Here is a 56,885-nt window from a genome sequence, read left to right as displayed (position 1 = left end):
GCCGATGCCCACCCCGATCTGCTGCGGCGGATGGCCGACGACGGGCACACCATCGGCAACCACACCTGGACGCACCCGCAGCTGACCCGGCTTCGCAGACCGTCCATCCGCGACGAGATCGAGCGCACCAGCGATGTGGTCGAGGACGCCGTGGGGGAGCCGCCGTTGTGGTTCCGCGCGCCCTACGGGGCCTGGAACCGGGCGGCCTTCCAGATCGGCGCCGAACTCGGCATGGAGCCGCTCGCGTGGACCGTGGACACCCTGGACTGGCGCGAGCCCGGCACCGGCACCATCGTCAGACGCGTCCTGAGCGGCGCCGGACCGGGCGTCGTGATCCTCTCCCACGACGCGGGCGGCAACCGCTCCCAGAGCGTGCAGGCCCTGCGGACGTATCTGCCACGGCTGTTGGACGAGGGCTACCGGATCGGGGTGCCGAGCCGTATGGGTGTTTAGGAGCCCCAGGAGCCAGGGGTTACGAAGCGCCGGGCGGGCCGATCGATTCGGCCCGCCCGGCGCTTTCCGCGTGGTGACGGAACACGGTGTCGACGGCCCCGGGTCACACCGTCTTCACCATACGGGCGAACGCCACGACATTTCCGTCGTAGCCGTTCTCCTTGGTGAATCCGCCGCCGCAGGTGATGACCCGCAGTTCCGGTTTTCCGTTGGAGCTGTACACCTTGTTGCCGGGGAAGTTGTTCTTGTCGACCACTTCGATGCCGTAGATCTCGAATACGGCCGTGCGGCCGTCCTTGCGCTTGACCTCGACGCGGTTTCCCTTTTTGAGGGAGCCGAGCCCGTAGAAGACCGCGGGACCCGCGTTGTTGTCGACATGGCCCACCACGACGGCCGTGCCCTTCTCGCCGGGTGAGACCGCGCCGGTGAACCAGCCCGCCAGATTGGGGTCCTCGGCGGGCGGCGCGTCCACCCAGCCCTCCGCGTCCAGGCCCACGGGCTGGATGGGGGCGTCCACCTGGATCGCCGGGATCTTGACGCGGTCCGCGAGCGAGAACGGCAGCGGCGCCGGGCCGGTGTCCCGGGTCTGTCCGTGCACACGACTGTCGGCCGCCGCCGCCGAAGCCGGCTGCGGGGGTCCTACGGCGAATTCGCCGGAGCCATTCCGTATCAGGGCGAGGCCGGTGAGCAGAACAAGCGCTATCACTCCCCACGGGGCGCGCTTCTTCTGCGGCTCCTCCTCTTCGGCGGACTGGGACGAAGGCATTCTCTATCCCCTCTCAACGCGACTGTCCTGCCGCGTCCGTTGCGCATGCAAGAACGCTAAGTGCCCGGCGGGAAAGGGGCGACAGAGCGAGGGCGAACGGGTGGCGCGAGGGCACCCGGTGCGCCATCCGAGTTGCTCGCCGCAGGTATTTTCTGACGGTCCGTGACCTGCGGGTACTCCGCTTTGCGGGATGCCGCCCCGGCGTGTCGCTCACCAGGACGGACCAGCCCCGAAATGCGGGTCCGCACACGGCGCCTGAGGGTCTGTCTGGGAGGCGCTCTCGCCAATACTGCCCGGGGACGGTTCCCCGGGGCGCGCTCCCGCGGAGGTCCTCATGCGTACATCTCGTACCCTCGCGGTCACAGTCGCCGCCGGTGCGTTCATCGGGCTCGCAGCGCCCACGGCGAGCGCCTGGGACGGGAATTCCATCACCGTCTCGCCGAGCACCACGCACCGCGGCGGGTCCGTCTCGGTCATGGTCAACGCCCACGAGTGCCGGACCAACGGCCACGTCTCGTCGTCGGCCTTCCCGAACACCCCGCTGAACTGGAACGGCGGCGTCGCCACCGCCAACGTCACCATCGGCAACAACGCGCACATCGGCGCCCACGACGTGACGGCCACCTGCGGCACCAGCGTGACCAAGAGCCAGGCGCTCACCGTCTACGGCGGTGCGCACGGCGGTGAGGGCGGCAGCGTCAAGTCCGGTGCCACGTCCACCGACATGGCCATCGGCGGCTCCCTCGTGGCCGCCGCGGTCATCGGCGGCGGTGTGTTCTGGCTGCGCCGCCGGGGCGAGTCCAGGGCGTGACGGAGCGCCTCGGACGGACCTCGCGGTCCTGACGCACAGTGCTTCGCCCCGGGATCGGTGCGGATCCCGGGGCGAAGCACTGTGTTCCGCACGGTGGTTGGGCGGCCGCCGGATCAGGCGTCGTCCCCGGCCGGGCGGCGCCGGGCCCAGTAGTACGCGGAGCCGAGCGCGCCCGCGATCAGCGCGGCGCCCAGGGCGATCTCCCCGAAGTCCAGATCGCTCAGGCTGCCGCCGATACCGGCCTTCACGCCCCGGTGATGCGTACCTCCGGTGTGCGTGCCGCCGGTGCTCATCCCGCCCGTGCTGCTGCCGCCGGTGCTGCCGCCGCCGGTCGCGATGGTGAGGTCCGTGGTGCCCTTCTCGCCGCCGCAGTCGAAGGTGACGGTGTACATCGCGCCGGGCTTGGCGTCCCAGTCGACGGTGGCCGTGGCCGTCTGGCCCTTGGGGATCTTGACCATGTCGAAGACGCCCGATGTGGCGGTGGCCTCCGAGTCGCAGTCGTCCACCTTGAGCGTGACCTGACCGCCCGCGGCGATCGTCGAGGGCGTGACGCTGAAGCCGAACGACGTGATGTCGCCCTCCGCGGTCACGGCCGCCTGTGCGGTGGGAGCGGCCAGGGTCAGGGCGCTGGCGGTGACGAGGGCCGTGGCGGCGAGGGATATCGCGCGCATGAGCAATCCTCCGGGTCCCCGAGGAGCAGGCGCGGACCTGTTCCGCTTCAACCGGTAATGCACCTCGATGCCCGAAACGCTAGGGAACCGCTCCGGTGGCCGCGATCGCTGTCGGGCGAATGGGGCATGGATGTCCGCCGCCCAGGGGAACGCGCGCTCAAGGGGGTTTCGGCGCCTGCCGCGGCCTTCGCGCTCACCGGTCTCCGTGCGCCGGGGCCGGGTGCCGGTGCCGGGTGCCGGGTGCCGGGCGGCGCGGGTACCGGGCGTCAGCGGATCAGGCCCGTCTGGCGGGCCAGCCACGGCAGTTGCTGCTCCAGGCCCGGCCGCCACACCTGCCAGCTGTGATTGCCGGGCAGTTCGACCAGCTCGACCTTCATGCCCGCGCCCTTGGCGACCTGGAAGATCTGGCGCGCCTGGCCGAGATAGGGCTGGTCGTCCAGGCCCGCCACGAAGACACCGGCGGTGTCGGGGAACTTCTGGCGCTTCATCACATCGGCCGGGTTCACCTTGTGGTACGCCGCCGCGTCACCGCCGAAGGCCTGCTTGACGGTGCTCTGCACACTGCCGTTGGTCGGCTGGAACTCGCCCGAGATGTCGATGAAGGCGCCATAGCGCTCCGGGGCGTTCACGGCCATCTGCAGCGAGCAGGTGCCGCCGTTGGACAGACCCGAGATCGCCCACTGCTTGCGGTCGGTGGAGGTCTGCAGGTTCTTCGTGATCCAGGCCGGTACGTCCTCGGCGAGATACGTCTGGATGTTGCCAAGCCGGGAGTTCATGCACAGCGGGTCCTTGAACGGGGAGCCCAGCTGGTCGGCGACCACCACGACGGGGGCGAGTCCCTGGTGCTGCGCGGCGAAGGCGTCCAGCATGTCGGGCAGCTGGCCCGAGGTGATCCAGTTCTCCGGGGCGCCCGGCTGGCCCGCCATCAGGACCAGGACCGGGAGCAGCGGGCGCTGCGCGGCCTTGTAGGCCGGCGGCACGTAGACGTACGCATCCTGCGCCTTGAAGCCCGACTTGGTGCCCGGGATCGTCGCCTTGGCCACATCGCCCTTGGCGGGGAGTCCGGCGGGCGGTTTCCACACCTCGGAGATCGTCTTGCCCTCGGGCACTTCGAGTACGGAGGAGTCCTTGCCGCCGGCGGCGTCCTTGAGGCTGACCGTGTCCTGTGGGCCCAGCATGGTACGGAACGTGGGGTAGTTGTCGTAGAAGATATTGCACTGATTCGCCGCGAACACCGCGACCAGGAACGCGGCCACCAGAGCTCCAGCGCGGCCGCGCCAGCGCAGCAGCGGCATCTTGAAGAGGGCCATGCACAGGCCCGCGAAGAGGATGCCGATCCAGAACAGGATCTCGGTGGGCAGATCGTCGGGGAACGGCTTCCACCAGTCGTTGACGGCGATCTTCACCAGGATCGTGAGCAGCGCGGCGAGCACCAGGGCGAGCGGCAGCAGTCGGGTCCACCAGCGGCGGTTGCGGGAGAAGACCAGGCCGATGAGGGAGACCACGCCGAGGATCTTCAGGGCGAGCGGAACGGCACCGCCGACCAGCGACCAGTCCAGCGGCCCCGCCGCCAACGGCACCTGCACGACATCGTTCCCATCTCTCGGCATCTTTCGGCCCGGGCGTCCGATCGGGTGAGACCGGACGTTTCGCTACGTCGTGTGACCGGAGCCGGTTGTCCGCCACTCGTGCGGCCGCCCGCCGCGCCACTCCACGAGGTGCGGGTCGTCGAGCGCCACATCGGCCTCGTTGAGCCCCGCGCCGCGCAGGAACTCCACCAGCTCGCGGTCGCTGTGCGCGACGCCGAGGGGCTGCCCCCGCACGCTGATCCGCCGCCCTTCCCCTGCCACGAGCGGAAACACGACTATGGGCGCTTGCCAGGCCATGACCTCAGAGTGCGGCAGTCCGGCGGGCTCCGCAGCTCGGGGGAGCGGGGAACCGCCTGGCCCGGCGGTGAGATCTTCCGGGGGCCGAGCGGCGAGAATCGGCCATTCCGGCATCGGCACGCAGCCGCGGCGACCCGGGGCGCGTGCCCGGGGCGTGGCACCGAGCGTGCCGCTTCGCGTACCGCACGTACCGAAAGAATCTTGAGGGCGGGTTGAACACGGCGGCCGTCCGCTTCCGTACCTAGGGCCATACGTGACGCACACGGCGTCGCAAGAGCCTCTACGACAACGGGAGTTGACAACGGATGAACACCTGGCGGAGCGCCTCGGTCGCGCTGACGGCTGCTGCCCTCCTGGCGCTGACGACGGCGTGCGGTCAGGACCAGGCGGGCGACGGGGCAGAGGGACAGAACGTGGGCAACGCGGCCCCCGCGGAGGGCGGCTACGGCGACGGATACGGCGCGGAAGGCGGTACGGGCTCCGGTGCCGAGGCGAAATCCGCAGGTCAGCTCGCGGTGTGGGACAGCAAGAAACTCGGCGAGGTCGTCACGGACAGCGCCGGGTTCACGCTCTACCGCTTCGACAAGGACACCGCGAAGCCGCCCAAGTCGGCCTGCGTCGGCGAGTGCGCGGAGACCTGGCCCGTGGTCGCCGCCGAGGGTGCCAAGGCGGCCCCCGGTGTCGACGCGTCCCTGCTCGGCTCGGTGGCCCGCGAGGACGGCACCGAGCAGCTGACCATCGCGGGCCGGCCCATGTACCGCTACGCCGCGGACAAGAAGCCGGGCGACGCGAAGGGCCAGGGCGTGGGCGGCACCTGGTTCGCGGCGGCCCCCGACGGCAAGAAGGCCGCGCCCGCGGCGGACGGTGGCGCGGACGCCGGTGGCGCGGCCGAGGGCGGCGCCGATGACCTGCCGGGCCTTTCGACCCGCAAGGACCCCCAGCTCGGCGAGGTCGTCGTCGACAAGAACGGCATGACCGTCTACCGCTTCAAGAAGGACTCCGCCTGGCCCATGAAGTCCGCCTGCACCGGCGACTGCCTGGAGAACTGGCCCGTCGTGCAGCCCGTGGAGAAGAACGACACCGAGGGCGTCCTGAAGAAGGGCTTCGTCGTCTTCGACCGGCCTGACGGGGTCAGGCAGCAGACCATCGACTGCTGGCCGCTCTACACCTTCTCCGGCGACAAGAAGCCGGGTGACACCAACGGGCAGGGCGTGGGCGGCACTTGGTACGCCGTATCACCCGAGGGGAAGCTGGTCGGCGCGGCGAAATAGTACACGAAAGGTGAAGGAGTGAATGCCGGGACCATCGCAACCGGCCGACCCCGCAGGCCCTTTCCCCGTCATCGGCGGAGAAGGGGCCTGCGGGTGTGTGCACCTGCAATCAGCCAAGTGCACGTGCAGCTGCAGGTGCACATGCCGCAGGCAGTGACCGAGAACGGATGAGCAATTTCCGGTTCTGCTCGACCCGTTGGCGAGCGATCAGTAGCCTCGGCTCGAACACCGGCTCGCCTACGCCTTGGAGACACGATGGATCGACCCGCCTGGGCCCCGCCGGGCATCGACATCACGAAGCCCAGCGTGTCCCGTATTTACGACTTCTACCTGGGCGGATCGCATAACTTCGAGGTGGACAGGCAAGCGGCCCGCAAGGCCATGGAGTTCATGCCGGGGCTCCCCAAGATCATGCAGGCGAATCGTGCCTTCATGCGGCGGGCCGTTCGGTACGCCGTCGATCAGGGCGTCACCCAATTCCTCGACATTGGGTCCGGAATTCCCACCTTCGGCAATGTTCATGAAGTGGCACACAGGGAATATTCAGGGGCGAAGGTCGTGTACGTCGACCACGATCCGGTCGCCGTCGCACACAGCCGCGCAGTGCTCGACGGCAACGACACCGCGACCGTGGTCTCCGCCGACCTTCGCAAACCCCGGGAGATCCTCAACAACCCCGACCTGACGGGGCTGTTGGACCTGGAGCGTCCCGTTGCCCTGCTGCTCGTGGCGATCCTCCACTTCGTGGAGGACGCGGACGACCCGCACGCCGCGGTGGCCGAGCTGCGGGACGCCCTGGCGCCCGGCAGCCTGCTGGTCGTCACCCACGCCTCGTACGACGGCGTACCGTTGCCCGACGAACAGACGGCGGGCACGGTCGGGGTCTACCGGAACATCCGCAATCCGTTGGTCATGCGCACGCGCGACGAGATCGCGCGTTTCTTCGAGGGGTACGAGATGGTCGACCCAGGGCTTGTGCAGATGCCGCACTGGCGGCCCGAGACACCACCCGAGCAGGAGGATCCGTTCGCGTTCTCCGGCTATGCGGGTGTGGGGCGCGCCTCGTGAGCGACATGACGCGGGCCGGCCGGCCGCAGTCGAGCGCGAGAGCCGGGGCCGGACGCCCCGTGGCCCAAGGAGTGCGCCGCAGGGGCGGAGCAGCGAGCCATCGGGAGCGCGCGTGACCGAAATGAGCGCGGCGCCGGACGGGCCCGAGGGAAGACTGCGGCGGTTCGCCACGATATGGAGCCGCGCGGTCTTCCCCGCCACGGCCACCTCGCTGACCCGCCCCGAGTTCGAGCAGCAACTGGTGCCGCTCGCGCGGCGGTTGCGGGACGCCCTCGCGGCCCGCACCTTCGACGCGGCCGAGGGGCAGGCGGTCGGAGCGGCCCTCATCGGGGTGCACTGCACCGACCCCGAGGCGCTCAGCCGCACCCTCGACGTCGTCGACGCCTATCTGGTCCTCTACTGCGGCCACGAGGACGACCAGCGCGAGCAGGACGAACTCAGGACCCGCAGCGCGCGCCTGCAGCACGCCATGGCCGCGGGCTTCGCGCAGGCCCTGCGCGAGCGCACCCTCGCCGAGCAGGAGGCCATATCGCGGGCCGCCCTCGACGCCCGGCACGCCGTGGCCGCCGCGCTGCACGCCAGCGAGGCCCGCTTCCGCGCCGTCTTCGAGGGCGCCGCGGTCGGTATCGGCATCGCCGATCTGGACGGCACCATCCTGCAGGTCAACGACACCCTCACGCGGATGTTCGGCGGCGGCCTCGAGCAGCAGCTGCGCGGCCGCAACGTCAGCGACTGGACGCATCCCGACGACGCCCCGCAGGTGTGGCGGCTCTACGAGGAACTGGTGCGCGGCGACCGCGAGCACTACCGCGTCGAGAAGCCGTACTACCGCCACGACGGCACCGTCCTGTGGACCAACCTCACCGTGTCCCTGCTGCGGGACGCCGAGGGCCGCCCGCAGTACCAGCTCGCGCTGATGGAGGACACCACCGAGCGCCGGCTGCTCAATCTGCGCCTGCGCTACGAGGCGACGCACGACGCCCTCACCGGGCTGCCGAACCGCACCCTGTTCTTCGAGCGCCTGGAGAAGGCCCTGGCCGGTGGCGAGGGCATGCGCTACGGCCTGTGCTACCTCGACCTGGACGGCTTCAAGGCCATCAACGACAGCCTCGGCCACGCCGCGGGGGACCGGCTGCTCGTCGAGGTCGCCGACCGGCTGCAGTCCTGCGCCACCGCACCCGGCGAGATGGTCGCGCGCCTGGGCGGCGACGAGTTCGTGGCGCTCACCACCGGACCCGACACCGAACGCGAGGTCGACGACCTCGCGGGGCGGATCCTGAGCATGCTCTCCATCCCGATCCGGATCGAGGGCCGCGAGATCTCCGTGCGCGGCTCCATCGGCATCGTCGAAGGGCCGGCTGGCGAACGCAGCCCCGCGGAGGTGCTGCGCAGCGCCGACATCACGATGTACCGCGCCAAGTCGGCCGGCGGCAACCGCTTCGAGCTGGCCGACCCCGAGGTGGACGCCCGCACCATCACCCGGCACGGTCTGACCACGGCCCTGCCCACGGCGCTGGCGCGCGGCGAGTTCTTCATCGAGTACCAGCCGCTCGTACACCTCGCCGACGGCAGTGTCAGCGGCGCCGAGGCGCTGGTGCGCTGGACGCATCCGCAGCACGGCGTGCTCGGCCCCGACCGGTTCATCCCGCTCGCCGAGCACACCGGCCTGATCGTGCCGCTCGGCCGCTGGGTCCTGGAGGAGGCGGTACGCCAGGCCCGCGACTGGCAGGTCAAGCACGCCGACGCGGGACCGCTGCGGATCAATGTGAATCTGTCGCCGGTCCAGCTGCACCATCCGGGCCTGGTGGCCGACACCGTGGAGATCCTGGAGCGGATCGGGCTCGAACCCGGCGCGCTCTGCCTGGAGGTCACCGAGTCCGCGCTCATCGGCGCGGACGACGACCTGCTCAAACCGCTGCGCAGGCTCGCCGAGATGGGCGTGGACATCGCGCTCGACGACTTCGGCACCGGCTACTCGAACCTCGCCAATCTGCGCCGCCTGCCCGTGAGCGTCCTGAAACTGGACCGTTCCTTCACGCAGGGCATGCAGCGCTATCCGGTGGACCCGGTCGACCTGAAGATCGTCGAAGGTGTCGTCTCGCTCGCCCACAGCCTGGACCTGTCGGTCACGGTCGAGGGCGTGGAGACCGGCGCGCAGGCCGAGCAGCTGCGTGATCTGGGCTGCGACACGGCGCAGGGCTGGTACTACGCCCGTCCGGGTCCGCCGGACCGGCTGCACACGCTGGCGCTGGTGGATGCGACGGGGTAAGGCGTTGTTCGTGACTGCGACCCGCGCCCGTCACGGTGATGCGTACCGTCGGCTCGGTCGCCGCTACATCGCCCTGCGGGCTCGTCCTCAAACGCCGGACGGGCTAATGGAGCAGCATCCGCTGCAGCTCCCTTGCCGCCCTGGGTGGTGCCACATCGCTGCGGTGGGCGAGGGCGATGGTGCGGTGCAGGCCCGGCCGGGTCAGCGGGGTCACCCGCAGATCACGGCCGGCGCGGGTCGCGACCATACGGGGGACGACCGCGACGCCGAGGCCCGCGCGGACGAAGCCGAGCACCGCGTCCATCTCGCCGCCCTCCACCGCGAAGTCCGGCTCGAAACCGGCCGTGCGGCAGGCGGCGACCGTCAGTTCACGCAGGTCGTAGCCGTGCCGGAACATCACAAGACGCTCGCTCTGCAGATCGGCGATGCGCACGGAACGGCCGCGGCCCGGCGCGGGCGCATCCGGCGATGAGACCACCACCAGGTCCTCGCGCAGCAGCTCCAGGGTCGTCAGGGCCGGCGACGGGCTCGGCAGGGGCAGCACGACCAGCGCCAAGTCCAGTGCGCCGCGGGCCAGTTCGCGCACCAGGTCGTGGGAGCCGCCCTCCTCGATGAGCAGCCGGATACCCGGATAGCGGTCGTGGAAGTCGCGCAGGACATCGGGCAGCAGGCCCGTGCACAGGCTGGGCGTCGCCCCCAGACGGATCCGGCCGCGCTCCAGGCGGCCCAGCTCCTGGACCTCCTGCCGGGCCGTGTCCATGTCCGCGAGGATGCGCCGGGCGAGCGGAAGCAGTGTCTCGCCCGCGTCCGTGAGCGCGATATTGCCCCGGGCCCTGCTGAACAGTTCCGCGCCCAACTCCCGTTCCAGGGAACGGATCTGCTGGGACAGCGAGGGCTGCGCCACATGGACCTGCTCGGCGGCGCGGGTGAAGTGCCGGGTCTCGGCCACCGCCACGAAGTACTGGAGCTGCTGGAACTGCATGGGGCCAGGATAGATCCTCGATAGGCGCAGGCTATGGGAATGAGCTGCACCATGTCTTGGACCTCTCGGGCCCTTGGCCTCTAGCGTCTCTGTCCATGGCACTGGCAACGCGGACGGAACGACGGCCGTCCAAGAAGCATCCGCTCTGGGACTCGACCGTCGGCAAGAAGACCGTGATGGCCGTCAGCGGCCTGATCATGCTCCTGTATCTGGTCGTCCATATGCTGGGCAACCTCAAGATCTTCTTCGGGACCGACGAGTTCAACGGGTACGCGCACTGGCTGCGCGTCGTCGGCGAGCCCTTCATGCACTACGAGTGGACGCTGTGGCTGGTCCGGATCGTCCTGGTCGCCGCGGTCGTGGCGCACGCGGTCTCCGCGTACCAGCTCAGCCGCCGTGACATCAGGGCCCGCCCCACGAAGTACGTGCACAAGAAGCCGCGTACCAGCTACGCCACCCGCACCATGCGCTGGGGCGGCATCATCCTCGGCCTGTTCATCGTGTGGCATCTGCTCGATCTGACGACCCTGACCGTCAACCCCCACGGTGTGCACGGCGAGGCGTACCAGAACGTCGTCGCGACCTTCCAGACCTGGTACGGCAATGTCATCTACATCGTCGCGATGGCCGCACTCGGCTTCCACATCCGGCATGGCTTCTGGAGCGCCGCGCAGACCCTCGGCGTCGGCAACGCCACCCGTGACCGCGCCCTGAAGACCGCGGCGAACGGCCTCGCCCTGCTGCTGACCGTGGGCTTCGTGTCCGTACCCGTAGCCGTCATGACCGGAGTGGTGAGCTGAATGAGTTCCTACGTTTCGTACCGCACCGGGGAGCCGGTCGCCGACACCAAGGCGCCCGCGGGGCCGATCGCCGAGCGCTGGGACACCCGCCGTTTCGAGGCCAAGCTGGTCAACCCGGCCAACCGCCGCAAGCACACCGTGATCGTGGTCGGCACCGGCCTCGCGGGCGGCTCCGCGGGCGCCACGCTCGCCGAACAGGGCTACCACGTCGTGCAGTTCTGCTTCTCGGACTCACCGCGCCGTGCCCACTCCATCGCCGCGCAGGGCGGCATCAACGCCGCGAAGAACTACCGCAACGACGGCGACTCCGTCCACCGGCTCTTCTACGACACGGTCAAGGGCGGTGACTTCCGCGCGCGGGAGTCCAATGTGCACCGGCTCGCCCAGATCTCCGTCGAGATCATCGACCAGTGCGTGGCGCAGGGCGTGCCGTTCGCCCGCGAGTACGGCGGACTGCTCGACACCCGCTCCTTCGGCGGCGTCCAGGTCTCGCGTACGTTCTACGCCCGCGGCCAGACGGGGCAGCAACTGCTGCTCGGCGCCTACCAGGCGCTGTCGCGGCAGATCGCCGCCGGCAACGTCGAGATGCATCCGCGCACCGAGATGCTCGATCTGATCGTCGTCGACGGCCGGGCCCGCGGCATCGTCGCCCGCGATCTGATCACCGGGAAGATCGAGACGTACTTCGCGGACGCCGTGGTCCTCGCGTCCGGCGGCTACGGCAATGTCTTCTATCTGTCGACGAACGCCATGAACTCCAACGCGACGGCGGTCTGGCGGGCCCATCGCAGGGGCGCGTACTTCGCGAACCCCTGCTTCACGCAGATCCACCCCACCTGCATTCCGCGCACCGGCGACCACCAGTCCAAGCTGACCCTGATGAGCGAGTCGCTGCGCAACGACGGCCGGATCTGGGTGCCGAAGGCGAAGGGCGACGAGCGCCCGCCGAACAAGATCCCCGAGGACGAGCGCGACTACTACCTGGAGCGCGTCTACCCCTCCTTCGGTAACCTCGTGCCCCGCGACATCGCGTCCAGGGCCGCCAAGAACGTCTGCGACGAGGGCCGGGGTGTGGGCCCGGGAGGTCAGGGCGTCTACCTCGACTTCGCCGACGCCATCGCACGGATGGGCCGCGAGGCGGTGGCGGCCAAGTACGGCAACCTCTTCGACATGTACCAGCGGATCACCGACGAGGATCCGTACGAGGTGCCCATGCGGATCTATCCCGCCGTGCACTACACGATGGGTGGCCTGTGGGTCGACTACGACCTGCAGACCACGGTCCCGGGCCTGTTCGCGATCGGCGAGGCCAACTTCTCCGACCACGGCGCGAACCGGCTCGGCGCCTCCGCCCTGATGCAGGGCCTCGCGGACGGCTACTTCGTGCTGCCGTCCACCATCAACGACTATCTGGCCCGCAACCCGCACAAGGACGAGGTGAGCGCCGCACACCCCGCCGTCCAGGAAGTGGTGGCCGACACCGAGGACCGTCTCCATCTGCTCCTCGCCGTCGACGGCGACCGCACCCCCGACTCCTTCCACCGTGAACTCGGCGAGCTGATGTGGGAGTTCTGCGGCATGGGGCGTACGGCGGAGGGCCTGCGCAAGGCGCTCGACCGCATCCCGCAGATCCGTGAGGAGTTCTGGCGCCGCATCAAGGTCCCGGGCAGCGGCGAGGAGTTCAACCAGTCCCTTGAGAAGGCCAACCGCATCGTCGACTATCTGGAGCTCGCCGAGCTGATGTGCCTCGACGCCCTGCACCGCGAGGAGTCCTGCGGCGGTCACTTCCGCGAGGAGTCGCAGACCCCCGACGGCGAGGCCGAGCGCCGCGACGAGGAGTTCTCCTACGCCGCCGCCTGGGAGTTCACGGCCACCGGTGACGCTCCCGTCCTGCACAAGGAAGACCTGGTCTTCGAGTACGTCCACCCCACGCAACGGAGCTACGCCTGATGAAGCTCACCCTGCGCGTCTGGCGGCAGCGAAGCGCCGCCGCCGAAGGCGCCATGTCCACCTACGAGGTCGACGGCATCTCGTCCGACATGTCCTTCCTGGAGATGCTCGACACCCTCAACGAAGAGCTCATCGTGCGGGGCGAGGACCCGGTCGCCTTCGACCACGACTGCCGCGAAGGCATCTGCGGCGCCTGCTCCCTCGTCATCAACGGCGACGCGCACGGCCCCGAGCGCACCACCACCTGCCAGCTCCACATGCGGTCCTTCAAGGACGGCGACACCATCGACATCGAGCCGTGGCGCGCCTCCGCCTTCCCGGTGGTCAAGGACCTGGTGGTGGACCGCTCGGCCTTCGACCGGATCATCCAGGCGGGCGGCTATGTCTCCGCCAACACCGGCTCGGCCCCGGAGGCGCACGCCACTCCGGTGCCCAAGCCCGACGCCGACTCCGCCTTCGAGCACGCCGAGTGCATCGGCTGCGGCGCCTGTGTGGCGGCGTGCCCCAACGGCTCGGCGATGCTGTTCACCTCGGCCAAGGTCAACCACCTCAACGTGCTGCCCCAGGGCGCGCCCGAGCGTGAGACCCGGGTCCTCGACATGGTCGGGCAGATGGACGCCGAGGGCTTCGGCGGCTGCACCCTCGCCGGTGAGTGCGCCACCGCCTGCCCCAAGGGCATCCCGCTCCCGTCGATCGCCGCGATGAACAAGGAGTGGCTGCGGGCCACACGGACCGCCGGGCGCCGCTGAGCCGGGCACGGCCTCGGGTGGCCGGGCCCTGAGGGAACTGTGCGGGGGGCGGTGACGGCCGCTGTGGGCATGTCACCGCCCCCTGTCACATTCCTGCCGACGCGTTCCCCATGCCCGCCGCCTGACGTGAACGGATACCCGAGGTCTGTGATGCGCAGCCGGCTCGCCGCCGCAGTGTTCCTGCCGCTCGCCGCCGTGGCCCTGACCGGCTGTGGTCTGTTCGGCCCCGAGGCCTACGAGGTCGACGAGCGGTCCATCGAGGTCGACGCCGGCGACGAGTTCGCCCTGTCCGTGCCCGCGAACCCCGCCATGGCCCAGGACTTCTACCTGGTAAGTCCCCACCCTGACAGCGCGGTTGTGCGGCGCACGGGGGAGGTCGAGGAGACCGAGGCCGGCGACCCCGGCGTGGACGGCGGCGGAGACGGCACCCGCACCTTCGAGTTCAAGGCCGTCAAAGCGGGCACCACGAAGATCAAGCTCATCCACTGCCCGCTGAAGTCCTGCTTCCCGACGCGGGACAACCCCGACGCCCTGCCCACGGCTGCCCCCACCAGGCCGGTCCCCACCGCCACCAGCAGTCCCGGCACGAACCCCGAATACTTCATCTACACGGTCACCGTCCGATGACCCACTCCGAGGCCCCAAGGAAACCCCGGAAGACCTAGCCACCCACCGCGCGCAGCGTCCCGGGGCGGCGGCCCTGAAGGCGGTCGAGGGCCGTTGATGTGGCGTCGTCCGCGGGGAGGTGGACGACCAGGCGCTGGCCGTCGGCCTCCGGGAGGTCGAGGGTCTCGTACGCGAGGCGCAGCTCACCCGCGTCGGGATGGACCAGGCGGTCGACGCCGGTGCGGGGCAGCGGGCGCGTGGGGGCGCCGATCCTGTCGGTGAACGGGGTACCCGCGGTGATGGTCAGCTCCTGGGCCAGATCGGCCACATGGGGATCGGTCCGCGTCAACTCGTAGTGCAGAGACGCCACTTGGTTGTCGGCGACGCGCTCCCAGTCGGAGTAGGCGTCCTTGGCGCGCGGGTCGGTGAGAACGTAGCGGAGCAGGCTCGGCGGATCGCTGTCGAGGGCGCCGAGCGGGCCCATGAGCCGGGCGTAGCCCTCGGTGCGGGCGACGGCCTCGCCGAGGAGGTTGAGGACGACGGCCGGGGTCGGTTCGAGCCGGGCGAGCAGCGCGAGCACCGTGGGCCGCACCTCGCGGGCCGCGGGGGACGGCGCCACGCCGCACATGAAGTGCCCCTCCTGCGACTTCAGGAGCAGCCGCAGATGTGCGCGGGCCTCCAGCGGCAGCCGCAGCGCCTCGCACAGCGCGGAGAGCACCTGCGCCGACGGATGCCGGTCCCGGCCCTGCTCCAGGCGGGCCAGATACTCGACGCTGATCCCCGCCAGCATGGCCAGCTCGGAGCGGCGCAGGCCCGGGGTGCGGCGCCGCCGGCCGGGCGGCAGGCCGACCTCGGCCGGGGTCACGGACTCCCGGCACGCGCGCAGGTAGGCGCCCAGTTCGTTGTCGCTCACCCGGCGATCGTACGGCCGGTGCCCGCGCTCAGGGTGGCCCTGTCACTACCAGCCTCAGCGCGGCCTTCCTGCGGCGGCGGCCGGAAGGCAGGTTGGGGACATGACTTCCGAAGCACACACCGCCGCCGCAGCACCTGCCTCCACCGTCACGCCTGGCTCCGCCGCCACGCCTGGCTCTGCCGAGGCAACCGCCTCCGTCGCCCTGCCGCTGTCCGCCGGACGCTGGGCGTTCGACCCGCTGCACTCCGCCGTCGGCTTCACCATCCGTCATCTCGGCATCGCCAAGGTGCGCGGCCGTTTCAACGACCTCGACGCCGCACTGGTCATCGGCGACACCCTGGAGACGAGTTCCGTCACCGCGACCGTGGCCCTCGCCTCCATCGACACCGGCAACGCTGACCGGGACGCGCATGTGCGGGCGTCGGACCTGCTCGACGTCGAGAAGCGGCCCACGATGTCCTTCCGCTCGACGCGGCTCGCGGGCGCCGGTGACGACTGGACCATGGAGGGCGAGCTGACGATCGGGGACGTCACCCGGCCGGTCGTCTTCGACGTCGAGTTCGGCGGGCTCGTGGACGTGCCGATGGACGGCAGCCGGCATGCCGGGTTCGAGGCGACCGGGGAGATCCGGCGCAGCGAGTACGGCCTGGACTTCGCGCCCGGACTGCTCGGCGAGGTCGTCAAGATCGCCCTGGATGTGCAGTTCGTCGCGCCGTAGCGGCCGCGCCCCATGGTCTGACGTAGCGTCAAAAAGCAGCTGTCGTACGCCTTGACCGGCTGTATGGGCCATCCATACCGTCGGCCCATGTATCCGGGAGCGTACGACCCCGACAAGGCGGCCGTCGTCACGGCCGACGGCCGCCGCACCCTCACCTACGGACAGCTCGAAGAGCGCTCGCTGCGGCTCGCGGACCATCTGCGCGGCGCGGGCCTGGGGCCCGGCGACCACCTCGCCGTGCTCAGCGGCAACGATCCGCGGATGGTCGAGGTGTACTGGGCGGCTCTGCGCTCCGGCCTCTACCTCACCGCCGTCAACCACCACCTCACCGCCGACGAGGCCGCGTACATCGTGCGGGACTGCGGCGCGAAGGCCCTGGTGCACTCCGGCGGGCTCGGTCACCTCCCGGCTGATGTCGTGGAGTTGGCGCACGGTCCCGCGATCCGGCTCGGTTTCGACGAGGAGTCGGGGGCCGGTTCGTACGAGCGCGCCCTCGCCGCCGCCTCGCCCGAGCCGCCGCGGCACCAGCCGCGCGGCGTCGACATGCTCTACTCCTCGGGCACCACGGGCCGGCCCAAGGGCATCGAGCCGACGCTGCCCGAAGGCGATGTCCGCACCGAGCCCAGCACGTACACGCTGCTCTTCCAGCCCATGTACGGCTTCGGCACGGACACCGTGTACCTGTGCCCCGCGCCGCTCTACCACGCGGCCCCGCTGCGCTTCGCCGGTGTGGTCACCGCCACCGGCGGCACCCTCGTCCTGATGGACTCCTTCGACGCCGAGGGTGCGCTCGCCGCGATCGCACGCCACCGGGTCACGCACAGCCAGTGGGTGCCCACCATGTTCGTACGGATGCTGAAACTGCCCCAAGAGGTGCGCGCACGCCATGACATGAGCTCGCTGCGCGTCGCCATCCACGCCGCCGCGCCCTGCCCCCGCGAGGTCAAGGAGCGGATGATGGAGTGGTGGGGACCGGTCCTGTACGAGTACTACTCCTCCACCGAGGGCAACGGCATCACCTTCATCGGCCCCGAGGAGTGGCTGCGCAAGCCCGGCTCCGTGGGAAAGGCCGAACTCCTCGGCACACTGCGGATCTGCGGCGACGACGGCAAGGAACTCGCGCCCGGCGAGACCGGCACCGTCTACTTCGAGCGCGAGGAACTGCCCTTCCGCTACCACAACGACTCGGCCCGCACCGCCGAGGCGCAGCACCCCGAGCACCCCCACTGGACCACCACGGGCGACATCGGCCATGTCGACGAGGACGGCTATCTCTTCCTCACCGACCGGCGGGCCTTCACCGTCATCTCCGGCGGTGTGAACATCTACCCGCAGGAGATCGAGGACGTCCTGGTCCTCCATCCCGCGGTCGAGGACGTCGCCGTGATCGGGGTGCCCGACTCGGAGATGGGCGAGTCGGTCACGGCCGTGGTGCAGGTCGCGGTCGGCAGTGTTCCCGGGCCTGAACTCGCCGCCGAACTACAGGAGTTCGTACGCTCCCGCATCGCCCGCTACAAAGTGCCGCGTACCGTCGACTTCACCGACCGGCTGCCGCGCACCCCGACCGGCAAGCTGGTGAAGTCCCGCCTGCGTGACGCGTACCGCACCGCCTGAGCGGTGCCTGGGCAGTGCCTGAACAGTGCTTGAGCAGTGCCTGATCAGCCCAGGCGCGCCGCCAGTCGGTCGCGGTAGTGGTCGATCACGACCGCCACCATGATCACGCCGCCGGTGATCATCTGCCGCTGGAAGTCCGAAACCCCCATCAGCAGCAGGCCGTTGGTCAGTACGCCGAGCAGGCAGGCCCCGAGCAGTGTGCCGATCATGGAGCCCTTGCCGCCCGAGAGCGACGCTCCGCCGATCACCACCGCGGCGATGGCACTGAGTTCGTAGCCGCCGCCGAGGATCGGTGACGCGATGTTCAGGCGTGCCATATAGGTGATCGCGGCGATACCGACGGCGAACCCGGCGATGACGAACACGGCCACCTTCACCACCGAGGTGCGGTGCCCGGACAGGCGTACCGCCTCCTCATTGGAGCCGATCGCGAAGACCAGACGCCCGAACACCGTGCGGGTGAGCACCAGATGGCCCACCGCGACCATGACGAGGGCGATCCAGAACAGCGACGGGATACCGAGGAGCGTGGAGGTGCCGAAGCGGCTGAAGCCCTGCGGGAAGTCGTAGCGCGTCTTGGCGTTCGTGTACTCGAGGGCCGCGCCTCGGGCCACGTTGAGCATGCCGAGCGTGACGATGAACGACGGGACCCGCCAGCGCTCCGAGACGAAGCCGTTGACCAGGCCGCAGCCCATGCCGACCGCCACCGCCACCAGGACGGCCAGGGCGACCGCGGTCGTCACCGACAGATCCTTGCGGGTCAGCAGATCGGCCGCCACCACCGCCGACAGGGCCATCACCGAGCCCACCGACAGATCGATGCCGCCGACCAGGATGACGAAGGTCAGGCCCACCGCGAGCATGGTGTTGAGGGTGATCTCGGTGGCGATGTTCGTGAGGTTGCCCGCCGTGGCGAACTTGGGCGCGGCCAGCGTGAAGACGGCCACCAGGGCGAGCAGGGCGACACCGGTACCGGCCTCGCCCATCGCCGAGCGCGCGACGGAGCCCGCGGTCGGGCGCCGTTCCAGGGACGGTAGCGGGGGAGCGGAGGTCATTCGGGGTCACCCTTCGTGCCGTCGCCTGCGGAAGTGCCGTTCGTCTGGCCGGAGTTCGTGTATCCGGAGTACGCGAGAGCCAGGACGCGGGAGCTGTCGAAGTCGGCGCGGGTCACCTCGCCCGCGATCCGGCCGCGCGAGAAGACCAGGACGCGGTCGCAGACACCGAGGAGCTCGGGCAGATCGGAGGAGACCACAAGGAGCGCCTTGCCCTCGGCCGCGAGGTCGACGAGCTGCTTGTGGATCTCGTAGCGCGCCCCGACGTCGATGCCGCGCGTCGGCTCGTCCACCACCAGGACATCCGTGCCCGCGAGCAGCCAGCGGCCGAGGACGACCTTCTGCTGGTTGCCGCCCGACAAGGTGCCGACGACCGTACGCACACCGGGAGTCCGCACCTGAAGGCGCTCGACCGCCGCGCGCGCGAGGCGGTCCTCCTCGGCCCTGCGCAGGAACCCGGCGCGGGCCACCTTCCCGGTCGCGGCGAGCGAGACATTGGCGCCGACGGGCATGTCCAGGACGAGGCCCTGACCCTTGCGGTCCTCGGTCAGGAGGCTGATCCCGTGCCGCACCGCGTCCCGCGGGCCCCGGATCCGCACCGGCCGACCCTTGACCAGGACCTGGCCCCCGAGCGGACGGTCCGCGCCGAACAGGGCCCGCACCATTTCCGTACGTCCCGAGCCCACCAGGCCCGCCACGCCCACCACTTCACCGGCGTGCAGCGCGAACGACACCGGGGCGCCGCCGCGCGGCCGCAGCTCCCGCACCCGCAGCAGCTCGGGACCCGGATCGCGCGGAACGTACGGCGGGTACTCCTGCTCCAGGTCGCGGCCCACCATCAGCCGGATCACCTCGGCGGTGTCCGTGCCCGCGACGTCCTTGGTCACCACATGCCGGCCGTTGCGGAACACGGTCATCCGGTCGGCGAGTTCAAAGACCTCCTCCAAGTGGTGGGAGATGTACAGGACCGCCGTGCCGCGCGCCGTGAGCCGGCGGAGCAGCGCGAAAAGGCGCTGAGCCTCGCGCGGGGTGAGCGTGGCCGTGGGCTCGTCCATGACCAGGACCCGGCAGCGCTGCCACAGCGTCCGGGCGATCTCCAGAAGCTGCATCTGCGCGATGCCGAGCCGTTCCACCTTGGTCTGCGGCCTCACATCCAGGCCGACTTCGGCAAGCAGCTCCTCCGCACGGTGGTGCAGCGCGCGCCGGTCGACGAGGCCGAAGCGCCGCGGCAGCCGCTGCAGGAAGAGGTTCTCGGCGACCGTGAGATGCGGCAGCAGATGGAACTCCTGGTGCACCACCTGCACGCCCGCGCGCATCGCGGCGGCCGCGTCCCCCGGCGCGTACGGCTCGCCGCCGAGCCGCAGCGTGCCGGCGTCGGGCGGCTGGATCCCCGCGAGAATCTTGACGAGGGTCGACTTGCCCGCGCCGTTCTCGCCGAGCAGGGCGTGCACTTCGCCGGGTCTCAGGTCGAGCCGGACCCGGTCGAGGGCGACCACGCCCGGGAACGCCTTGGAGACGGCATCGGCGGTCAGGACGGCAGCGCCCCCGGGGGCCGGGCCGGGCTCGTGCCGTGCGCTCTCGGTCACCGTGGGCCTCGTCAGCCGAGGTCGTCGGCGGTGATGAGCTTCACGTCGGTCTTCACCCAGCCGGTGGGATCCTCGCCGCCGACCGCCTTCATGGCCTGGTCGATACCGTCGGCGGCCTGCCGCGCCGCGTACTGGTCGACCGTCGAGACGACCCGGCCCTTCTTCACGTACGGCCTGATCGCCTCGATGTTGTCGAAGGACGCCACCTTCACCGGCGCCTTCTTCGCGTCGATGGCCTTGAGCGCGCCGAGGGCCATCGAGTCGTTGGAGGCGAGCACGCCCTTGATGCCCGGGTGCGCGGTGAGCAGATTGCCGACGACGTTGTACGCCTCGTCCGTCTCCCAGTGCGCGGTCTTGGAGTCGACCACCTTCAGGCCGCCCGCCGCGGCCGCCGCACGGAAACCGGCCGCGCGCTGCTGCGCGTTGTCCGCGCCCGGATTGCCTTCCAGGAGCACCACTTCGGCGCCCTTGCCGAGTTTGTCGGCGAGGACCGCACCGGAGAGGCGCGCACCCTCCTTGTTGTCGGGCCCGACGAACGGCACCTTCATGCCGGCCGCCTCCAGGGCGCCGTCGTCGAGCTTCACATCGATGTTGATGACCTTCAGGCCCTGCTTCTCGGCGCGCTGCAGCGGCGCCACCAGGGCACGGGAGTCGGCGGGCGCGATCACCAGGGCGTCGGCCTGGTCGGTGACACAGCGGTTGATCGCCGCCACCTGCCCGTCGATGTCGGTCTCGTTCTGGATGCCGCTGGCCTTCAGCTCCAGGTCGCCGCGCTTCTTCGCATGGGCCTCGGCGCCCTTCTGCATGACCTGGAAGTACTCGTTGCCGAGCGACTTCATCACCAGGCACACGGTGGGGCGGCCACCGTCCCCCGGCTTCCCGGCGGTGGCGCCGTCGCCCTCCTGTCCGCAGGCGGTCAGGGCGGTGGCGGCGCCCAGGAGGAGGGCGAGGGCGGGAGCGGACATGCGCTTCATTGCGTAGGCCTTCCGGTGGGGGCGGGCAGTGCGGGGGCGGTGAGGTGCGGGCAGCGCTCGGCTCCCGCGCCGGGCGGGGTCAGAAGGGCACGCCGGCGCGGAGCACCGCGTTGGCGTACGGGGTGGCCTCGCCGGTTCTGATGACCGCGCGGGCCGTGCGGGTGCGGGACTTGAGCACGGTGTGCGGGACACGGTCCACGGCGACCGGGGACAGGAGCCGCTGGAACCCGGCCAGGAGTGCCGGGTCCGCGGCCTCCTCGGCGATCGTGGCGTGTTCGGTGACCAGCTCGTCGAGTACCGCTTCGAGTACGGGAAGGAACGGCGGGTCGCCCCTGCGCCACACCAGGTCGACGACTTCCACCCCGGCGGGAACCGGCAGTCCCGGGTCGGCGACGACGAGCAGATCGCCGTGCCCGAGCGCCGCCAGGAGCTGCAGGAGGCGCGGGTGCCACAGACCGTCAGGACGCATGGGGCTCCTCCGCGGAGTTCTTGGTGTCCTCGGGGCTCTTGGGGGCCTTGGGCTCCATACGGTCCCTAGGGTCCGTGGGGTCCTTGGCAGGGGGTACGCGGGTCAGCAGGGCGTCGACTTCCGCGCGGGTGGGGAGCGCGGCCTGAGCGCCGGGCCGGGTGGTCGCGAGGGCGCCGGCCGCGCAGGCTCGGCGCACCGCGGCCTGCAGCGCGGCCCCGTCTCCGAGTGCGTGCGCCAGCTCCGCGCAGAACGCGTCACCCGCGCCCACGGCGTCCAACGCCTCGACGGGGAAGCCGGGTTGGGTATGCCGGTGCGTCCCGTCCACGGCGACGGCACCCGCCGCGCCCAGGGTGATCACCACCGTTCCCGGGCCGAGACCGCGCAGCCGGCCGGCGTGGCCGAGCCAGCCGTCGGGACCCGGCGGCCCGCCGAGCAGCCCCTGTGCCTCGCTCTCGTTGACGACGAGGACATCCACGTACGCCAGCAAGTCGGCCAGAACGGAAGGCTGTCGGGGGAGCGGAGCGGCGTTGAGCACGACGCGGGCGCCCGCCGTACGTGCCGCCCGTGCGGCCGCGAGCACGCTCGGCAGGGGGATCTCCAGCTGCAGCAGCACCGTGTCCGAGGGGCCGGGGGGAGCGGTGCGGCTCAGTTCGCCGAGCACCTCGGGGTCGAGGCGGTGGTTCGCACCGGGCGAGAGGGTGATGGTGTTCTCGCCGCCGCCCTGGACGACGATCAGCGCCAACCCGGTGGCCGCGTGCGGCAGTTGGCGTACCGCTGCGGTGTCGACGCCCTCGGCGGTGAGTCCGTCGAGCAGTTCGTCGCCGTACGCGTCGGCGCCGACGAGCCCCACCATCCGGACCCGCGCCCCGAGCCGGGCCGCCGCCACCGCCTGGTTGGCGCCCTTGCCGCCGGCGCCGCGCACCACGTCGGTGCCGGAGACGGTCTCGCCGGGGCGCGGCAGCCTGCCGACGGTGACGGACAGGTCCATGTTCAGGCTGCCCACGACCGCGAGCCCGTTTCCGCGTCCGCGTCCGTGGTCCTGCGTCTGCCTCTGCCTCTGCCCGTGGTGGCGGCTCACCGGACGGCTCCGGCGTCCTGGCGCTGCGGCTCGCCGCCCGCCGGTTCCGGGCAGCCGCAGGAGCCCCGGGCGAGCAGGGTCACCGGCAGCACGTCGCGGGTCGCCGCTTGATCGGGATCCCTGATCCGCGCGAGCAGCCGCCGCACCGCCGTCCGCCCGAGCTCTTCGAAGGGCTGGCGCATCGTGGACAGGGCCGGGGAGGTGTACGCCCCGGCGGCGATGCCGTCGAAGGAGACGACGGCCAGGTCTTCGGGGACCCGGATGCCCAGCTCGGCGGCCGCCCGCAGCACTCCCGCCGCCTGTTCGTCCGAGGTCACGAACAGCGCGTCCACGTCCCGGTCACGGGAGAGCAGCGCAAGCCCGGAGCGGTAGCCGTCGAGGCGGCCGAACGAGCCGTGCAGCAGGGGCGCCGCGTCCGGGCACGCCTCCCAGCCGGTGCGCCCGCCCGAACCCGTACCGGCCCTGAGGCCCGCGTCGGTCAGGGCGGTGCGCCAGCCGGTGACCCGGTCCACGGTCGGATGGATGCCGACCGGGCCCGCGATACAGCCGACGCGGCGGCGGCCGTGCGCCAGCAGATGTGCGGTGGCCGTCCGCGCGCCCTGTGCGTTGTCGACCAGGACTTGCGAGGTCTCCACGCCGTCGAGCGCCCGGTCGAGGACGAGCCGCGGCACGCGCGAGCGGGCCAGTTCGGTGCGCCAGGGCCGGTCGCCGTGCGAGGGGATCAGGACCAGGCCGTCGACCTGCCGGTCCAGGAAGGTGCGCAGATACCCGGCCTCGCGGCCCGCGTCGTCGACGCTGTTGCCGACGAGCAGGGTGTACCCGGCGGCCCACGCGTGGTCTTCGAGGGCCCGCGCCAGCTCGGCGAAGAAGGGGTTGGCGGCGTCGGGCACGACGAGCCCGAGCGTCATGGTCTGGTTCATGCGCAGGGACCGGGCGACGGCGTTCGGCCGGTAGCCGAGCTCCGCGACGGCGGAGAGCACCCGTTCCCGGGTGGCGGGTGCGACGGACCGCGGCCCGTTGTTGAGTACATAGCTGACGACGGACGGGGAGGTTCCCGCGAGCCGTGCCACGTCCTGCCGAGTTGCCATCCTGCGGGCTCCCGCCGTCGGTGGGGTCGGAGTCGGTCGGTGGTCGGACGTAGTCGTACGAAGGCTGAACTCATGGCGGCGCAACACGAGTTGGCAACTCGTGTTGCGGCAGGATTATGGGAAGCAACCGTCGCAACCACAAGACCGCGACATCGGCCAGATGCGGTGCCTACGCGAGCGCGCGTGCCAGATAGGGCGCCGTGCGGCTGTCCGCCGCCCGTGCCACCTCCGCCGGCGGCCCCGCCGCCACGATGTTCCCGCCGAGGTCACCGCCGCCGGGGCCGAGGTCGATCACCCAGTCCGCGGCCGCGACGACCGCCATGTCGTGCTCGACGACCACCACCGAGTGGCCCTCGTCGACCAGGTCCTGCAACTGCCGCATCAGGACCTCGGTGTCCGCCGGGTGCAGGCCCGTCGTCGGCTCGTCCAGGAGGTACACCGTGTGGCCGCGCCGCACCCGCTGCAACTCTCCGGCCAGCTTGATGCGCTGGGCCTCGCCGCCGGACAGCTCGGTCGCGGGCTGGCCGAGGCGCAGATAGCCGAGGCCCACATCGAGCAGTGTCCGCAGGCTGCGGGCGACGGACGGTGTGCCGGCGAAGAACTCCGCCGCCGCCTCCACGGTCAGATCGAGCACCTCGGCGATGGTGCGCCCGTGGTACGTCACTTCGAGGGTCTCGGGGTTGTAGCGCGCGCCCGCGCAGTCCGGGCAGGGGGTGTACGTACTGGGCAGGAAGAGCAGTTCGACGCTGACGGAGCCCTCGCCCTGGCAGGTCTCGCACCGGCCGCCCGCCACGTTGAAGGAGAAGCGCCCGGCGCCGTAGCCACGCTCTTTCGCCGTGTCCGTGGCCGCGAAGACCTTGCGTACGACATCGAACAGGCCCGTGTACGTGGCGAGGTTGGAGCGCGGTGTGCGCCCGATCGGCTTCTGGTCGACGCGCACCAGGCGGTCCACCCCGTCGAGCTCCTCGGTGATCTCGCCGACGAGCGTGGACTTGCCCGACCCTGAGACACCGGTGACGGCGGTGAACGCGCCGAGCGGGAACTCGGACGTGACCCCGCGCAGGTTGTGCCGGGTCACCGGGCCGGCCTTCAACCAGGCCCGTGGCGCGCGCACTTGGCGTACGGGCGCGGGCTCGCGGCCGAAGAGGAAACGGCCCGTGGCCGATCCGGAGACCTGCGCGAGCCCGTCCACGGGGCCGCTGTGCAGCACCTGCCCGCCGTGTTCACCGGCTTGCGGCCCCACGTCGACCAGCCAGTCCGCGTGCCGTACGACATCGAGGTGATGCTCCACGACGAACACCGAGTTGCCCGCCGCCTTCAGCCGGTCGAGCACCGTGAGCAGGGCCTCGGTGTCCGCCGGGTGCAGTCCAGCCGACGGCTCGTCCAGGACGTACACCACGCCGAAGAGCCCCGAGCGCAGCTGTGTGGCGAGCCGCAGCCGCTGCAGTTCGCCCGCGGAGAGCGTGGGGGTGGCCCGGTCCAGGCTCAGATAGCCGAGGCCCAGCTCGGTCACCACCTCGATCCGGGCGAGCAGGTCACAGGTGAGCACCCGCGCGGTCTCGTCGCCGTCCGCCGCACGCAGCAGCCGTGCCAGCGCGGTCAGCGGCAGCGCGGCGAGCTCGGCCACGGTATGGCCCGCGAAGGTCACCGCCAGCGCCTCGGGGCGCAGCCGGCTGCCGCCGCACACGGCGCACGCGGCGCTCTCCAGGAACTGTTCGGCCCTGGTCCGCAGAGTCTGGCTCTTGGACTCGGCGAAGGTCTTCATCACATAGCGGCGGGCGCTCATGTACGTGCCCTGGTACGGGCGTTGGATCCGTCCCGCGTCCCGCACCGGGTGCACCGTGACGACCGGCTGCTCGTCGGTGAACAGGATCCAGTCGCGGTCCTCCTGCGGCAGTTCGCGCCAGGGCCGGTCCACGTCGTGGCCGAGGGCGTCGAGAACATCGCGCAGATTCTTGCCCTGCCAGGCGCCCGGCCAGGCCGCGATGGCGCCCTCACGGATGGACAGCTCGGGCTCCGGCACGAGGAGCGCCTCGCTGGTGCGGTGCACCCGGCCGAGGCCATGACACTCCGGGCAGGCGCCCGCGGCCGTGTTCGGCGAGAACGCGTCGGAGTCGAGCCGCCCGGCGCCCGGCGGGTAGTCGCCGGCGCGGGAGAACAGCATCCGCAGCGAGTTGGACAGCGTGGTGACGGTGCCGACCGACGACCGGGACGTCGGCACGGAACGGCGCTGCTCCAGCGACACGGCGGGCGGAAGGCCGCTGATCTCCCCGACCCTGGGCGCCCCCACCTGGTGGATGAGGCGGCGGGCGTACGGCGCGACCGACTCGAAGTAGCGCCGCTGCGCCTCCGCGTAGATCGTCCCGAAGGCGAGCGAGGACTTCCCCGAACCCGACACCCCCGTGAACGCCACCAGCACATCCCGCGGAATGTCCACGTCGACGCCCCGCAGATTGTGCTCACGGGCGCCGCGGACGCGGACGTACGGATCGTGGGGGCTGCTCGGCACGGGTTTCTCCGCGGGGCTCGGGGGACAAACCCCACGATTCTAGGTGCCTGCGGTTTCCGCGAGCGGGGCGGGCTCCGCGGGAAGTCCGGTATGCCACCCGAGGGTGCGTCGTGGCTGGTCGCGCCCCGCGGCGGAGCCGCATATCGACACAGCCCCGCGCCCCTTTGGGGCGCCCCGGAGCCCCTCAGAGTCCCGCCGGTCCCGCCGGTCCCGCCGGTCCCGCCGGTCCCGTCAGGCCCGCCAGGCCCGCCAGCTCCGCGAGCCGTCGATAGGAGTCGAGCATCTCCCCGCGGTCGTACGTCGACGTCGTCACAAGCACCTCGTCCGCGCCGCTCGCCGTGATCAGCTCTTCGAGCGCCGCCGCGACCTCCGCCGCCGTGCCGTGGATATGGCCGCGCAGGCCCGACTCGTAGAACTCACGCTCCTTCGGCGTCAGCTCCAGGCGGTCGATCTCGGCGGCGGAGACCAGCGGCGGGAAGGCGCCGTGCGTCCGCGAATAGGCCATCGACCAGGCCTCCGGCATCAGCAGCCGGTGCGCCGCCTCCGTGGTGTCCGCGACCGCGACATTGCCCGAGACCACGACATACGGCTCGTCCGCCCACACCGAGGGCTTGAAGCCGTCGCGGTAGCGGTCGATCGCGGCCAGCATGCGGTCGCGGCCGCGCAGATCGCCGATCACCAGCGGAAGCCCGGCGTCTGCCGCGATGTCCGCGCCCTCGCCGGTCGCGAGCACGAACGGCGGGATGCGCAGGCCTTCCGCCGGGTGGGCGTGCACCTGCGGGTGGGCGGTCTGGTCGCCGGTGAGATGGCCGAGGAGCTGGCGCAGCTGCGCCGCGAAGTCCTGGGCGTCCTTGCCGTCCCGGCCCAGTGCCTTGCGGATACCGCCGGTGAACCCCACCGAGCGGCCGAGGCCCATGTCGATACGGCCCGGGTACAGCGACTCCAGGACCCCGAACTGCTCGGCCACGACCAGGGGTTGGTGATTAGGCAGCATCACACCGCCGGTGCCGACCCGGATCGTGCGTGTCGCCGCGGCCACACCGGCGGCGAGGACCGTCGGCGCCGAGCCGGCGACGCCGGGCACGCTGTGGTGCTCCGAGACCCAGAAGCGGTGGTAACCGAGCGCCTCGGCCTGCTGCGCGAACCGCACCGTCTCGCGCAGGGCGGTGGGCGCGTCCTGTCCCTGCCGGGTGCGGGAACGGTCCAGGACGGAGAAGCGGGTCTTCGAGAGCACTGAGGTCACATGGGGTTCAACGCTCCCGGGCGGCCAGGATTCCCGGCGACGGAGATCGCGGACGATTTCCGGGAGTCCGGGAGCCCGGGAGCCCGGGAGTCCGGGAGCCGGGAGCCCGGCAGTCCGAGTCGGTATCCGGACGAGGCGGGCGCGGCCGGTGGCAGGATGCGGCCCATGGCCTTCATCCACCACACCACGCTCACGCCCAGCAAGCTGGAGCTGCTCACCACCTGGCTGCCGACCAGGCCCTGGTACCGGCCCGCCGGGCAGCAGCCCGTACTCGCCAAGGCCGGTGGCTTCCGGCTCGACGACCCGCAGGGGGAGGTCGGTATCGAGTTCATGGTCGTCACCGACACGTCGGGGGAGCGGCCGCGGACCCTGCTGGCGCCGCTGAGCTATCGCGGTGCGCCCCTCGACGAGGCCGACGACGCGCTCATCGGCACCACGGAGCACGGTGTGCTCGGACGGCGCTGGATCTACGACGGCCTGCACGACCCGGTGCTCGTGGGGCAGCTGCTCGCGCTCGCCACCGGCGCTGCCGTGGCCCAGAAGCAGGGCGTCAGCGACACCCCGGAGCCGGCCGTAGTGACCTCCTTCGCCGACGCGGGGCACCCGGAGGCGAGCGGTGACATCGAGGTGGCCGAGGTGACCGACGGGCCGGACCGCACCGCCGTCGTCGTGGCGGACAAGGGCTCGGGGCGGCGGCTCGTCATCGAGGTCCAGCGCGTGCTGAAGGCCCAGGAGCCCGGTGCGGAACCCACGCCTGCGGGACCGGGCATCGGCCAGGTCACCGCCGAGTGGGAGCTCGCGGACGGCGCGACGGCGCGTGGCCTGTTCGCGGCCGTCCACGACTTGTCGTAGCGGCTGCCCGGCCGGGTCCTACGGAGCCGTCTCAGCGACCGCCCGGCCGGGTTCCACGGTCCTTCAGGCGCCGCCGTTCCCGCCTCCGACGCGGAACGGTGTGCGCCGTCCAGGGCCCACCGGCACCCGGAACCGCACCATCCCGTCGGCCACGCGGGCCGGTGCGGGCGCACCGTCGACGGTCACCCGCACCGCCCTCGCGTCCGCCGCCCCGTCCGCCGCCGCCCCGCTCAGCCCGGACGGCAGCCGCACCTCGACCGTCACCGACTCCGTGGCGAGGGCGCCCAGTTCGCCGCCGACCTCTTCGGCGCCGTACCGCACCGACAGCAGTCCGCCGTCCCAGCGCCAGCCCTCGAACGGCAGCAGCGGGTCGATGCGCAGCCCGGCGGCGGTGGGGGTGACGCCGGACAGCCACAGGGAGGCGTTGAGGGGTTCGGAGTGCGGGAACAGGATCTGCACGGGCCAGGCCTGCATGGAGAACAGGCTCTCCTCGGCCCAGGTCTCGCCCGCGCGGTCGTCGTGCGACGGCAGATACGCGTCGGGCCCCGACCACACCCCGAACCACACCTCGGGATAGGTCTCGGCGTGGTGGGCGAGGGTGTTGTCGCGCAGTTCGCGCCAGCCCTCGGCGGGATCGACGGTGGCCAGGCCCCAGGCGAGCGTGGAGTTGATGGCGGGCCACTGGCCGCCGCCGACGGTCGGGGTGTGGCCCTCGCCGCCGGCGCCGAAGATGCGGGTGGCGTACGGGTCGGAGCAGCGGGACCGGATCTCCTGTACGAGGGTCGCCGCGCGCTCCGGGCCGAGGACGCCGGTGAGCAGCGCCCAGGGCTGGGGTTCGAGGAACAGGTCGAGGTGGCCGGCCTCCGTCTCGTGGTCGGCCCAGCCACGGTTGACGTGCGTGCCGCGCCAGGAGGCGCGGACCGCGTCCGCGAACGCGTCGGCGCGCTCGCGGACCCGCTCCGCGATCGCCAAGTCCCCGTGGTAGTCGGCGAGTTCGGCGAAGCGCCGGAGCACATGCACGGCCATCGCGGTGTTCAGGGTGGACTCGGACTCCTCCCAGGCGCGGTCCACGGGCACATCGGACTCGGTGACGACCATGTCGTTCCAGTCGCCGAGCCGCATCTTGATCAGCCCGTGCGGGCCGGTGCCGACGGTGGTGAGCAGATGGTCGAGGGCGCGCAGGCAGTGGTCCCAGACAGGTTCGGGCCGGGTGTAGGGGGCGGGCCAGTACGACACGGACTGCCGCAGAAAGGCCCGGTCGCGGGTGGCGAGGACGTACTCGGCGACCAGCCAGAGCAGCCACAGGTCGTTGTCGGACGGGCACCACAGCAGATGCTCCCAGGCGCCGCTGCCCACTTCGGCGTAGGCGATCTCGCCCTCGGGAGTGGTCTCGGCCATGGTGAACCGGGCGGCCTCCGCGGCGAGTTCGGGGGCGAGCCACACCAGGGGCAGGGCGTGCTGGACGGTGGCGCGCGGGCCGGCGTTGAAACCGCCCAGATACTGGTAGGCGCCGCCCTGGGAGAGCGTGTGGGCCCGGAAGCCGTGATGGTAGGTGGCGCCGGAGCGTACGTAGTAGGCGCCCCAGGCGAGTTCACGGCCCAGCCACGGGTCGCGGCCGAAGTCCACGGCGGGCAGGGCGCGCCGCCAGGCCGCGCGGGTGGCGTCGTACAGCGCGGCCGGGTCGTCGCCGAGCCGGGCGATCTCGTCGGCGAGTTCGGCGGGCGGGGCCGCTCCGTAGCCGAAGCCGAGCACCCGCTGCTCGCCGGGGGCGAGTTCGAGGTCGGTGGTGAGCAGGAAGGCCGTCTCCTGGCCCGCGGCGCCGGGGGCGAGCGGACGGTTCGGCGGGTCGAGCAGCGCGTCGGGCGCGGTCCGGCCGCCCGCGCCGTACACGTCGCTGTGCGCGGCCGCCCAGCCGTCGACCCGGGTGCCGAGCGGTACGCACACCACGTCCGGCTGGGTGCGCGATGTGCGGCCCGGCGGGAACGGGATCTCGTGCGAGAGGCGCCCTCGCGGATGCCGGGCCACCAGTGCCCCGAGCCGCGCGTCCCAGTCGGCGCCGTAGCCCGAGTAGAGCAGGAACGACGAGCCGTCCCTGCGTGCGGCCCGGTCTCCGCCGACCGGCACCAGGTCCAGGTTGTGCAGCTGCACCCCCCACTGCTCGCCGTGCCGCAGCCTGCGTACGCGGTCGCTTTCGTTGCGTACGACGACATACGAGGCGAGGAGACGGCCGTCGCCGAACGGCGCGAACACCACCCGGTCGAGGGTGAGGCCCGCGTGCCGTACGACGACGCGCAGCGAGCCGCAGCCGAACTCCCGCTCCACCTCGGCCTGCTGGGGCAGATCCGGGTGGTACGTCGACCAGGTGTCGCCCGAGTCGCGGTCCAGGAGATACGACACGCCGCCCGCGGAACGGCCCTCCTGCGGGCGGTGCTGGTTGATCCAGCGCGGCCCGTGCTCGTGCGAGTACAGCTGCACCCAGCCCTCGTTGGTGCCGATCGCCACGATCCGGTCGTTGCCCAGCTGGTGCCAGTGCAGGCGTGAGGTGCCGGACTCGTGCGTGTCCCACTCGGCGCGCGGATCGGTGCGCTGGTCGAGGGTGTAGGCGAAGGCGGGCAGACCCGCGTCGTCGATCCAGTGACCGAAGATCCCGCCGTGCGGGTCGTGGGGTGTGCTCATGGGGTCAGCTTGCCCGCCGCGGGCCGGGTGCGCGGCGCGGCTTGCTCCACGTGGCGCCGGGTCGGCGGCGGGGCGCGGGGCGGGACACGGCTTCCGGGCCGAGCGGCGCTGCGGTGGCGTTCCGGGGCAACCGGCCGCGGTCAAGGGCGAGTTCGGACAGGCTGTGACGCGACCCGTGCCGCCCGGGGCCGACCGGAGAGACCGAGCAGGTCCTGTGGGCCGTGCCCGGTGTGTACGGGCACCCCCACCCCCACCCGCGCGCCGGGCCGTGAGCCGCTGGCTAAGGTGGTCCGATGGACGACGTCTCCCGGCCACTCGCCGTGTTCGACCTGGACAACACCCTCGCGAGCACCGCGCACCGCCAGCACTTCCTGGAGCGCAAGCCGCGCGACTGGGCCGGGTTCTTCGCCGCAGCCCCCGATGATCCGCCGCTCGCGGAGGGCATCGAGCTGGTTCTGGGCAGCGCCGGGGAGTGCGAGATCCAGTATCTGACCGGCAGGCCCGAGCGCTGCCGCGCGGACACGAGTGCCTGGCTGGAGCGGCACGGACTGCCCGCGGGCCGCATCTGGATGCGTCGTGACAACGACCGCAGACCCGCCCGTCACACCAAGCTGGAGGTGCTGCGCAGGCTGGCCCGCGGCCGTGAGGTGCGGATGCTCGTGGACGACGACGAGCTGGTGTGCGACGCGGCGGAACAGGCGGGCTTCACGGTCGTCCGCGCCCTCTGGGCCAGCCCCTCCTCGGCCCTGAAGGACGCCCAGGAGCGGGACGGCCGTACTTGAGGGTTGGGTTCGCCGTGCCCCAAAGGGGCGCGGGGCTGCGTCGATATGCGGCTCCGCCGCGCTGGGGGTACCCCCAGCGGTAGCTGGGGGAGTGATCAGCCACGACGCACCCGCGCGTGGCCGGGAATCTGCGCGCGGGGCACGAGCCGTGGCTCCGCGCGCGGACCCGTGCGGTGCCTCAGGAGGCGGAGTCGCCGTCTTCCAGGCGGAAACCGATCTTCAGGCCCACTTGGTAGTGCTCGATGGCGCCGTCCACGATGTGCCCGCGCACCTGCGTGACTTCGAACCAGTCCAGGCCGCGGAGCGTCTCCGAGGCGCGGGAGATGCCGTTGCGGATGGCCTGGTCGACGCCTTCGTGCGAGGTGCCGACGATCTCGGTGACCCGGTAGGTGTGGTCGGACATGGAGGTGGCACTCCTTTCGCGTGGTGCCTCCACCGTGCCCCAGGCGGCCCCGGCGCGCGAGGTGGACGACGCCCCCGATCCCGTAAACCCGGCCCTCACGCCCGGACCCGCGTACCGGGACTTGGCCGGTGCAGGCCTTGACCAGACCATTGGTACACACCAAAATCCACAGCCTCACCCGCACAAGCGGCCGCGTGCGTACGACGCGCACATGAAAGCCCCCGCTTTCCCCCCACGTCGGGCGATCCTCCCGTGTCTGCACACCGAAGGTGACCCACGTGAACAAGCGCCTCCTCGCCACCTGCCTGGCCCTCCTCTGCACCGTGCCGCTCGGCGGCTGCGGAATGCTGTCCACGGAGGAAGAGCGTGACACCGTCACCGTCTGGCTCATGCGGGACAGCGCGACGGACGCCTTCGTCGCCCGGTTCAAGGAACAGTTCGAGCGCGACTACGTCGACCTCGCCCTGGACATCCGTATCCAGGAGTGGACCGGGGTGGGGAGCAAGGTCTCCGCGGCACTCAAGAGCGAGGACGCCGCCGCCCCCGATGTGATCGAGGTCGGCAACACCCAGGTGGCGCAGTACGTCGACGAGGGCGGGCTGCTCGATCTGTCCCTGGAGTCCATGCGCGACTGGGGCATGGACGACTGGCTGCCGGGCCTGGCCGCGCCCGGCAGCGTCCACGGCTCGCAGTACGGCATCCCCTGGTACGCCGCCAACCGCGTCGTCGTCTACCGCAAGGACCTGTTCCGGGCCGCCGGCCTGGAGCGCCCGCCCACCTCGCGCGACGAATGGCTGACGTACACCGAACGCCTCAACTCCGGCGGAAAGCAGGGGATCTACCTCGCCGGACAGGACTGGTACACGCTCGCGGGGTTCATCTGGGAGGAGGGCGGCGAGCTCGCCGAGGAGAACGGCGGCCACTGGGAAGGCACCCTGCACAGCCCCGCCGCCCTGCGGGCCATGGACTTCTACCGGCGGCTGCAGGCCCTGGGCAAGGGGCCCAAGGACGCCGACGAGGAGACCCCGCCGCAGACCGGGGTGTTCGCCGAGGGCGAGGTGGCGCAGCTGATCTCCGTTCCGGGTGCGGCAAAGGTCATCGAGGAGAAGAACCCCGAACTGAAAGGAAAGCTGGGCTTCTTTCCCGTGCCGGGCGAGCGGCAGGGGCGCCCCGGCGCGGTCTTCACCGGCGGCTCCGATCTGATCGTGCCCGAGCGCAGCGACCAGCCGCGCGGCGCCGTCGCCGTCGTCGACGCGCTCGCGGGCGCCGAGTGGCAGACCGAGCTGGCCCGCGCCATGGACTACGTACCCAACAAGACCACCCTCGTCGGCGCGGTCGCGGGTGAACCGGGCGCGGCGGCGATGGCGAAGGGCGCCGCCCGCGGCCGGGCCACCCCGAACTCGCCGCGCTGGGCCGCCGTCGAGGCCGACAACCCGATCAAGCGGTACATGACGGCGGTGCTCACCGGCGGCGATCCCGCGCGGGCGGCCCGCAAGGCGTCGGACGCGGTGACCAAGGCGCTGGAGGAGTAGCCGCGGCAAGCGGGGGATCGCGAGGGATCGCGGGGGTGCCCGTTGTGCGGCGGGCACCCCCGTTCACCGGACCGGTCAGCGCACCGGACGGACCCTCAGCGCCGAAGCCGCATCCGCGCCCTCAGGCACGTGACAGCGACAGGGCGAAACGGCCCTCCTCGTCCGTCCACCAGTGCGTCAGGTCGAGGCCCGCCGCGGCGAGTTCGGTGCGTACCCCGTCCTCGCGGAACTTCGCCGAGATCTCCGTACGCAGCTCCTCGCCGGCCGCGAAGTCCACCGCCAGATCGAGCTCACGGATCTTCACGGTGGCATCGGACTCGGCGCGAAGGCGCATCTCCATCCACTCGCGCTCGGCGTCCCAGCGGGCGATGTGCGTGAAGGACTCCGGCTCGAAGTCGGCGCCCAGCTCGCGGTTGATGACGTGGAGCACGTTCTTGTTGAACGCGGCCGTCACACCCGCCGCGTCGTCGTAAGCGGCCACCAGGGTCGCCTCGTCCTTCACCAGGTCGGTGCCGAGGAGCAGCGCGTCGCCGGGGGAGAGCAGGGAGCGCACCGAGGCCAGGAACTCGGCGCGCTCGGCGGGCAGCAGATTGCCGAGCGTGCTGCCGAGGAACGCCACGAGCTTCGGCCCGTCCGTCGCCGGCAGTGCCAGGGGCGCGGTGAAGTCGGCGATCAGTGCGTGCACCGTGAGCCCGGGCGTGCGGGCGCGCAGCGCCTGGCCCGCCTGCCGCAGTGCGGTCTCGCTGACGTCGACGGGCACATAAGTGCGCAGCGACGACAGCTCGTCGATGAGATGGAGGGTCTTGCACGAGGTGCCCGAGCCGAGCTCGATGAGGGTGCGCGCCTGTGTGGCTTCGGCGATCTCGGCGGACCTGGCGAGCAGGATCTCGCGTTCGGCGCGCGTCGGGTAGTACTCGGGCAGCGCGGTGATCTGCTCGAACAGGGCGCTGCCACGGGCGTCGTAGAACCACTTGGGCGGCAGGCTCTTGGGAAGCCGGGTCAGGCCCTCGCGCACATCGGTGCGCAGCGCGGCGCCGGTGGCGTCCTCGGGCAGGGTGCGGGTGAACTGCAGCGTGCTCACGCCATGGGCTCCTTGACGTCTTCGGACAGCGCGCCGGGCGCCGCCTGGGAGGTGGATGCGGGGCCGGTCGCGCCGTGCGGCTCGGGCTCCTTGAGCGGGGTCAGCAGTACGTCGGTGCGGCTCGCGGCGAGCAGCGTCCGGTCGGGGACCTCGTGCCAGTGCGGATCGTCGTCGTACGGCTCGGAGGCCACGACGGTGCGCCCGCCCAGGGGGTCGGTGCGGTACCAGAGGGTGTCGCCCCAGGCCGTGGCGGCGATCGTCTCGCCGTCGGTGAGGAGCAGGTTGAGGCGGGACCCCGGGGCCGCCGCCGCGACCTCGGTGACGGTGTCGGCGAGGGCCCCCGGCGCCTCGTCACCGGAGCGCAGCCGGTGCAGGACGAGTGCCCAGACGAGCGCCGAGTCGCAGCGTGCCTCCAGGGCGAGCAGTTCGTCGGCCGGCAGCGAACGGGCGAGTCCGGACAGGGACCTGGGCCAGCCGGTGACCGCGCCGTTGTGGCTGAACAGCCAGGGCCCGTAGGCGTACGGCGCGGCCGCGGCCTCCCCGTCCGCGCCCGACAGGGTCGCGTCGCGTACGGCGGCGAGCACCGCGGAGCTGCGCACCACCCGGGCCAGATCGGCGAAGGACAGATCGGCCCAGACGGGCCCCGGGCGGCGGTAGCGGGCGGGCAGCGGATCGCCCTCGGCGTACCAGCCGACCCCGAAACCATCGGCGTTGACGGTGCCGTGCCGCTGGTGGCGCGGCGCCCACGACTGGACGTACAGGCTGTGCGGAGGCTTCAGGAGCAGCTCCCCGAGCGCCTCGGGCTCGCCGAGGAAAGCGATATGACGGCACATCGGCTACCGACTCCCCTTTCCGCGGTGTTCCTCGGCGCTCGCGTCGCGCGCGGTGCGGAACCCGGAGAAGATCTGCCGCCGCACCGGATAGTCCCAGTTGCGGAAGGTGCCGCGGCAGGCCACCTTGTCGACGGCGAACGAGCCGCCGCGCAGCACCTTGTGGTCACTGCCGAAGAAGACTTCCGAGTACTCGCGGTACGGGAACGCGACGAACCCCGGATAGGGCAGGAAGTCGCTGGCCGTCCACTCCCACACGTCCCCGATCAACTGGCGTACGCCGAGCGGCGACTGCCCCTCTTCGTACGCCCCGGCCGGTGCCGGGCGCAGATGGCGCTGGCCCAGGTTGGCGTGTCCGGGGCCCGGGTCGGCGTCGCCCCACGGGTAGCGGCGCGAGCGGTCCGCGGCCGGGTCGTGCCGGGCCGCCTTCTCCCACTCCGCCTCCGTGGGCAGCCGGCGCCCCGCCCAGCGGGCATAGGCGTCCGCCTCGTACCAGCTGACGTGCAGCACCGGCTCGTCGGCCGGCACGGGCTCGGTCACCCCGAACCGCCGCCGCAGCCACTGCCCGCCCTCGCGGCGCCAGAACAGCGGTGCAACCAGGCCGTGTTCGCGGATGTGGGACCAGCCCGCCGGGTCCCACCAGCGGGCGTCGTCGTAGCCGCCGTCGGCCATGAACTCCAGATACGCCCCGCAGGTCACCGGGGCCGTGTCGATCCAGTACGCCGCCACGTCGCGGCGGTGTGCGGGCCGTTCGTTGTCCAGGGCCCACGGCTCGGTGGAGGTTCCCATCGTGAACTCGCCGCCGGGAACCAGGACTTCGGCGGCCGCGGGCGGGCTCGCCGGAGGTCCGGGGTCGGGGGCGGTCAGGGCCGCGGGGCCGCGGCGCAGCTGATGGGTGATGAGCATGGTCTCGTCGTGCTGCTGCTCATGCTGCGCGATCATGCCGAACGCGAAGGCGGCATCAAGGAGGCGTGAGCCGCGCAGCGGGCTGCCCGCCAGGACGTCCTCGACCCGGCCGCGCACCTCCGCCGCGTAGTGGTGCGCCTCCGTGGGGGAGAGCAGCGGCAGCGCGGGACGTTCGGCACGCGGGTGCTCGAACGCGTCGTAGACGGAGTCGATCTCGGGCCGCATGGCCGTACGCCCGGCGACGGCCCGCAGCAGCCACTGCTCCTCCTGGTTGCCGATATGGGCCAGGTCCCACACCAGCGGGGACATCAACGGCGAGTGCTGTGCGGTGAGTTCGGCCTCGTCCACGCAGGTGGTGAGCAGCCGGGTGCGCTCCCGTGCGGTGGTGAGCGCGGCGAGCGCGCCGGCACGGAGCGCCTCGGGATCCCGGTCGTCGGGGCCGAGGCCGGCCACGGGTGCCTCGGGATGCGTCAAGGTGTCCTCCCGTTGACTTCGTCGAGCAGATCGTCGGCGGGGCAGCGGCCCCGGGCGACATGGCGCTCGGTGAACGTGCCGACCGCGTCGACGACGGCCGTCGTCGCCCCCTGTCGGTGCAGTGCGTCCAGGGCGGCGGCGAAGCAGTCGGCGGCCGCGTCCTGCAGCTCGGGGTCGGCCAGACCGTGCCGCGCCGCGTCCAGCCACAGCGGGCTGCGCGGCGCGGGCGCCCGGTGGCCGCCCAGTGAAGTGGTGCGCTCGGCAAGGGGTTTGACCGTGCGGTAGGCCCGCTCGGCCGCCTCCGGGTCGTCGAAGAGCGCGGCGGTGACGGCCAGCGGCACGATCCAGCCGTCGTCGCCCGGCTGAGCGTCCACCATGCGCAGCTCCAGATGTCCCCGCGGGCGCACCGGCGGGAACAGCGTCGTCAGGTGGTAGTCGAGGTCGTCACGGGTCGGCGGCCGGGGCAGCACACCACCGCGCAGCCAGTCCCGGAACGTCACCTCCTCCGGCACGAGCCAGGGCTCCTGCGGAGTGCGTACGCACATCACGGGGGAGTCGAGCACATGCCGGGTCCAGGCCGTACGGGGCTCCTCGCCGTCCGGCGGTGCGGAGCTGCGGCCCGGCTCGATCGCCGCCCATACGGCCTGCCGGGTGGAGCGCCAGCCGGTGGGGCGCCCGCCGTCGAGCGGGGAGTTGGCGAACGCGGCGACCAGGACCGCCCCGAGCAGATGCGCGAGGTGCCAGCGCCGCCCGTGGCCGAGCGGGCCCGGCTCCTCGTAGCCGGCGTCCAGACAGATCTGCACGGACGCCGTGGAGCACATCATGGAACGGCCCGCGGGCCCTGTGCGGTCGAAGTAGGTCTCCATGGCGACGTAGCGCGCATCGTGCAGCAGGCGCTTCGGCGGATGCCAGGGGTCCTGGCCGAGACCGGTGAGGCCGAGTCCCAAGCCGGCTAAGGCGGCGCGCACTTGGGCGAGATCGGCGCAGACGGAGGCGATGCACTCCGGGAGAGACGCGGCGGGCAGGGAGCTGAGCTCCAGCTGGCCGCCGGGTTCGACCGTGAGGGCCGAACTCAGGGGCAGGGTGCGCAGTGCGGCGACGGCCGCGGCGCGCCGGTCGGGCGCTACGGGGAGCTGCGGGGCGCCCAACTCGTGGACGAACCACTCCAGTTCCACTCCCACCGTGGTGGGAGGGCCGGTCTTGAAGCAGATGCCGTGGACGAGGGCAGCCACCTCGTCCTCGGTCGCGGGCGGGCCGTAGTCGGTACAGTCGGCCTCATTCATGGCCGGATCCTCCTGTTCGAAGACCGATACTGCGGCCTGGGGCCCCTGCCGTCCGGTCCGGGACCCGCAGACACACCCGTCCACCCAAAACCCTCACCGTCGTCCGCACAAGACCGCCCCGCGTCCGCTTCATGGTGCTCGGCCCACGGTCACCGGCGGATCACCGGACGTTCACTCCCGCGCTCACCGCCAGCCGTACCGCTCGCGCAGCCGCAGCACCACCAGGTTGAACCGCCCGCGGTCCAGGGCGCAGGCCTCACGGCGCATACCGCGCTCGTGCACCCGCAGGACCCGGTCGAGGTCCACCCACGAGTCACGGCCCGAGGCGTCCCACGGACCGCTGCCGAGCGCCACCCACTCCCGGTCGCCCGAGTGCTGCTTGCTCGACAGCTGCACGCCGAGGAGCGTGCCGGCGCGCTCGCGGGCCACGATCAGCACCGGACGGTCCTTGCCGCGGCCGTCGTTCTCCTCGTACGGCACCCACGTCCAGACGATCTCGCCCGGGTCCGGATCGCCGTCGTGCGCGGGCGCGTACTCCGTATGGACCACGCCCACTTCGCGCGGCTCGGCCTCCACGGTCGCCGAAGGGCCGCAGCGGCCGGGGACGTCGGGCATCTGCAGGTCATCGCTGTAGGCAGTCACGCGGGTCAGGCTAGGACCTGTACGGAGCAGCCCGCAGGGCGGGGCGGGCGCGTGGCCCGCAGGCTCGGTCCATGGCACGACGACGCACCGCACACCGGACCCACGCCCGCGCCCTCGGCATGATCGGCGCCGCCGCCCTCGCCCTCACCGCCCTCGCGCCCGCCCATGCGACGGACCGTCAGAAGGGCCCCGACGACACCGCCGCCCCGCGCCCCGCCCGTACCGTCTCCGGCTGGCTGCCCTACTGGGAGCAGGAGGCCGCCTACCGCACGGCGCTGCGCCACAAGGACCAGCTGCACACCGTCAGCCCGTTCTGGTATGAGGCCAAGTCGGCGGGGCGGATCGCCGCGCACGGCGGCGCGGGGGAGCGGCGCGTCATCGACGGCCTGCACCGCGCGGGCATCAAGGTCGTGCCGACCGTGCACGAACAGCTCGGGCCCGGGGTGCTCGCCAGGATCATGACCCGCAAGCAGAGCCGCGCCGCGCACATCCGCGCCCTGGTGGCCGTCGTCCGCAGCCGTGCCTACGACGGCATCGACATCGACTACGAGTCCATCGCGTCCACCGGCAACGCCACGTACAAGCAGGTGCGCGCCGGATACGCCACCTTCATCGACCAGTTGTGCCGCACCCTGCACGCCATGAACAAGCAGTGCGTGGCCACCGTCTCACCGCAGGCCCGCGGCAACGGCCGGATCTGGGACTACCGCAGGATCGGCGCCGCCGCCGACCGGATGCGGATCATGGCGTACAACATGCACTGGGAGGGCGGCCCGCCGGGACCGCTGTCCTCGCCCGACTGGTACGACGACATCCTGCGCCGCGCCACCGCCCTCGTCCCGCGCCACAAGCTGGAGATGGCGCTGCCCGGCTACGGCTGGGACTGGCCCGTCGGGGGCAAGGGCAGGGACAAGGCGGAGACCCGGCACGTCACCTCCAAATCCGCCGAGCGACTGCGCCGCAAGGTGGGCGCCAAGTACCGCCTGGACCCGGCATCGCGTACGCCCTATTTCCATTACAAGGACGGCAAGGTGCGCAGAACGGTCTGGTACCAGGACGCCCGCGGCACCGCCGCGCACCTTCCCGTCCTGCGCAAGTACGGCGTCCGCAACACCGCCCTGTGGGCCCTGAACTTCGAGGACCCGCAGCTGTGGCCGGCGCTCGCGAAGGGGTGACGGCCCTCGCCCGGAGGGGGAGGTGTTCAGGCCGCCCCGGCGGTGTCGCCCGCTGTGACCGGCCACCGCTCGTACCACTTCTGGTCGCTCTCCAGCTGCGCCGCGAGCGAGACGAGCAGCGGTTCGCTGTTGGCGGGCCCGAGCAGCTGCGCCCCCACCGGGAGGCGGCCGGGGGCGAAGCCGGCCGGCACGCTGATGCCGGGCCAGCCGAGCACGTTCCACGGCCAGGCGTACGGACAGGCCGCGATCATCGCCCGGTCGGTGCGCAGCCCGTTCATCGCCGCGATCGTGCCGATACGGGGCGCGGGCGTCGCGGTGGTGGGCGCGAGCACCACGTCGTAGCGGCGGAAGACCGTGCCGACCCGGCGGTGCAGCGTCACCTCGGCCCGGCGTGCCCAGCGCAGCGGCGCCCCGCCGAGCACACGGCCCATGCGCGCCGCGTCCTGGGTGCGCGGGTCGAGCAGTGCCGGATCCGGCACGCGCTGAGCCCACTCGGCGATCCCGGCCGTGGCGCGCGGCACGAAGGTGAGCCCGATCGGGCCGTACGGCGGATCGGCCTCCTCGACCTCGTGGCCGAGCGCGGCGAGCCGGTCCGCGAGCGCGTACAGCGCGGCCCGCACAACCGGCGCCAGCTTCTTGGGCGTTGCGGTGAACGGCATCCGCGTCGACAGGGCGATCCGCAGGCGCCCCGGGTCGCGGCCGACGGCCTCACCGAGGCGCAGCGCGGGCGGCCGGTGCAGATCGCCCTTGTGGCTGCCGCTCGCGCAGTCGAGCAGCAGCGCCGCGTCCTCGACGGTCCGTGCCAGCGGTCCGTTGACGGTGATGCCCTGGAACGCCTCCGGGTCGGGCCACGAGGAGATCCGGCCGCGCTGCGGCTTGATGCCGATCAGATGGGTCCATGACGCGGGGATGCGCACCGAGCCCGCGCCGTCCGAGCCGAGCGCCGCGGGGACCAGTCCCGCGGCCACCGCGGCCGCCGAACCGCCCGACGAACCCCCGGGTGTGTGACCGGGGTTCCACGGATTGCGGGTGTCCCCGAAGGCGGGCCCCTCGGCGTGCGGCCACTGCCCGAACTCACAGGTGTTGGTCTTGCCGACGATCACCGCGCCGGCCGCCCTGAGCCGGCGTACCGCCTCCGCGTCCTCGCTCTTGGCCGGGAACGTGCCGCGGCAGCCGAACGCCGTCGGTTCGCCCGCCACGTCCATGTCGTCCTTCACCGCGACCGGCACCCCGAGCAGCGGCAGCCGCTCACCGGCGGCGAGCCGGGCGTCGGCGGCCTCGGCCTCGGCGAGCGCGGCCTCCGCGCGCACCCGGCGGAACGCGTTGAGCGCGGGCTGCGCCGCCTCGATACGGGCGAGGGTCTCCTCGACGACGGCGCGCGAGGAGAACTCGCCGTCGGCGAGCGCCCGCGCGGTCCGCGCGAGACCTGCGGCACGGTCGGTGGTCATGCGGGCACCTTTCCGGTGGCGGACCGGGTCTCTTGTTCGTACGAACGAACGTTAGCGTTCGCGGGCGGAAATCGATATGGGAGTACGGGAGTTGACCTGGGCGGAGCCGGCTGCCCGGCGCCTCATCGGGACCGGCCTGCCGCCCGCCCGGCGGGGTCTGGAAGGATGCGGGGGGTGGTGCAGATACCGAAGCAGTCAGGACGTCCGGCCCTGGAGAGCACGGCGGACACGGCGAGCACGACCGGCGCACCGAACGCGGCCGGCACGGCGGCCGCACGCCCCGTGCCGACCAGCGCCGACGTGGCGCGGCTCGCCGGGGTCTCACGGGCGACCGTGTCGTACGTCCTCAACAACACCACCGCCGTGCGGATCAGCGAACCCACCCGGCGCCGTGTCCGCGAGGCCGCCGAAGAGCTCGGCTACGTGCCGCACGCCGCCGCCCGCAGCCTGCGCGCCGGACACAGCCGGATGGTCCTGATGCCGACCCCGCACATCCCCGCGGGCCCGCTCTACAGCCACTTCCTGAACGAACTGCAGTGGGCCCTGCGCCGCCTCGACTACACCGTCGTGCAGCACGGCAGCGTCGGCATGAGCGGTGACGAGGCCGCCCGCGCCTGGGCCGAACTGCGGCCCGTCGCCGTCCTCGCACCCGGCGCGGGCACCCTCGGGCCCCGCGGCGTGAACGTCCTCAAGCGCTCCGGCGCCAAGGCCGTGCTCACGCTCGGACCCGAACGCGTCGAGGGCGCGCACGCCCTGCTGATGGACCAGCGCGAGGTCGGCCACTGCGCGGGCGCCCACCTGCTGTCCGGGGGCCGCCGGAGCATCGGCGTGATCATGCCGGCGGAAGCCGGGTTCGAGACCTTCTCGGCGCCGCGTCTCGAAGGCGTCCGCGCGGCGGCCGAAGGCACCGGGGCCCGGGTGGTGCCCCTCGGCCTCGCCTACGACGAGCAGGATGCGGCCGAACTCGCCGCGCGCTGGCCGGACTTGGGGCTCGACGCGGTCTTCGCGTACAACGACGAGTACGCGATGCTCCTGATGCGTGCCCTCCAGGACGCCGGGACCGGCATCCCGGGGGACACCGCCGTCATGGGCGCCGACGATCTGCTCATCGGCCGCCTCCTGCGCCCCCGTCTGAGCACTGTCCACCTGGAGATGCCGTCAGGACAGCTGCTCGCGGAGTTCGTGGACCGGGTGGTGCGCGACCCCGGGGGAGCGCCCGAAGTGCACCATCTGCTCGGCAGTACGGCGGTTCCGCGCGACTCGACGTGAGCGCGCGGACGGCCCGGACGCGGAACCCGGGGTGCGGCGCGGACGCCCGGATGCGGGAATCCGGCCCGGACGCCCGGACACGGAAGTGCGGCCGGACACCGGAACATGTGGCCTGGACACCGGAACTGAAGGAGCAGGGATGAGCAGCCCCACCGTGCGTGATGTCTATATCGTCGACGCCGTCCGCACCCCGATCGGGAAGTTCGGCGGCGCCCTCGCCGGCGTGCGCCCCGACGACCTCGCCGCCCATGTCGTACGCGCTCTCGTCGACCGCACCCCCGACCTCGACCCGGCCCGTATCGACGACGTGGTCTTCGGTGACGCCAACGGCGCGGGCGAGGACAACCGCGACGTGGCCCGTATGGCCGTCCTGCTCGCCGGGCTCCCCGTGAGCGTCCCGGGTGTCACGGTCAACCGGCTCTGCGGCTCGGGCCTCGAAGCCGTCATCCAGGCCGCACGCGCCATTGCGCTCGGCGACGCGTCGGTGGCGATCGCGGGCGGGGTGGAGTCCATGTCGCGCGCGCCGTGGGTGCTGCAGAAGCCCGAGCGGGCCTTCCCCGCCGGCCACCAGCAGCTGCACTCCACGACCCTCGGCTGGCGGATGACCAACCCGCGGATGCCCGCCGAGTGGACCGTCTCGCTCGGCGAGGGCGCCGAACTCGTCGCCGACAAGCACCACATCACCCGTGAACAGCAGGACGCCTTCGCCCTCGCCAGTCACCAGAAGGCGGCCGAGGCCTGGGACAAGGGCCTCTACGACGGCGAGGTGGTGGCGTACGAGGGCATCGGCCTCGACCGTGACGAGTGCATCCGCGACACCACGTCGATGGACGCCCTCGCCAAGCTCAAGCCGGCCTTCCGCAAGGACGGGGGTACCGTCACCCCGGGCAACGCCTCGCCCCTCAACGACGGTGCGGCCGCCCTGCTCCTCGTCGACGAGGACGGTCTGCGCGCCACCGGGCGTGAACCGCTCGCCCGGATCGGCGCATCCGCCGTCACCGGTGTCGAGCCGCAGCTATTCGGGCTCGGCCCGGTCGAGGCGGTGCGGCGCGCGCTCACCAAGGCGGGCGGCTCCTTCGCGGAGCTCACCACCTTCGAGCTGAACGAGGCCTTCGCCGCGCAGGCGCTCGGCTGTCTCGCCGAATGGCCCGACCTGGACCCCGGGTTGGTCAACCCGCGCGGTGGCGCCATCGCGATCGGCCACCCGCTCGGCGCCTCGGGCGCACGTCTCGCGGGCTCCGTCGCACATCAGCTCGCGGCTGCGGGCTCGGGCAAGGGCGTCGCGGCCCTGTGCATCGGCGTCGGACAAGGGCTCGCGCTGGTCCTTGAGCGCTGACCGGCTGTGCGTGCACGGTTACAACTCCCCGTATCTGTAAGGGAGTTGAGCGAGTGCGGTACGGATCCGGAACCGCCGGTGCGCGTTGCGGAGGGTTCTGGTTCCGTACCGCGTGCATAAGATGTTGCGCACTGAACTACTTTGGTTTCGGTGGGCGCCCGGCCCCGTGCCGCCGCGCCCGCCGCCGTCGCCGCACGGGACTTCACCTCATCGAAACGGAGACCTGGCATGCCCCTGCTCGACCCGAAGAACTGGCAGCCCCGTGCCCTTGCCGGCGGTGCGTACACCATCACGGAACCCGCGACGGGCGAGCAGCTCGGCGCCCTCACCCTCGCCGGCGGTGACGACGTGGACGCCGCGGCCGAAGCCGCGCACGCCGCGCAGAGAGCCTGGGCCGCGCTCCCGCACTTCGAGCGCGCCGCCGTCCTGCGCCGCGCGGGCGACGCCTTCGCCGCACACGCCGGCGAACTGCGCGAGTGGCTGGTGCGCGAGTCCGGATCGATCCCCGGCAAGGCCGACTTCGAGCTGCATGTCGCCGCCCAGGAGTGCTACGAGGCCGCGGCGCTCGCCTCCCGGCCCGGCGGCCAGGTCCTGCCGAGCGAGGCCCCGCGCCTGTCGTACACCCGGCGCGTGCCGGTCGGCGTCACCGGCGTGATCGCCCCGTTCAACGCCCCGCTGATCCTCTCCATACGGTCGGTCGCCCCCGCCCTCGCCCTGGGCAACGCCGTTCTGCTCAAGCCCGATCCGCGCACCGCCGTCTGCGGCGGCCTCGCGCTGGCCGCGGTGTTCGCCGAGGCGGGCCTGCCCGAAGGGCTGCTGCATGTGCTGCCCGGCGGCGCCGAGACGGGCCAGGCCCTGGTCGCGCACCCGCGCGTGCCCGTCATCTCCTTCACCGGCTCGACGGCCGCGGGCCGTGCGGTCGGTGAGGCCGCGGGCCGCCATCTCAAGCGCGCCCACCTGGAGCTCGGCGGCAACTCGGCCCTCGTCGTCCTGGAGGACGCCGACCTCGACGCGGTGATCTCCACCGCCGCCTGGGGGTCCTTCTTCCACCAGGGCCAGATCTGCATGACCACGGGCCGCCACCTCGTGCACGCCTCGCTCTACGAGGAGTACGTCGAGCGCCTCGCCGCCAAGGCCGCGGCCCTCGCCGTCGGCGACCCGCACCGCGAGCAGGTCCACCTCGGCCCGCTCATCGACCAGGGCCAGCTCAGCAAGGTGCACGCCCTGGTGGAGGCCTCAACGGCGCACGGCGCCAAGCTCGCCGAGGGCGGCGCGCACGACGGGCTCTTCTACCGCCCGACGGTGCTCGCGGGAGTCGACGACCACACCCCCGCGTACACCGAAGAGGTCTTCGGCCCGGTCGCGCCCGTCCGCTCCTTCGCCACCGCCGACGAGGCCGCCGCGCTCGCCGCCGCAGGCCCCTACGGACTGTCCCTGGGCATCGTCACCCGCGACACCGCCCGCGGCCTCGCCCTCGCCGACCGCATCCCCACCGGGATCGCCCACATCAACGACCAGACGGTCAACGACGAGGCGGTCGCCCCCTTCGGTGGCATCGCGGCCTCCGGCACGGGAGCGCGCTTCGGCGGCGAGGCCAACCTGGAGGCGTTCACCGAGACGCGCTGGACGACGGTGCGCGGGGACACGGCGACGTATCCGTTCTGACGCCCGCTCCTGGGCGCCCGCGGACACGCGTCCTCGGGGCACCGGCGGGCATGCGTCCTCGTGGGCGCCCGCGGGCATGCGTCAGGGGGCGGACCCGGCTTTCCGGATCCGCCCCCTGACGCCGTTCACGCCTCGGGCTGCTGGCCCTGCGACGCCTGCTGTTCTGCCTGCTCCTGGGCGATCGCCTTGCGCACGTCCTCCATGTCCACGTTGCGAGCCTGCCCGATCACATCCTCGAGAGCGGACTCCGGCAGCGCGCCGGGCTGGGCGAAGATCGCGACCTTGTCCCGGATGATCGCGAGCGTCGGGATCGACTGGATCCCGAAGGCCTGCGCGAGCTCCGGCTGCGCCTCGGTGTCGACCTTGCCGAAGACGAGGTCGGGGTGGCGTTCCGACGCACCCTCGTAGACCGGGCCGAACTGGCGGCAAGGACCGCACCAGGACGCCCAGAAGTCGATGAGGACGAAATCGTTCTGCGACACGATTTCGTCGAAGTTCTCCTTGGTGAGTTCCTGGGTGCTCACAGCTTCCTACCTCTTCGCGGTCGGATACGTCGTACTCCCTGCTGCCCCGCACAACGGCGCGGGTCAGCTCCCTATTCCGGGACATCCGTGCCCCTGCCCCTGTGGCCGTGGCCCACACATAACGGAAGACTGGCGCCCATGGATCAGGCACAGGGACACGCAGAAGATGCAGAATCCGCCTACGACGTGGTGGTCATCGGCGCCGGACCGGTCGGCGAGAACGTGGCCGACCGCGCCCGCGCCGCGGGCCTGAGCGCCGCGATCGTGGAGAGCGAACTGGTCGGCGGCGAGTGCTCCTACTGGGCGTGCATGCCGAGCAAGGCGCTGCTGCGCCCCGTCATCGCCCGCGCGGACGCCCGCCGGGTGCCGGGCCTGCGCCAGGCAGTGCAGGGGCCGCTCGACGCCGCCGCGGTCCTCGCCCACCGCGACTACTACACGAACAACTGGAAGGACGACGGCCAGGTCGGCTGGCTCGATTCCATCGGCGTACGCGTGTACCGCGGCCAGGGCCGTATCGACGGGCCCAAGCGGGTCACCGTCGGCGGGCCCGACGGGGAGCGGCAGGTCCTGACCGCCCGGCACGCGGTGGCCGTGTGCACCGGCAGCCGCGCCGTGCTGCCCGACCTGCCGGGCCTCGCCGACGTCCGTCCGTGGACCAGCCGCGAGGCGACCAGCGCGCAGTCCGTGCCCGGGCGGCTCGCGGTCGTCGGCGGCGGTGTCGTCGCCGCCGAGATGGCCACCGCCTGGCAGGCCCTCGGCTCGCGCGTGACGGTCCTGGTCAGGGGCGAGGGGCTGCTGCCGAAGATGGAGCCCTTCGCCGGTGAACTGGTCGCGGAGGCGCTGCGCGAGGCCGGTGCGGAGGTGCGCACGGGCGTGTCCGTCACCTCGGCCGTGCGCGAGGGCGGCGCGGTCACGCTCACCCTCGACGACGGTGAGCACCTGGAGGCCGACGAGGTCCTCTTCGCCACCGGCCGCGCGCCGCGCACCGACGACCTGGGCCTCGACACCATCGGCATCGAACCCGGCTCCTGGCTCACCGTCGACGACAGCTGCCGGGTCGAGGGCAGCGACTGGCTGTACGCCGTCGGCGACGTCAACCACCGTGCGCTCCTGACCCACCAGGGCAAGTACCAGGCCCGGATCGCGGGCGCCGCCATCGCCGCCCGCGCGGCCGGCACGCCTCTCCTGGAGACCGACCGCTGGGGCGCGCACGCCGCCACCGCCGACCACGCGGCGGTGCCCCAAGTGGTGTTCACCGACCCGGAGGTGGCCTCCGTCGGGCCCACCGCGGCCGAGGCCGAGCGCGCGGGCCGCCGGGTGCGGGTGGTGGACTACGACCTGTCGGGCGTCGCGGGCGCCGGCCTGTACGCCGACGGCTACCGCGGGCAGGCCCGGATGCTCGTGGACCCGGACCGCCCGGTCGTCGTCGGCGCCACGTTCGTGGGCCCCGGCGCGGGCGAACTCCTGCAGGCGGCGACGATCGCCGTGGCCGGAGAGGTCCCCGTCGAGCGGCTCTGGCACGCGGTACCCGCGTACCCGACGATCAGCGAGGTGTGGCTGCGGTTCCTGGAGACGTACCGCGACGGTGACGGCGGCTGACGGCCTTCCGCGCGGTGACGGCGGCTGACGGCCTTCCGCGCGGGCCGTGGTGCGGGAAGCCTTCGCGCGCGGTTCACGGATCCGGGTCGTCTTGCGGCACACGCAGGGCGGGCGGGCCGCAAGACGCCTCCCCGGAAGCGCCCAGGACCGCGGTGGACCCCCGGTACGGCAAGACGCTCCGCCGACGCGCGGCGCGGAGGCCGGTCCGCGCCTGCGGGAGGAGGCGGAACCGGCGCGCCGTGTCGCGTCGCAATCAGCTTCCCCGCGGCCGCGATGGCCGAAAAGGTGCCGACGGTCCCTGACAAGGGCCCGACCGGCTCTACTCGGGCGCCGCCCGGGGTGCTGCTCGGAACGCCGCTCGGGGAGGCGGTCGCGCACCGGCCCGCCTACCGTGACAGAGGGCGGATGTTCCCCAGTACGGGAGGCTCGAGCCACCATGACCGCATACCCCGAAGGCGCGCCCTGCTGGGCGGACGCGATGTTCCCCGACGTGGGCGCCGCGAAGGACTTCTACGGCGAACTCCTCGGCTGGACCTTCACCGAGGGCGCACCGGAGTTCGGCGGCTACACCCAGGCGTACTCCGACGGCAAGGCCGTGGCCGCCGTCGTCCCGCGGCCACCCGACATGGCGGGGCAACCCCCGGCCTGGAACCTCTACTTGGCGTCGCCCGACGCCGCGGCCACCGCCGAAAGGATCCGCTCCGCGGGCGGCACCCTGGTGATGGAGCCGATGGAGGTCGGCCCGTTCGGCACCATGGCCGCCGCGCAGGACCCCGGTGGTGTGTACTTCAGCGTCTGGCAGCCGGGCGGCCACGCGGGCTTCGAGAAGACCGGCGAGCCCGGCGCCTTCTGCTGGGCCGAGGTCACCACGCGCGACGCGGACAAGGCGGACGCCTTCTTCCCCGCGGTCTTTCCGTACGAGGTGAAGAAGATGGCCGACGACGCCATCGACTTCCACGTGTGGGAGCTCGGCGGCGAGCCCCTCCTCGGCCGTCTGAAGATGGGCCCCGACTTCCCGGCGGAGGTGCCGCCGCACGTCAATGTGTACTTCGCCGTCGAGGACTGCGACGCGGCCGTCGCCACCGTCCAACGCCTGGGCGGGAGCCTGCTCTTCGGGCCGATGACGAGCCCCTTCGGCCGGTTCGCCACGGTCACCGACCCGCAGGGCGCGGCCCTTTCCGTCATCGACCTGTCGACGACGGAGGGCGAGATGCCGGAGATGGGCGCCGACGTCGCGTAGGAGGCGGGCCCAGGAGGCGGCGTCTCCACCGAAGTGTGTAGTCACGCCTGCCGGGTTCACCGAAGGATGTAGCGGCGGTTCATCACCGCTCATGACGATCTGCGTGCCGTGCCGGGCAACGCTGGGAGGACCACGAGCCTCCCGGGGATGCCCATGTCGCACACGCCTGCCACTGCCGCCACCAGCGCACCGACCGCACCGACCTCAGCAACCTCACCGGCCGGGCCGCACGCGCGCGCCCGCCCTGCCCGGCTGCCTCTGCTCGACGTGCTGCGCGGCACGGCGATCGTGGGCACCCTGATGACCAACGTATGGATCTTCACGAGCCCCGCGTCCGAGTGGGGCGTGCTCACCGGAGGCCTGCCGGGGGCGACCCTGCACGGACTGCTCGACGGGGCGTCGCCGGGGGAGGCCGCGGAGAGCGTCTTCCGGTTCCTGGCCGACGGCAAGTTCCTGTCCCTGCTCACCGTCCTCTTCGGTGTGGGCCTGGCCATCCAGTTTGACTCCGCCACCCGTAACGGCCTTGCCTGGCCCGGCAGTTACCGCAGGCGCGCCCTGTTCCTGTTCGCCGAGGGCACCCTGCACTTCGTCCTCGTCTTCGCCTGGGACGTGCTCATGGGCTACGCGGTGACGGCCCTCCTCGTCGCCCGGCTCCTGAACCGCTCCGACCGCGTCCGGCGCACGGTGATGTGGACGGCTGCGGGCCTGCATCTCACGGTGATCGCCCTGCTCACCCTCGCCCTCGTCACGGCCCCCGACACGGCCGACGGAAGCGGCCCGAACCCCGACGTGGTGGCGCTCTACGCGGACGGCGGCTACCCGGAGCAGGTGCTGTTCCGGCTGCAGAACGCCCTCGCGATGCGCCTGGAGCCCGTCCTCTCCTTCGGCCTGCTCGTCTTCCTCTTCCTGCTCGGCGTACGCCTGTTCCGCGCGGGCGCCTTCCGGCAGGACGCGGCAGGACGTGCCCTGCGCAGCCGGATGCTGCGCTGGGGCCTGGGACTCGGACTGCCCCTCAACGCGGCCGTGTCCCTGGCCGGCCCGGACTTCGTCCTCGCGGGACGCTATGTCGCCGCGCCCCTCGTGGCCCTCGGCTACATCGGACTGATCGGCGCGCTCCTCGACCGGGTGCGCCGCCCAGGGCCGCTCACCGCCGGCCTGACCGCGCTCGGCCGTACCGCCCTGTCCGGCTACGTCGCCCAGAACGTGCTGTGCGTCCTCGTCTCGTACGGCTTCGGACTCGGCCTCGCCACCCGGCTCGCGGACACCGGGCCATGGTGGGTGATGGGCCTGTGGGCGACGGTGTCGGCGCTGCTCCTCGCCGGGTCCGCGCTGTGGCTGCGGCGGTTCCCGCAGGGGCCGCTGGAGTCGCTGCAGAAGCGGGCGCTGCGCCGCTGACCCCGTCCGGGAACGTCGCCGCCGCCCGAGGGCTTCCCCCGGGGGACTTCGGACCTTGTTTGGGGCAGGTGCTGCGGGAAACCCGAGGTCGCGGCAAGGTCCCCCATGCGCAGGGTGCGCGGAAAGAGGTCCCCATGGAACCGGCCGACATCTTCGTCCTGGGGCTCGACGAGAAGAACCGGGCGGCGCTCGAGGAGCTTCCGCTGGCGGAGCTGTACCGATTCCATCCCCTGCTGACCCACGACGAACTGCAGCAGGGGGAGATCCCCATCGCCGAATTCCTGGAGCGGGCACGGCGGCAGCTGACCGAGTTCGGCAAGCCCGTGGACGCCGTCGTGGGCTACTGGGACTTCCCGGTGAGCACCATGGTCCCCATCCTGTGCCGCGAGTTCGGGCTGCGCGGCCCCTCCCTTGAGGCGGTCGTCAAGTGCGAGCACAAGTACTGGAGCAGGCTCGAACAGCGGAAGGTGATCGACGAGTACCCGCGGTTCGGCCTCGTGGACCTGGAAGGCCCGCCCCGTCCGCCGGAGGGACTGCGCTACCCGCTGTGGCTCAAGCCGGTGAAGTCGTACTCGTCGGAACTCGCCTTCAAGGTGCGTGACGACGAGGAGTACGCCGCCGCCGTGGCCGAGATCCGCGAAGGCATCGGCCGGCTCGGCCGGCCCTTCGAGCACGTCATGGACCGGCTCGACCTGCCTCCCGAGATCGCCGAGGCCGGCGGCCAGGCCTGTCTCGCCGAGGAGACGCTCAGCGGCGCGCAGGTCACCGTCGAGGGCTACAGCTGGGGCGGGCGGGTCGAGATCTACGGTGTCGTCGACTCCCTCAACTACCCCGGTACGTCCAGCTTCCTGCGCTACCAGTACCCGTCCACGCTCCCCGACGAGATCCAGGACCGGCTCGCCGAGGTCTCCCGCAAGGTGATCGCGCAGATCGGCCTCGACCACTCGACGTTCTGCATCGAGTACTTCTGCGACCTCGACACCGGCACCATCGGGCTCCTGGAGGTCAACCCGCGCCACTCCCAGTCGCACGCCGAGGTGTTCGCCCATGTCGACGGGATCCCCAACCACCACTGCATGGTCTCCCTCGCCCTCGGCGAGGATCCCCAACTCCCGTACCGACAGGGCCCGTACAAGACCGCGGCCAAGTGGTTCCTGCGCCGCTTCGAGGACGGCGTGGTCAGCCACCGCGCCTCCGAAAAGGACATCGAACGCCTGCGGGAGGAGATCCCCGGCGTCGGCGTCGTGCTCCACGCCGACGTGGGCGACCGGCTCTCGGAACTGCCGCAGGCCTCCGACAGCTACAGCTACGAACTCGCCCATGTCTACGCGGCGGCCGCCGGCGAGGCCGAGCTGCGCGACAAGTACGAACGCTGCGTCCGCGCCCTGGACTTCAGGTTCGAGGACGACCCCGCCGCCGACACCCCCGAGGAGGGCCACTGATGCGTGAGGTGACCTCACTGCCGTACGACATCAGGCAGGAAGAGCACCTCTGGATTCCGCTGCCGGACGGCACCCGGCTCGCCGCGAGGCTCTGGCTGCCGCAGAACGCGGAAGAGGAACCGGTGCCCGCGGTCCTGGAGTTCATCCCGTACCGCAAACGCGACCTCACCGCCGTACGCGACTCCGTCCACCACCCCTATATGGCGGGCCACGGCTACGCCTGCGTCCGCGTCGACCTGCGCGGCACGGGGGAGTCCGAAGGGGTGCTCACCGACGAGTACCTGGAGCAGGAGCTGCGCGACGCCGAGGACGTGCTCGACTGGCTGGCACGGCAGCCGTGGTGCGACGGCAGCACCGGCATGATGGGCATCTCCTGGGGCGGCTTCAACGCCCTGCAGCTCGCGGCCAGGCGCCCGCCGGGCCTCGGGGCCGTCCTCATCGCGTCGTTCAGCGACGACCGCTACGCCGACGACATCCACCACATGGGCGGCTGTCTGCTCTCCGACAACCTGTCCTGGGCGTCCACGATGTTCGCCTACACCTCGTGCCCGCCCGACCCCGCCCTCGTCGGCGACGCCTGGCGGGACATGTGGCTGGAGCGGCTGCGCGGCAGCGGCCTCTGGCTGCGCGAGTGGCTTACCCACCAGCGGCGTGACGCGTACTGGCGGCACGGCTCGGTGTGCGAGCGGTACGAGGACGTGGGCTGCCCCGTGTTCGCCGTCAGCGGCTGGGCCGACGGCTACTCCAACGCCGTGTTCCGGCTCATGGAACACCTGGACGTCCCCCGCAAGGGACTCATCGGGCCCTGGTCGCACAAGTACCCGCACCAGGGCGAGCCCGGCCCCGCGATCGGCTTTCTGCAGGAGGCCGTGCGCTGGTGGGACCGATGGCTCAAGAAGCGCGACAACGGCATCATGGACGAACCGATGCTGCGCACCTGGATGCAGGACAGCGTGCCCCCGTCCACGTCCTACGAGGAACGCCCCGGCCGCTGGGTCGGCGAGCCGTCCTGGCCGTCCCCGCACACGCGCCCCACCGAACTCGCCCTGGCCGCCCACCGGTTGCGGCGGCCCGACGAGGCGGCGCCGGACGAGGGCGAACTGCTCGGGGTCGAATCCCCGCTGTCCGTCGGCCAGTTCGCCGGCAAGTGGTGCTCCTACAGCGCACCGCCCGACCTGCCCTACGACCAGCGCGAGGAGGACGGCGGCTCCCTCGTCTTCGACACCGACACACTGACCGAGCCCTGCGAGATCCTCGGAGCGCCCGTCGTACGCCTCGAAGTGGAGGTGAACCGCCCCGTCGCGATGATCGCCGCCCGGCTCTCCGACGTGGCGCCCGACGGCCGCGCCACCCGCGTCACCTACGGCCTGCTCAACCTGACCCACCGCGACGGCCACGACCGGCCGGAGCCGCTCGAACCAGGACGCCGCTATCTCGTCGACGTCCAGCTCAACGGCGTCGCCCAGCGCTTCCCCGCCGGACACCGCATCCGCCTGTCCCTGTCCACGTCGTACTGGCCGCTGGCCTGGCCGCCGCCGCACCCCGTGCGCCTCGGCGTGTTCACCGGCGCCAGCCGGCTGCTGCTCCCGGTGCGCCCGATGGCCGAGTCCGACGAGGTCAGCCTGCGCCCCTTCGACCCGCCCGAGGGCACCCCGCCCCTCGCCACCACCCAGCTCCGCCCCGGACGCCAGGAATGGCAGGTCACCCGTGACCTCGTCGGCTATGAATCGGCCCTCGAAGTCGTCGCCGACAACGGCACGATGTGCTTCGACGACATCGGCTGGGAAGTGGGCCGCAGCTCCCGCCAGCGCTACAGCTCGGTCGCCGATGACATGCTCTCGCCGCGCGGCGAAGTGGAGTCCACGATGCGCTTCGCACGCGGCGACTGGGAGGTCACGACCGTCACCCGCACCGTCCTCACCTGCACCGAGGACACCTTCCGGCTGCACGCCCGGCTCGACGCGTACGAGGGCGAGCGCCGCGTCCACTCGGAGAACTGGGACGAGACGATCCCCCGTGACCACCTGTGACCCGTGGGGCACCTCGTACGTGGCCGGGTGCCGCTCCTACCAGCGGTAAGAGGGTTTGAGGCCGGGCAGCGGGGTCACCCCGTGGACATGAACCCCCTTCGACCCCTGACCGACAGCACCCTGCCCCTGCTGGCCGGCGGCTACGCCTGGCTGCCGGGGCGCTGGCAGCGCACCGACAAACCCGTGGTGCGCACCCGCCTCCTCGGCAAGCACGCCGTGGCCCTGCGTGGCCCCGACGCCGTCCGCTTCTTCTACGACGAGCAGCACATCAAGCGTCAGGACGCCCTCCCCGACCCGGTGCTCGCCACCCTCTTCGGGCACGGCGCCGTGCACACCCTGGACGGCGAGACGCACCGCGTGCGCAAGGCCATGTTCCTGTCGCTCCTGACGGACCCGACCGGCGTCGGCGACCTGACCGGGCTCGCCGCCCAGGCCTGGGACGACGCGGCCGAGTCCTGGGCGGACACCGGCGGCCGGGTCGTCCTCTTCGACGAAGCGAGCCGCATCCTCACCCGCGCCGTGTGCCGCTGGACCGGCATCCCGCTGCGGGACGACGAAGTCACCGATGTGGCAAGCGACTTGGTGGCCATGGTCGACGGCTTCGCGAGCCCGGGACCGCGCCATGCGCGCGCCCGCCGCGCCCGAGCCCGCCGTGAGGCCTGGCTCGCCGGCCTCGTCGAGCGCATCCGCGCCGACGCGAGCAGCGCGATGCCCGACTCGGCCGCCGCGACGGTGGCCGCCCACCGCGACGCCGAGGGCGCACTTCTGTCCCCGCACGACGCCGCCGTCGAACTCCTCAACATCATCCGGCCCACCGTCGCGGTGAGCTGGTTCATCGCCTTCGCCGCGCACGCCCTGTACCGCTGGCCCGACCACCGCGAGCGCCTCGTGAAGGAGTCCCCGGCCTACACCGACGCCCCCGGCGCGTACGCGGAGGCCTTCGCCCACGAGGTGCGCCGCTTCTACCCGTTCGCCCCGTTCGTCGGCGGCCTCGCCGTCTCCGACCTCACCTGGCAGGGCGAGCCCATCCCCGAGGGCAGCATGGTCCTGCTCGACCTGTACGGCCAGAACCACTCCGAAGACCTCTGGCAGCGCCCCTACGTCTTCGACCCGAACCGCTTCCTGCAGGAGCCGCCGCAGCGCGACGAGCTGATCCCGCAGGGCGGCGGCGACCCGGTCACCGGCCACCGCTGCCCCGGCGAGGACATCGCCGTCAGCCTGCTGCAGACCCTGTCCCTGCGCCTGGCCCACCTGGAGTACGACGTACCCGACCAGGACCTGCGCATCCCGCTGCGCCGCCTGCCGGCCAAGGTGCGCAGCGGATTCGTCCTGGACGGCGTACAGCGCCCCGCGCGCTGAACCCGTAACGGGCCGCGCGCCGCCCCGGCCTCGGTAGGTTGTGGGCCATGAGCAACCTTGATCGTGACGCTGCCCTGTCCGTCTGCGGCGGACGGGGCTTCGTCGTCGCCGAGCCCGTACGCGAACTCCTCACCCCGCGCCGCGTCCAGCTCGGCGAGTCCACCGAAGTGCGCCGCCTGCTGCCCAACTTGGGCCGGCGCATGGTCGGCGCCTGGTGCTTCGTCGACCACTACGGCCCCGACGACATCGCCGCCGAACCCGGTATGCAGGTGCCGCCGCACCCGCACCAGGGACTCCAGACGGTCAGCTGGCTGCACGAGGGCGAGGTCCTGCACCGCGACTCGCTCGGCAGCCTCGCGACGGTACGCCCCCGCGAACTGGGCCTCATGACCTCGGGCCACGGCCTCAGCCACTCCGAGGAATCACCGGTCCCGCACCCCCGCTACCTGCACGGCGCCCAGCTCTGGGTCGCCCTGCCCGACGCTCACCGCCACACTGCCCCGCACTTCGAGCACCACCCCGCCCTGCCCCAGGTCACGGCCCCCGGCCTCACGGCCACGGTCATCCTCGGCACGGTGGACGCCACGACCTCCCCCGGAACGACCTACACCCCCCTCGTCGGCGCCGACCTGACCCTCACCCAGGACGCCGACGTCCGCCTTCCCCTGGAGCCCGACTTCGAGTACGCGGTCCTCTCCATGTCCGGCGAGGTCCATGTCGACAACGTCCCGGTCCTCCCCGGCTCCATGCTCTACCTCGGCTGCGGCCGCACCGAACTCCCCCTGCACGCCCGGTCCGAGGCCTCCCTGATGCTCCTGGGCGGCGAACCGTTCGCCGAGGAGATCGTGATGTGGTGGAACTTCATCGGCCGGTCGAACGGCGATATCGCACAGGCTCGCTCCGAGTGGATGGATGGTTCACGCTTCGGTGAGGTGAAGGGGTACGACGGTGCTCCGCTGCCCGCTCCGGAGCTGCCCGCCGTGCCCTTGAAACCGCGGGGACGGGTGCGCTGACCTGGGGAGAAGGTACTCGCGTCCGGTACCTCTCAGTGGTCGCCCGTCAGGACCGCCAACTGCCGCCCGAGGACGCACGGGAAATGGCCGGGGTCGAAGAATGAGGCTCCATCGGCATCGCCTCGCTTCTAGGGTTTAGCAGTGTGAAACAGCCTCTGGCAGGACTCATGCTGACCTGATGCTGAGTTTCGTGACGGAGCGTCAGATGCTGTCGTTCTGCGCGACCAGCTCTAACAGGTGCTGGGTGACGCCCATAAGGGGGAGTGTCTTGTTCTTGGCTCTTCCAAGAATTTCGTAGGCGCTGATCGGCTTGGGGTTTCTGGCGTCTGACGTGCCCGGGTTCGGTCAGGATGGTCGCGTGTAGTGTCGAACTATCCGTGCTGCTCCCGCAGTTGGTGGACGT

General features: G+C 72.0%; 48 protein-coding genes (1 of these 48 running past the window's edge). 25 read left to right on the top strand and 23 right to left on the bottom strand.

Annotated features, from left to right (window positions below):
* A protein-coding gene (locus tag ACFQVC_RS36225; RefSeq protein WP_381838760.1) for a polysaccharide deacetylase family protein crosses the window boundary here: on the top strand, positions 1-453 show its 3' portion. 390 nt of this gene lie to the left of the window's left edge; 453 of the gene's 843 nt are visible here — the last part of the coding sequence; the start codon falls outside the window, past its left edge; its stop codon occupies positions 451-453.
* A gap of 103 nt (positions 454-556) precedes the next feature.
* Here the strand turns inward: ACFQVC_RS36225 and ACFQVC_RS36220 are convergent, their stop codons facing one another.
* Positions 557-1,219 carry a class F sortase gene (locus ACFQVC_RS36220; RefSeq protein WP_381838758.1) on the bottom strand — a complete coding sequence of 221 codons (663 nt, stop codon included), beginning with the start codon at positions 1,217-1,219 and terminating at the stop codon, positions 557-559.
* Between the two features lie 334 nt (positions 1,220-1,553).
* Between ACFQVC_RS36220 and ACFQVC_RS36215 the strand changes: the two genes are divergently transcribed.
* The gene (locus ACFQVC_RS36215; protein WP_381838756.1) at positions 1,554-2,030 is read left to right on the top strand and encodes a hypothetical protein; all 477 of its coding nucleotides are present in this window, start codon (positions 1,554-1,556) and stop codon (positions 2,028-2,030) included.
* 113 nt (positions 2,031-2,143) lie between these two features.
* On the opposite strand, the gene ACFQVC_RS36210 is transcribed toward ACFQVC_RS36215, so the two are convergent.
* The 3 genes from ACFQVC_RS36210 to ACFQVC_RS36200 form a co-directional block, all read right to left on the bottom strand.
* Positions 2,144-2,701, bottom strand: a complete 558-nt coding sequence (locus tag ACFQVC_RS36210; RefSeq protein ID WP_381838755.1) for a hypothetical protein — start codon at positions 2,699-2,701, stop codon at positions 2,144-2,146.
* A gap of 266 nt (positions 2,702-2,967) precedes the next feature.
* Positions 2,968-4,287, bottom strand: a complete 1,320-nt coding sequence (locus ACFQVC_RS36205; protein WP_381838753.1) for an alpha/beta hydrolase — start codon at positions 4,285-4,287, stop codon at positions 2,968-2,970.
* 66 nt (positions 4,288-4,353) lie between these two features.
* On the bottom strand, positions 4,354-4,587 hold the full coding sequence (locus ACFQVC_RS36200) for a hypothetical protein (protein WP_381838751.1): 234 nt from the start codon (positions 4,585-4,587) through the stop codon (positions 4,354-4,356).
* 305 nt (positions 4,588-4,892) lie between these two features.
* Here ACFQVC_RS36200 and ACFQVC_RS36195 point away from each other — a divergent pair, with 305 nt between their 5' ends.
* From ACFQVC_RS36195 to ACFQVC_RS36185, 3 genes are all read left to right on the top strand, one after another.
* Positions 4,893-5,858 carry an SCO0930 family lipoprotein gene (locus tag ACFQVC_RS36195; protein WP_381838749.1) on the top strand — a complete coding sequence of 322 codons (966 nt, stop codon included), beginning with the start codon at positions 4,893-4,895 and terminating at the stop codon, positions 5,856-5,858.
* Positions 5,859-6,113: 255 nt separating this feature from the next.
* Positions 6,114-6,926 (top strand): SAM-dependent methyltransferase, encoded by an 813-nt coding sequence (locus ACFQVC_RS36190; RefSeq protein ID WP_381838747.1) that lies wholly within the window; start codon positions 6,114-6,116, stop codon positions 6,924-6,926.
* Between the two features lie 121 nt (positions 6,927-7,047).
* A complete protein-coding gene (locus tag ACFQVC_RS36185) occupies positions 7,048-9,195 on the top strand; it encodes a putative bifunctional diguanylate cyclase/phosphodiesterase (RefSeq protein WP_381838860.1) in 2,148 nt (715 codons plus the stop codon).
* A gap of 103 nt (positions 9,196-9,298) precedes the next feature.
* On the opposite strand, the gene ACFQVC_RS36180 is transcribed toward ACFQVC_RS36185, so the two are convergent.
* Positions 9,299-10,177, bottom strand: coding sequence for a LysR family transcriptional regulator (locus ACFQVC_RS36180; protein ID WP_381838745.1), 879 nt, complete (start codon positions 10,175-10,177; stop codon positions 9,299-9,301).
* A 95-nt stretch (positions 10,178-10,272) separates the two neighbouring features.
* Between ACFQVC_RS36180 and ACFQVC_RS36175 the strand changes: the two genes are divergently transcribed.
* The 4 genes from ACFQVC_RS36175 to ACFQVC_RS36160 all read left to right on the top strand — a co-directional run bounded on the left by ACFQVC_RS36175 (position 10,273) and on the right by ACFQVC_RS36160 (position 14,303).
* Positions 10,273-10,977 carry a succinate dehydrogenase gene (locus ACFQVC_RS36175; RefSeq protein ID WP_381838743.1) on the top strand — a complete coding sequence of 235 codons (705 nt, stop codon included), beginning with the start codon at positions 10,273-10,275 and terminating at the stop codon, positions 10,975-10,977.
* Positions 10,978-12,927, top strand: coding sequence for a fumarate reductase/succinate dehydrogenase flavoprotein subunit (locus ACFQVC_RS36170; RefSeq protein WP_381838741.1), 1,950 nt, complete (start codon positions 10,978-10,980; stop codon positions 12,925-12,927).
* Positions 12,927-13,676 (top strand): succinate dehydrogenase/fumarate reductase iron-sulfur subunit, encoded by a 750-nt coding sequence (locus tag ACFQVC_RS36165; RefSeq protein ID WP_381838739.1) that lies wholly within the window; start codon positions 12,927-12,929, stop codon positions 13,674-13,676. The genes ACFQVC_RS36170 and ACFQVC_RS36165 overlap by 1 nt, the downstream gene beginning before the upstream one ends.
* A gap of 150 nt (positions 13,677-13,826) precedes the next feature.
* On the top strand, positions 13,827-14,303 hold the full coding sequence (locus ACFQVC_RS36160; RefSeq protein ID WP_381838858.1) for a protease inhibitor I42 family protein: 477 nt from the start codon (positions 13,827-13,829) through the stop codon (positions 14,301-14,303).
* A gap of 34 nt (positions 14,304-14,337) precedes the next feature.
* On the opposite strand, the gene ACFQVC_RS36155 is transcribed toward ACFQVC_RS36160, so the two are convergent.
* Positions 14,338-15,195: a helix-turn-helix domain-containing protein gene (locus tag ACFQVC_RS36155; RefSeq protein ID WP_381838737.1), complete on the bottom strand. Its 858-nt coding sequence runs from the start codon at positions 15,193-15,195 to the stop codon at positions 14,338-14,340.
* A gap of 100 nt (positions 15,196-15,295) precedes the next feature.
* On the opposite strand from ACFQVC_RS36155, the gene ACFQVC_RS36150 reads away from it, so the two are divergent.
* Complete coding sequence (locus tag ACFQVC_RS36150; protein WP_381838735.1) at positions 15,296-15,913, top strand: YceI family protein; 618 nt, start codon at positions 15,296-15,298, stop codon at positions 15,911-15,913.
* 87 nt (positions 15,914-16,000) lie between these two features.
* The gene (locus tag ACFQVC_RS36145; protein WP_381838733.1) at positions 16,001-17,527 is read left to right on the top strand and encodes an acyl-CoA synthetase; all 1,527 of its coding nucleotides are present in this window, start codon (positions 16,001-16,003) and stop codon (positions 17,525-17,527) included.
* Positions 17,528-17,571: 44 nt separating this feature from the next.
* Here ACFQVC_RS36145 and ACFQVC_RS36140 read toward each other — a convergent pair whose 3' ends face one another.
* From ACFQVC_RS36140 to ACFQVC_RS36105, 8 genes are all read right to left on the bottom strand, one after another.
* Entirely contained in the window at positions 17,572-18,582 is a 1,011-nt protein-coding gene (locus ACFQVC_RS36140; RefSeq protein WP_381838731.1) for an ABC transporter permease, read from the bottom strand.
* On the bottom strand, positions 18,579-20,165 hold the full coding sequence (locus ACFQVC_RS36135; RefSeq protein WP_381838729.1) for a sugar ABC transporter ATP-binding protein: 1,587 nt from the start codon (positions 20,163-20,165) through the stop codon (positions 18,579-18,581). The genes ACFQVC_RS36140 and ACFQVC_RS36135 overlap by 4 nt, the downstream gene beginning before the upstream one ends.
* Positions 20,166-20,176: 11 nt before the next feature.
* Positions 20,177-21,130, bottom strand: coding sequence for a sugar ABC transporter substrate-binding protein (locus ACFQVC_RS36130; protein ID WP_381838727.1), 954 nt, complete (start codon positions 21,128-21,130; stop codon positions 20,177-20,179).
* Between the two features lie 88 nt (positions 21,131-21,218).
* Positions 21,219-21,608: a D-ribose pyranase gene (rbsD, locus tag ACFQVC_RS36125; RefSeq protein WP_381838726.1), complete on the bottom strand. Its 390-nt coding sequence runs from the start codon at positions 21,606-21,608 to the stop codon at positions 21,219-21,221.
* Positions 21,598-22,611, bottom strand: a complete 1,014-nt coding sequence (locus tag ACFQVC_RS36120) for a ribokinase (RefSeq protein ID WP_381838724.1) — start codon at positions 22,609-22,611, stop codon at positions 21,598-21,600. Before ACFQVC_RS36120 ends, rbsD begins: the two co-directional genes overlap by 11 nt.
* 71 nt (positions 22,612-22,682) lie before the next feature.
* Complete coding sequence (locus ACFQVC_RS36115) at positions 22,683-23,774, bottom strand: LacI family DNA-binding transcriptional regulator (protein ID WP_381838722.1); 1,092 nt, start codon at positions 23,772-23,774, stop codon at positions 22,683-22,685.
* A gap of 169 nt (positions 23,775-23,943) precedes the next feature.
* Complete coding sequence (locus tag ACFQVC_RS36110; RefSeq protein WP_381838720.1) at positions 23,944-26,283, bottom strand: ATP-binding cassette domain-containing protein; 2,340 nt, start codon at positions 26,281-26,283, stop codon at positions 23,944-23,946.
* A gap of 184 nt (positions 26,284-26,467) precedes the next feature.
* Positions 26,468-27,526, bottom strand: a complete 1,059-nt coding sequence (locus tag ACFQVC_RS36105) for an LLM class flavin-dependent oxidoreductase (RefSeq protein WP_381838718.1) — start codon at positions 27,524-27,526, stop codon at positions 26,468-26,470.
* A gap of 165 nt (positions 27,527-27,691) precedes the next feature.
* On the opposite strand from ACFQVC_RS36105, the gene ACFQVC_RS36100 reads away from it, so the two are divergent.
* Complete coding sequence (locus ACFQVC_RS36100; RefSeq protein WP_381838716.1) at positions 27,692-28,378, top strand: maltokinase N-terminal cap-like domain-containing protein; 687 nt, start codon at positions 27,692-27,694, stop codon at positions 28,376-28,378.
* Between the two features lie 63 nt (positions 28,379-28,441).
* Here the strand turns inward: ACFQVC_RS36100 and ACFQVC_RS36095 are convergent, their stop codons facing one another.
* On the bottom strand, positions 28,442-31,054 hold the full coding sequence (locus tag ACFQVC_RS36095) for a GH36-type glycosyl hydrolase domain-containing protein (protein WP_381838714.1): 2,613 nt from the start codon (positions 31,052-31,054) through the stop codon (positions 28,442-28,444).
* 293 nt (positions 31,055-31,347) lie between these two features.
* Here ACFQVC_RS36095 and ACFQVC_RS36090 point away from each other — a divergent pair, with 293 nt between their 5' ends.
* Positions 31,348-31,836, top strand: a complete 489-nt coding sequence (locus ACFQVC_RS36090) for a phosphatase domain-containing protein (protein ID WP_381838712.1) — start codon at positions 31,348-31,350, stop codon at positions 31,834-31,836.
* Between the two features lie 178 nt (positions 31,837-32,014).
* On the opposite strand, the gene ACFQVC_RS36085 is transcribed toward ACFQVC_RS36090, so the two are convergent.
* Positions 32,015-32,239, bottom strand: a complete 225-nt coding sequence (locus tag ACFQVC_RS36085; RefSeq protein WP_381838710.1) for a dodecin — start codon at positions 32,237-32,239, stop codon at positions 32,015-32,017.
* A gap of 278 nt (positions 32,240-32,517) precedes the next feature.
* Here ACFQVC_RS36085 and ACFQVC_RS36080 point away from each other — a divergent pair, with 278 nt between their 5' ends.
* Entirely contained in the window at positions 32,518-33,771 is a 1,254-nt protein-coding gene (locus ACFQVC_RS36080) for an extracellular solute-binding protein (protein ID WP_465270602.1), read from the top strand.
* A 121-nt stretch (positions 33,772-33,892) separates the two neighbouring features.
* Here the strand turns inward: ACFQVC_RS36080 and egtD are convergent, their stop codons facing one another.
* From egtD to ACFQVC_RS36055, 5 genes are all read right to left on the bottom strand, one after another.
* Positions 33,893-34,852: an L-histidine N(alpha)-methyltransferase gene (gene egtD / locus ACFQVC_RS36075; protein ID WP_381838708.1), complete on the bottom strand. Its 960-nt coding sequence runs from the start codon at positions 34,850-34,852 to the stop codon at positions 33,893-33,895.
* Positions 34,849-35,685 carry an ergothioneine biosynthesis protein EgtC gene (egtC, locus tag ACFQVC_RS36070; RefSeq protein WP_381838706.1) on the bottom strand — a complete coding sequence of 279 codons (837 nt, stop codon included), beginning with the start codon at positions 35,683-35,685 and terminating at the stop codon, positions 34,849-34,851. Before egtC ends, egtD begins: the two co-directional genes overlap by 4 nt.
* A gap of 3 nt (positions 35,686-35,688) precedes the next feature.
* Positions 35,689-37,062 carry an ergothioneine biosynthesis protein EgtB gene (egtB, locus tag ACFQVC_RS36065; protein WP_381838705.1) on the bottom strand — a complete coding sequence of 458 codons (1,374 nt, stop codon included), beginning with the start codon at positions 37,060-37,062 and terminating at the stop codon, positions 35,689-35,691.
* Positions 37,059-38,345, bottom strand: coding sequence for an ergothioneine biosynthesis glutamate--cysteine ligase EgtA (gene egtA / locus ACFQVC_RS36060; RefSeq protein ID WP_381838703.1), 1,287 nt, complete (start codon positions 38,343-38,345; stop codon positions 37,059-37,061). The genes egtB and egtA overlap by 4 nt, the downstream gene beginning before the upstream one ends.
* A 183-nt stretch (positions 38,346-38,528) precedes the next feature.
* A complete protein-coding gene (locus ACFQVC_RS36055; protein ID WP_381838854.1) occupies positions 38,529-38,960 on the bottom strand; it encodes a type II toxin-antitoxin system PemK/MazF family toxin in 432 nt (143 codons plus the stop codon).
* A gap of 98 nt (positions 38,961-39,058) precedes the next feature.
* Between ACFQVC_RS36055 and ACFQVC_RS36050 the strand changes: the two genes are divergently transcribed.
* The gene (locus ACFQVC_RS36050) at positions 39,059-40,162 is read left to right on the top strand and encodes a glycosyl hydrolase family 18 protein (protein ID WP_381838701.1); all 1,104 of its coding nucleotides are present in this window, start codon (positions 39,059-39,061) and stop codon (positions 40,160-40,162) included.
* 26 nt (positions 40,163-40,188) lie between these two features.
* On the opposite strand, the gene ACFQVC_RS36045 is transcribed toward ACFQVC_RS36050, so the two are convergent.
* Positions 40,189-41,610 (bottom strand): amidase, encoded by a 1,422-nt coding sequence (locus ACFQVC_RS36045; RefSeq protein ID WP_381838699.1) that lies wholly within the window; start codon positions 41,608-41,610, stop codon positions 40,189-40,191.
* Between the two features lie 282 nt (positions 41,611-41,892).
* Here ACFQVC_RS36045 and ACFQVC_RS36040 point away from each other — a divergent pair, with 282 nt between their 5' ends.
* The 3 genes from ACFQVC_RS36040 (at position 41,893) to ACFQVC_RS36030 (ending at position 45,880) form a co-directional block, all read left to right on the top strand.
* The gene (locus ACFQVC_RS36040) at positions 41,893-42,879 is read left to right on the top strand and encodes a LacI family DNA-binding transcriptional regulator (protein ID WP_381838852.1); all 987 of its coding nucleotides are present in this window, start codon (positions 41,893-41,895) and stop codon (positions 42,877-42,879) included.
* Between the two features lie 139 nt (positions 42,880-43,018).
* On the top strand, positions 43,019-44,215 hold the full coding sequence (locus ACFQVC_RS36035) for a thiolase family protein (protein WP_381838697.1): 1,197 nt from the start codon (positions 43,019-43,021) through the stop codon (positions 44,213-44,215).
* 228 nt (positions 44,216-44,443) lie between these two features.
* The gene (locus ACFQVC_RS36030) at positions 44,444-45,880 is read left to right on the top strand and encodes a benzaldehyde dehydrogenase (protein WP_381838695.1); all 1,437 of its coding nucleotides are present in this window, start codon (positions 44,444-44,446) and stop codon (positions 45,878-45,880) included.
* A gap of 125 nt (positions 45,881-46,005) precedes the next feature.
* Here the strand turns inward: ACFQVC_RS36030 and ACFQVC_RS36025 are convergent, their stop codons facing one another.
* Positions 46,006-46,404, bottom strand: coding sequence for a thioredoxin family protein (locus tag ACFQVC_RS36025; RefSeq protein WP_381838693.1), 399 nt, complete (start codon positions 46,402-46,404; stop codon positions 46,006-46,008).
* Positions 46,405-46,542: 138 nt separating this feature from the next.
* Between ACFQVC_RS36025 and ACFQVC_RS36020 the strand changes: the two genes are divergently transcribed.
* The 7 genes from ACFQVC_RS36020 (at position 46,543) to ACFQVC_RS35990 (ending at position 56,482) form a co-directional block, all read left to right on the top strand.
* Positions 46,543-48,003: a dihydrolipoyl dehydrogenase family protein gene (locus tag ACFQVC_RS36020; protein ID WP_381838691.1), complete on the top strand. Its 1,461-nt coding sequence runs from the start codon at positions 46,543-46,545 to the stop codon at positions 48,001-48,003.
* 436 nt (positions 48,004-48,439) lie between these two features.
* Positions 48,440-49,243: a VOC family protein gene (locus tag ACFQVC_RS36015; protein ID WP_381838689.1), complete on the top strand. Its 804-nt coding sequence runs from the start codon at positions 48,440-48,442 to the stop codon at positions 49,241-49,243.
* 153 nt (positions 49,244-49,396) lie between these two features.
* Positions 49,397-50,638 carry a DUF418 domain-containing protein gene (locus ACFQVC_RS36010; RefSeq protein WP_381838687.1) on the top strand — a complete coding sequence of 414 codons (1,242 nt, stop codon included), beginning with the start codon at positions 49,397-49,399 and terminating at the stop codon, positions 50,636-50,638.
* 134 nt (positions 50,639-50,772) lie between these two features.
* Complete coding sequence (locus ACFQVC_RS36005) at positions 50,773-52,080, top strand: ATP-grasp domain-containing protein (protein WP_381838685.1); 1,308 nt, start codon at positions 50,773-50,775, stop codon at positions 52,078-52,080.
* Positions 52,080-54,110, top strand: a complete 2,031-nt coding sequence (locus tag ACFQVC_RS36000) for a CocE/NonD family hydrolase (protein WP_381838683.1) — start codon at positions 52,080-52,082, stop codon at positions 54,108-54,110. Before ACFQVC_RS36005 ends, ACFQVC_RS36000 begins: the two co-directional genes overlap by 1 nt.
* Positions 54,111-54,197: 87 nt before the next feature.
* Positions 54,198-55,469: a cytochrome P450 gene (locus ACFQVC_RS35995; RefSeq protein ID WP_381838681.1), complete on the top strand. Its 1,272-nt coding sequence runs from the start codon at positions 54,198-54,200 to the stop codon at positions 55,467-55,469.
* A gap of 47 nt (positions 55,470-55,516) precedes the next feature.
* Positions 55,517-56,482: a pirin family protein gene (locus tag ACFQVC_RS35990; protein WP_381838679.1), complete on the top strand. Its 966-nt coding sequence runs from the start codon at positions 55,517-55,519 to the stop codon at positions 56,480-56,482.
* The last annotated feature ends 403 nt before the right edge of the window (positions 56,483-56,885 follow it).

The organism is Streptomyces monticola, assembly GCF_042665355.1.
Taxonomy (GTDB): Bacteria; Actinomycetota; Actinomycetes; order Streptomycetales; family Streptomycetaceae; genus Streptomyces; species Streptomyces monticola.
The sequence above is the reverse complement of the archived record's forward strand: the minus strand, read 5'-3'. Positions and strand labels throughout refer to the sequence as shown.

What these genes read in the sequence shown, in the direction of transcription:
- egtC (WP_381838706.1), bottom strand. Translation starts at nt 35,685, where the DNA reads ATGTGCCGTCATATCGCTTTCCTCGGCGAGCCCGAGGCGCTCGGGGAG.
- ACFQVC_RS36210 (WP_381838755.1), bottom strand. Translation starts at nt 2,701, where the DNA reads ATGCGCGCGATATCCCTCGCCGCCACGGCCCTCGTCACCGCCAGCGCC.
- ACFQVC_RS35995 (WP_381838681.1), top strand. Translation starts at nt 54,198, where the DNA reads ATGAACCCCCTTCGACCCCTGACCGACAGCACCCTGCCCCTGCTGGCC.
- ACFQVC_RS36000 (WP_381838683.1), top strand. Translation starts at nt 52,080, where the DNA reads ATGCGTGAGGTGACCTCACTGCCGTACGACATCAGGCAGGAAGAGCAC.
- ACFQVC_RS36095 (WP_381838714.1), bottom strand. Translation starts at nt 31,054, where the DNA reads ATGAGCACACCCCACGACCCGCACGGCGGGATCTTCGGTCACTGGATC.
- ACFQVC_RS36005 (WP_381838685.1), top strand. Translation starts at nt 50,773, where the DNA reads ATGGAACCGGCCGACATCTTCGTCCTGGGGCTCGACGAGAAGAACCGG.
- ACFQVC_RS36050 (WP_381838701.1), top strand. Translation starts at nt 39,059, where the DNA reads ATGGCACGACGACGCACCGCACACCGGACCCACGCCCGCGCCCTCGGC.
- ACFQVC_RS36010 (WP_381838687.1), top strand. Translation starts at nt 49,397, where the DNA reads ATGTCGCACACGCCTGCCACTGCCGCCACCAGCGCACCGACCGCACCG.
- rbsD (WP_381838726.1), bottom strand. Translation starts at nt 21,608, where the DNA reads ATGCGTCCTGACGGTCTGTGGCACCCGCGCCTCCTGCAGCTCCTGGCG.
- ACFQVC_RS36180 (WP_381838745.1), bottom strand. Translation starts at nt 10,177, where the DNA reads ATGCAGTTCCAGCAGCTCCAGTACTTCGTGGCGGTGGCCGAGACCCGG.
- ACFQVC_RS36100 (WP_381838716.1), top strand. Translation starts at nt 27,692, where the DNA reads ATGGCCTTCATCCACCACACCACGCTCACGCCCAGCAAGCTGGAGCTG.
- ACFQVC_RS36190 (WP_381838747.1), top strand. Translation starts at nt 6,114, where the DNA reads ATGGATCGACCCGCCTGGGCCCCGCCGGGCATCGACATCACGAAGCCC.
- ACFQVC_RS36165 (WP_381838739.1), top strand. Translation starts at nt 12,927, where the DNA reads ATGAAGCTCACCCTGCGCGTCTGGCGGCAGCGAAGCGCCGCCGCCGAA.
- ACFQVC_RS36185 (WP_381838860.1), top strand. Translation starts at nt 7,048, where the DNA reads ATGAGCGCGGCGCCGGACGGGCCCGAGGGAAGACTGCGGCGGTTCGCC.
- ACFQVC_RS36200 (WP_381838751.1), bottom strand. Translation starts at nt 4,587, where the DNA reads ATGGCCTGGCAAGCGCCCATAGTCGTGTTTCCGCTCGTGGCAGGGGAA.
- ACFQVC_RS36140 (WP_381838731.1), bottom strand. Translation starts at nt 18,582, where the DNA reads ATGACCTCCGCTCCCCCGCTACCGTCCCTGGAACGGCGCCCGACCGCG.
- ACFQVC_RS36160 (WP_381838858.1), top strand. Translation starts at nt 13,827, where the DNA reads ATGCGCAGCCGGCTCGCCGCCGCAGTGTTCCTGCCGCTCGCCGCCGTG.
- ACFQVC_RS36085 (WP_381838710.1), bottom strand. Translation starts at nt 32,239, where the DNA reads ATGTCCGACCACACCTACCGGGTCACCGAGATCGTCGGCACCTCGCAC.
- ACFQVC_RS36045 (WP_381838699.1), bottom strand. Translation starts at nt 41,610, where the DNA reads ATGACCACCGACCGTGCCGCAGGTCTCGCGCGGACCGCGCGGGCGCTC.
- ACFQVC_RS36150 (WP_381838735.1), top strand. Translation starts at nt 15,296, where the DNA reads ATGACTTCCGAAGCACACACCGCCGCCGCAGCACCTGCCTCCACCGTC.
- ACFQVC_RS36090 (WP_381838712.1), top strand. Translation starts at nt 31,348, where the DNA reads ATGGACGACGTCTCCCGGCCACTCGCCGTGTTCGACCTGGACAACACC.
- ACFQVC_RS36145 (WP_381838733.1), top strand. Translation starts at nt 16,001, where the DNA reads ATGTATCCGGGAGCGTACGACCCCGACAAGGCGGCCGTCGTCACGGCC.
- ACFQVC_RS36020 (WP_381838691.1), top strand. Translation starts at nt 46,543, where the DNA reads ATGGATCAGGCACAGGGACACGCAGAAGATGCAGAATCCGCCTACGAC.
- ACFQVC_RS36055 (WP_381838854.1), bottom strand. Translation starts at nt 38,960, where the DNA reads ATGCCCGACGTCCCCGGCCGCTGCGGCCCTTCGGCGACCGTGGAGGCC.
- ACFQVC_RS36030 (WP_381838695.1), top strand. Translation starts at nt 44,444, where the DNA reads ATGCCCCTGCTCGACCCGAAGAACTGGCAGCCCCGTGCCCTTGCCGGC.
- ACFQVC_RS36170 (WP_381838741.1), top strand. Translation starts at nt 10,978, where the DNA reads ATGAGTTCCTACGTTTCGTACCGCACCGGGGAGCCGGTCGCCGACACC.
- ACFQVC_RS36130 (WP_381838727.1), bottom strand. Translation starts at nt 21,130, where the DNA reads ATGTCCGCTCCCGCCCTCGCCCTCCTCCTGGGCGCCGCCACCGCCCTG.
- ACFQVC_RS36195 (WP_381838749.1), top strand. Translation starts at nt 4,893, where the DNA reads ATGAACACCTGGCGGAGCGCCTCGGTCGCGCTGACGGCTGCTGCCCTC.
- egtA (WP_381838703.1), bottom strand. Translation starts at nt 38,345, where the DNA reads ATGAATGAGGCCGACTGTACCGACTACGGCCCGCCCGCGACCGAGGAC.
- ACFQVC_RS36035 (WP_381838697.1), top strand. Translation starts at nt 43,019, where the DNA reads ATGAGCAGCCCCACCGTGCGTGATGTCTATATCGTCGACGCCGTCCGC.
- ACFQVC_RS36115 (WP_381838722.1), bottom strand. Translation starts at nt 23,774, where the DNA reads ATGGCAACTCGGCAGGACGTGGCACGGCTCGCGGGAACCTCCCCGTCC.
- ACFQVC_RS35990 (WP_381838679.1), top strand. Translation starts at nt 55,517, where the DNA reads ATGAGCAACCTTGATCGTGACGCTGCCCTGTCCGTCTGCGGCGGACGG.
- ACFQVC_RS36015 (WP_381838689.1), top strand. Translation starts at nt 48,440, where the DNA reads ATGACCGCATACCCCGAAGGCGCGCCCTGCTGGGCGGACGCGATGTTC.
- ACFQVC_RS36220 (WP_381838758.1), bottom strand. Translation starts at nt 1,219, where the DNA reads ATGCCTTCGTCCCAGTCCGCCGAAGAGGAGGAGCCGCAGAAGAAGCGC.
- ACFQVC_RS36175 (WP_381838743.1), top strand. Translation starts at nt 10,273, where the DNA reads ATGGCACTGGCAACGCGGACGGAACGACGGCCGTCCAAGAAGCATCCG.
- ACFQVC_RS36215 (WP_381838756.1), top strand. Translation starts at nt 1,554, where the DNA reads ATGCGTACATCTCGTACCCTCGCGGTCACAGTCGCCGCCGGTGCGTTC.